Source organism: Butyrivibrio proteoclasticus (assembly GCF_900115735.1).
GTDB classification, from domain to species: domain Bacteria; phylum Bacillota; class Clostridia; order Lachnospirales; family Lachnospiraceae; genus Butyrivibrio; species Butyrivibrio proteoclasticus_B.
Map to the genome: position 1 here is coordinate 57,672 of NZ_FOXO01000005.1, position 57,671 is coordinate 115,342.

At 36.8% G+C, this 57,671-nt stretch carries 49 protein-coding genes and 1 pseudogene (2 of these 50 cut by a window edge); 28 read left to right on the plus strand and 22 right to left on the minus strand.

Features of this window, described 5'->3' with window-relative positions; all coding sequences use genetic code 11:
- Positions 1-122 carry the end of a NifB/NifX family molybdenum-iron cluster-binding protein gene (locus tag BM146_RS04500; RefSeq protein WP_074884967.1) on the plus strand. The gene continues 790 nt to the left of window position 1, outside the view, so only the last 122 of its 912 coding nucleotides appear in the window; its start codon lies beyond the left edge, outside the window; its stop codon occupies positions 120-122.
- Here BM146_RS04500 and sdaAA read toward each other — a convergent pair.
- From sdaAA to BM146_RS04515, 3 genes are read right to left on the minus strand one after another with little or no spacing between them, the layout of a single operon-like run.
- Positions 115-993, minus strand: coding sequence for an L-serine ammonia-lyase, iron-sulfur-dependent, subunit alpha (gene sdaAA, locus BM146_RS04505; protein ID WP_074884970.1), 879 nt, complete (start codon positions 991-993; stop codon positions 115-117). The two genes, BM146_RS04500 and sdaAA, sit on opposite strands and share 8 nt — an antisense overlap.
- Positions 994-1,010: 17 nt before the next feature.
- Positions 1,011-1,679: an L-serine ammonia-lyase, iron-sulfur-dependent subunit beta gene (gene sdaAB, locus BM146_RS04510; protein WP_074884972.1), complete on the minus strand. Its 669-nt coding sequence runs from the start codon at positions 1,677-1,679 to the stop codon at positions 1,011-1,013.
- Positions 1,679-2,182: a CinA family protein gene (locus BM146_RS04515; RefSeq protein ID WP_074884977.1), complete on the minus strand. Its 504-nt coding sequence runs from the start codon at positions 2,180-2,182 to the stop codon at positions 1,679-1,681. The genes sdaAB and BM146_RS04515 overlap by 1 nt, the downstream gene beginning before the upstream one ends.
- A gap of 159 nt (positions 2,183-2,341) precedes the next feature.
- Between BM146_RS04515 and BM146_RS04520 the strand changes: the two genes are divergently transcribed.
- Positions 2,342-3,832, plus strand: coding sequence for an MFS transporter (locus tag BM146_RS04520; RefSeq protein ID WP_074884981.1), 1,491 nt, complete (start codon positions 2,342-2,344; stop codon positions 3,830-3,832).
- Between the two features lie 4 nt (positions 3,833-3,836).
- Positions 3,837-4,799: an alpha/beta fold hydrolase gene (locus tag BM146_RS04525; protein WP_074885276.1), complete on the plus strand. Its 963-nt coding sequence runs from the start codon at positions 3,837-3,839 to the stop codon at positions 4,797-4,799.
- A gap of 117 nt (positions 4,800-4,916) precedes the next feature.
- Here the strand turns inward: BM146_RS04525 and BM146_RS04530 are convergent, their stop codons facing one another.
- From BM146_RS04530 to BM146_RS04575, 10 genes are all read right to left on the minus strand, one after another.
- The gene (locus BM146_RS04530) at positions 4,917-6,104 is read right to left on the minus strand and encodes a MalY/PatB family protein (RefSeq protein ID WP_074884984.1); all 1,188 of its coding nucleotides are present in this window, start codon (positions 6,102-6,104) and stop codon (positions 4,917-4,919) included.
- Positions 6,105-6,113: 9 nt separating this feature from the next.
- Positions 6,114-6,518 carry an amino acid-binding protein gene (locus tag BM146_RS04535; protein WP_074884987.1) on the minus strand — a complete coding sequence of 135 codons (405 nt, stop codon included), beginning with the start codon at positions 6,516-6,518 and terminating at the stop codon, positions 6,114-6,116.
- Positions 6,511-6,885: a response regulator gene (locus tag BM146_RS04540; RefSeq protein ID WP_074884990.1), complete on the minus strand. Its 375-nt coding sequence runs from the start codon at positions 6,883-6,885 to the stop codon at positions 6,511-6,513. The genes BM146_RS04535 and BM146_RS04540 overlap by 8 nt, the downstream gene beginning before the upstream one ends.
- A 91-nt stretch (positions 6,886-6,976) precedes the next feature.
- Complete coding sequence (locus BM146_RS04545) at positions 6,977-8,008, minus strand: ABC transporter substrate-binding protein (protein ID WP_074884993.1); 1,032 nt, start codon at positions 8,006-8,008, stop codon at positions 6,977-6,979.
- A 27-nt stretch (positions 8,009-8,035) separates the two neighbouring features.
- On the minus strand, positions 8,036-9,076 hold the full coding sequence (locus tag BM146_RS04550; RefSeq protein WP_074884995.1) for an ABC transporter permease subunit: 1,041 nt from the start codon (positions 9,074-9,076) through the stop codon (positions 8,036-8,038).
- Entirely contained in the window at positions 9,077-10,144 is a 1,068-nt protein-coding gene (locus BM146_RS04555; RefSeq protein ID WP_074884998.1) for an ABC transporter permease, read from the minus strand.
- 3 nt (positions 10,145-10,147) lie between these two features.
- Positions 10,148-11,662 (minus strand): sugar ABC transporter ATP-binding protein, encoded by a 1,515-nt coding sequence (locus BM146_RS04560; RefSeq protein ID WP_074885001.1) that lies wholly within the window; start codon positions 11,660-11,662, stop codon positions 10,148-10,150.
- 80 nt (positions 11,663-11,742) lie between these two features.
- Positions 11,743-12,738 carry an ABC transporter substrate-binding protein gene (locus tag BM146_RS04565; RefSeq protein ID WP_074885004.1) on the minus strand — a complete coding sequence of 332 codons (996 nt, stop codon included), beginning with the start codon at positions 12,736-12,738 and terminating at the stop codon, positions 11,743-11,745.
- Between the two features lie 135 nt (positions 12,739-12,873).
- On the minus strand, positions 12,874-14,199 hold the full coding sequence (locus tag BM146_RS04570) for a sensor histidine kinase (RefSeq protein WP_074885008.1): 1,326 nt from the start codon (positions 14,197-14,199) through the stop codon (positions 12,874-12,876).
- Positions 14,200-14,201: 2 nt separating this feature from the next.
- Positions 14,202-15,821, minus strand: a complete 1,620-nt coding sequence (locus BM146_RS04575; RefSeq protein WP_074885011.1) for a response regulator transcription factor — start codon at positions 15,819-15,821, stop codon at positions 14,202-14,204.
- Positions 15,822-16,001: 180 nt separating this feature from the next.
- On the opposite strand from BM146_RS04575, the gene BM146_RS04580 reads away from it, so the two are divergent.
- A complete protein-coding gene (locus BM146_RS04580; RefSeq protein ID WP_074885016.1) occupies positions 16,002-17,372 on the plus strand; it encodes an MATE family efflux transporter in 1,371 nt (456 codons plus the stop codon).
- Between the two features lie 204 nt (positions 17,373-17,576).
- Positions 17,577-17,861, plus strand: a complete 285-nt coding sequence (locus BM146_RS04585; protein ID WP_022766405.1) for an HU family DNA-binding protein — start codon at positions 17,577-17,579, stop codon at positions 17,859-17,861.
- A 57-nt stretch (positions 17,862-17,918) separates the two neighbouring features.
- Here the strand turns inward: BM146_RS04585 and BM146_RS19350 are convergent, their stop codons facing one another.
- Together BM146_RS19350 and BM146_RS04595 are read right to left on the minus strand one after the other, a co-directional pair.
- Complete coding sequence (locus BM146_RS19350; RefSeq protein ID WP_074885020.1) at positions 17,919-18,581, minus strand: hypothetical protein; 663 nt, start codon at positions 18,579-18,581, stop codon at positions 17,919-17,921.
- Between the two features lie 3 nt (positions 18,582-18,584).
- Positions 18,585-19,409, minus strand: a complete 825-nt coding sequence (locus BM146_RS04595) for a ParA family protein (protein WP_074885026.1) — start codon at positions 19,407-19,409, stop codon at positions 18,585-18,587.
- 3,445 nt (positions 19,410-22,854) lie between these two features.
- On the opposite strand from BM146_RS04595, the gene BM146_RS04600 reads away from it, so the two are divergent.
- The 5 genes from BM146_RS04600 (at position 22,855) to BM146_RS04625 (ending at position 28,833) form a co-directional block, all read left to right on the plus strand.
- On the plus strand, positions 22,855-24,021 hold the full coding sequence (locus BM146_RS04600) for a replication initiation protein (protein ID WP_074885029.1): 1,167 nt from the start codon (positions 22,855-22,857) through the stop codon (positions 24,019-24,021).
- Positions 24,022-24,086: 65 nt separating this feature from the next.
- Positions 24,087-25,388: an ATP-binding protein gene (locus tag BM146_RS04605; protein ID WP_074885031.1), complete on the plus strand. Its 1,302-nt coding sequence runs from the start codon at positions 24,087-24,089 to the stop codon at positions 25,386-25,388.
- A 312-nt stretch (positions 25,389-25,700) separates the two neighbouring features.
- Entirely contained in the window at positions 25,701-26,042 is a 342-nt protein-coding gene (locus BM146_RS04615; RefSeq protein ID WP_074885280.1) for a hydrogenase maturation nickel metallochaperone HypA/HybF, read from the plus strand.
- A gap of 67 nt (positions 26,043-26,109) precedes the next feature.
- On the plus strand, positions 26,110-27,333 hold the full coding sequence (gene larC, locus BM146_RS04620; RefSeq protein ID WP_074885037.1) for a nickel pincer cofactor biosynthesis protein LarC: 1,224 nt from the start codon (positions 26,110-26,112) through the stop codon (positions 27,331-27,333).
- A gap of 105 nt (positions 27,334-27,438) precedes the next feature.
- Positions 27,439-28,833, plus strand: a complete 1,395-nt coding sequence (locus BM146_RS04625) for a sensor domain-containing diguanylate cyclase (RefSeq protein ID WP_242949340.1) — start codon at positions 27,439-27,441, stop codon at positions 28,831-28,833.
- Positions 28,834-28,904: 71 nt separating this feature from the next.
- Here the strand turns inward: BM146_RS04625 and pta are convergent, their stop codons facing one another.
- On the minus strand, positions 28,905-29,888 hold the full coding sequence (pta, locus tag BM146_RS04630) for a phosphate acetyltransferase (RefSeq protein WP_074885043.1): 984 nt from the start codon (positions 29,886-29,888) through the stop codon (positions 28,905-28,907).
- Between the two features lie 176 nt (positions 29,889-30,064).
- Between pta and BM146_RS04635 the strand changes: the two genes are divergently transcribed.
- Positions 30,065-30,301 carry a hypothetical protein gene (locus BM146_RS04635; protein ID WP_083413397.1) on the plus strand — a complete coding sequence of 79 codons (237 nt, stop codon included), beginning with the start codon at positions 30,065-30,067 and terminating at the stop codon, positions 30,299-30,301.
- A gap of 64 nt (positions 30,302-30,365) precedes the next feature.
- On the opposite strand, the gene BM146_RS04640 is transcribed toward BM146_RS04635, so the two are convergent.
- Both BM146_RS04640 and BM146_RS04645 read right to left on the minus strand, forming a co-directional pair.
- Positions 30,366-31,004, minus strand: a complete 639-nt coding sequence (locus BM146_RS04640) for a phosphoribosyltransferase family protein (RefSeq protein ID WP_074885045.1) — start codon at positions 31,002-31,004, stop codon at positions 30,366-30,368.
- Positions 31,005-31,087: 83 nt separating this feature from the next.
- Positions 31,088-32,620 (minus strand): Na+/H+ antiporter NhaC family protein, encoded by a 1,533-nt coding sequence (locus BM146_RS04645; protein ID WP_074885053.1) that lies wholly within the window; start codon positions 32,618-32,620, stop codon positions 31,088-31,090.
- Between the two features lie 132 nt (positions 32,621-32,752).
- Here BM146_RS04645 and BM146_RS04650 point away from each other — a divergent pair, with 132 nt between their 5' ends.
- From BM146_RS04650 to BM146_RS04705, 12 genes are all read left to right on the plus strand, one after another.
- A complete protein-coding gene (locus BM146_RS04650) occupies positions 32,753-33,358 on the plus strand; it encodes a YgjV family protein (protein ID WP_074885056.1) in 606 nt (201 codons plus the stop codon).
- Positions 33,359-33,547: 189 nt separating this feature from the next.
- Positions 33,548-34,018: a hypothetical protein gene (locus tag BM146_RS04655; RefSeq protein WP_177201590.1), complete on the plus strand. Its 471-nt coding sequence runs from the start codon at positions 33,548-33,550 to the stop codon at positions 34,016-34,018.
- A gap of 19 nt (positions 34,019-34,037) precedes the next feature.
- A complete protein-coding gene (locus tag BM146_RS04660) occupies positions 34,038-36,212 on the plus strand; it encodes an NHLP family bacteriocin export ABC transporter peptidase/permease/ATPase subunit (protein ID WP_074885062.1) in 2,175 nt (724 codons plus the stop codon).
- Positions 36,213-36,224: 12 nt separating this feature from the next.
- The gene (locus tag BM146_RS04665) at positions 36,225-38,378 is read left to right on the plus strand and encodes an ATP-binding cassette domain-containing protein (protein WP_074885064.1); all 2,154 of its coding nucleotides are present in this window, start codon (positions 36,225-36,227) and stop codon (positions 38,376-38,378) included.
- A 44-nt stretch (positions 38,379-38,422) separates the two neighbouring features.
- On the plus strand, positions 38,423-38,899 hold the full coding sequence (locus BM146_RS04670) for a hypothetical protein (RefSeq protein WP_074885067.1): 477 nt from the start codon (positions 38,423-38,425) through the stop codon (positions 38,897-38,899).
- Between the two features lie 13 nt (positions 38,900-38,912).
- Positions 38,913-39,260, plus strand: a complete 348-nt coding sequence (locus BM146_RS04675) for a hypothetical protein (protein WP_143087420.1) — start codon at positions 38,913-38,915, stop codon at positions 39,258-39,260.
- A gap of 70 nt (positions 39,261-39,330) precedes the next feature.
- Complete coding sequence (locus BM146_RS04680) at positions 39,331-39,522, plus strand: hypothetical protein (RefSeq protein WP_074885073.1); 192 nt, start codon at positions 39,331-39,333, stop codon at positions 39,520-39,522.
- Between the two features lie 19 nt (positions 39,523-39,541).
- On the plus strand, positions 39,542-40,027 hold the full coding sequence (locus BM146_RS04685) for an RNA polymerase sigma factor (protein WP_074885076.1): 486 nt from the start codon (positions 39,542-39,544) through the stop codon (positions 40,025-40,027).
- A gap of 83 nt (positions 40,028-40,110) precedes the next feature.
- Entirely contained in the window at positions 40,111-41,313 is a 1,203-nt protein-coding gene (locus BM146_RS04690; RefSeq protein WP_074885080.1) for a hypothetical protein, read from the plus strand.
- 21 nt (positions 41,314-41,334) lie between these two features.
- A complete protein-coding gene (locus BM146_RS04695) occupies positions 41,335-41,631 on the plus strand; it encodes an STAS domain-containing protein (RefSeq protein ID WP_074885083.1) in 297 nt (98 codons plus the stop codon).
- Positions 41,632-41,791: 160 nt separating this feature from the next.
- A complete protein-coding gene (locus BM146_RS04700) occupies positions 41,792-43,753 on the plus strand; it encodes a fructose-1,6-bisphosphatase (protein ID WP_074885087.1) in 1,962 nt (653 codons plus the stop codon).
- Positions 43,750-44,397 carry a 4'-phosphopantetheinyl transferase family protein gene (locus BM146_RS04705; RefSeq protein WP_074885090.1) on the plus strand — a complete coding sequence of 216 codons (648 nt, stop codon included), beginning with the start codon at positions 43,750-43,752 and terminating at the stop codon, positions 44,395-44,397. The genes BM146_RS04700 and BM146_RS04705 overlap by 4 nt, the downstream gene beginning before the upstream one ends.
- A gap of 36 nt (positions 44,398-44,433) precedes the next feature.
- On the opposite strand, the gene BM146_RS19355 is transcribed toward BM146_RS04705, so the two are convergent.
- Positions 44,434-44,601: a hypothetical protein gene (locus BM146_RS19355; RefSeq protein WP_177201591.1), complete on the minus strand. Its 168-nt coding sequence runs from the start codon at positions 44,599-44,601 to the stop codon at positions 44,434-44,436.
- Positions 44,602-44,721: 120 nt separating this feature from the next.
- Between BM146_RS19355 and BM146_RS20475 the strand changes: the two are divergent.
- A pseudogene (locus BM146_RS20475) lies at positions 44,722-44,853 on the plus strand (bifunctional O-acetylhomoserine aminocarboxypropyltransferase/cysteine synthase); the annotation flags it as partial.
- A 178-nt stretch (positions 44,854-45,031) separates the two neighbouring features.
- On the opposite strand, the gene BM146_RS04715 reads toward BM146_RS20475, so the two are convergent.
- Positions 45,032-45,709: a hypothetical protein gene (locus tag BM146_RS04715; RefSeq protein ID WP_074885094.1), complete on the minus strand. Its 678-nt coding sequence runs from the start codon at positions 45,707-45,709 to the stop codon at positions 45,032-45,034.
- A 124-nt stretch (positions 45,710-45,833) separates the two neighbouring features.
- Complete coding sequence (locus BM146_RS04720) at positions 45,834-47,024, minus strand: cation:proton antiporter (protein WP_074885097.1); 1,191 nt, start codon at positions 47,022-47,024, stop codon at positions 45,834-45,836.
- A gap of 154 nt (positions 47,025-47,178) precedes the next feature.
- On the opposite strand from BM146_RS04720, the gene BM146_RS04725 reads away from it, so the two are divergent.
- Complete coding sequence (locus tag BM146_RS04725) at positions 47,179-48,981, plus strand: ABC-F family ATP-binding cassette domain-containing protein (RefSeq protein WP_074885100.1); 1,803 nt, start codon at positions 47,179-47,181, stop codon at positions 48,979-48,981.
- Positions 48,982-49,004: 23 nt separating this feature from the next.
- Here BM146_RS04725 and BM146_RS04730 read toward each other — a convergent pair whose 3' ends face one another.
- Positions 49,005-50,465 (minus strand): sensor domain-containing diguanylate cyclase, encoded by a 1,461-nt coding sequence (locus tag BM146_RS04730; RefSeq protein WP_074885104.1) that lies wholly within the window; start codon positions 50,463-50,465, stop codon positions 49,005-49,007.
- A 450-nt stretch (positions 50,466-50,915) separates the two neighbouring features.
- Here BM146_RS04730 and BM146_RS04735 point away from each other — a divergent pair, with 450 nt between their 5' ends.
- The 3 genes in view from BM146_RS04735 to BM146_RS04745 are tightly spaced (at most 40 nt apart) and all read left to right on the plus strand, a layout consistent with a single transcriptional unit that may run on beyond the window.
- Positions 50,916-52,046 carry a tetratricopeptide repeat protein gene (locus BM146_RS04735; RefSeq protein ID WP_207649894.1) on the plus strand — a complete coding sequence of 377 codons (1,131 nt, stop codon included), beginning with the start codon at positions 50,916-50,918 and terminating at the stop codon, positions 52,044-52,046.
- Entirely contained in the window at positions 52,039-54,264 is a 2,226-nt protein-coding gene (locus BM146_RS04740; RefSeq protein ID WP_074885110.1) for a M4 family metallopeptidase, read from the plus strand. Before BM146_RS04735 ends, BM146_RS04740 begins: the two co-directional genes overlap by 8 nt.
- A 40-nt stretch (positions 54,265-54,304) precedes the next feature.
- Positions 54,305-57,671: the start of a hypothetical protein gene (locus BM146_RS04745; protein WP_074885112.1), read on the plus strand. 12,362 nt of this gene lie beyond the right edge of the window; the window shows 3,367 of its 15,729 coding nt (coding positions 1-3,367); it begins with the start codon at positions 54,305-54,307; its stop codon lies beyond the right edge, outside the window.

The following is a 57,671-nucleotide window of genomic DNA, read 5'->3' on the forward strand; positions in this document are numbered from 1 at the left end:
ACGGAAGACCATTCCCTGTTAAAGTTGTAGGTAAGACTGATACAACTATCACATTAGATGCCAACCATGAAATGGCTGGCAAAGAGCTTAATTTCAAGATTGAACTTGTAGAAGTTAAGTAAGACCAAAAACTTTATCACGAAGTTTACGACCCGTTGGCGTTGTGGCAAGTCCACCGCCAGCGGTTTCTTTTAATGAGGCTGGAAGTGCATCACCGACTTCTCGCATTGCATCTATGCATTCATCTGCCGGAATATTGGCCCTGATTCCCGCAAGTGCCATATCTGCGCTTGAAAAAGCAATCGCAAGGCCTGATACATTTCTTTTTATGCATGGTATCTCAACAAGTCCGCCTACCGGATCACAGACCAGTCCCATCTGATTGGAAATAGCCATAGCGCAGGCATCTGCGCACTGAGATGGTGTTCCACCCATTACTTCTACAAGTGCTGCTGCAGCCATAGCTGAAGCACTTCCACACTCAGCCTGACATCCCCCTTGAGCTCCTGCCACACTGGATTTCTCTGCTATTACCATTCCAATTGCACCAGCAGTAAACATAGCCATTACCACATCTTTTTCTTCAAAACCGCGGTCTTCGTAAAGTGACACAAGACATCCCGGTAAAATGCCGCAGCTTCCGGCTGTAGGAGCAGCAACGATCCTTCCCATTGAGGCGTTACAGCCTGCTACTGCCAAAGCTCTGGCCATTGCTTTTGTCATGAAGTTCCCGCTGATACCACCTGTAGCGGCATACTCATTCATAAGATAGCCTTCGCCACCAGTAAGACCTGACATGGATTTCTGATCTTTTTTCATACCTTCTTTTATTGAATCCTCCATGACCTGGAAGCTGATCTCCATTTTTTCATAGAGTTCAAGTGGCTCTTTTTCCATGCTTTTAGCCTGGTCTTCCAAAACCAGTTCACTTATCTTTATATTTCTTTTTTCAGCTTCAGCTACTAATTCGCTGACAGATTCGTATTTAAGCATAAATATCCTTTTCTAATTCAGACTCTTCTTATCAAGATCGCATTTGTGACATGATCAATCTTCCTAATATCCTCCACCAGCGTATCCGGAGGCTGATTATCAATCTCAATAGTCATGATGGCATCGCCGCCTTTTTCCTGCCTGGACAAATGAAAATTAGAAATATTGAGCTCTGCATGCTCCCAATGCATCATATTGGTCACACTGGCGATGACGCCGGGCTTATCCTCATGCATTACCAGAATTGTATTATTTTCACCGTTAAACTCAACATTCATACCATTGATCTGGTTAACCAATATGTTTCCGCCGCCTATACTTGCCCCCTGCATGACGCCTTCAGTTCCATCATTTAAGAAATAATGGATCCTGGCAGTATTAGGATGGGCGCCTTTTATATTCTCTGTAATAAACTCATATTCAATTCCCTGCTCCGAAGCAATATCAAGAGCACTTCGGATTTCCGGAGAATAGCTTTTATATCCCATGATGCCGGCTAAAAGCGCTCTGTCCGTACCATGCCCCTTATAAGTTTGGGCAAAAGAACCTGACAAAGTTATTTCAACCTTTTTTAGCTGTCTGTTATCTATAAGCTTATTCACTACTCTTCCAAGTCTGACAGCACCAGCTGTATGGGAACTTGATGGTCCTATCATTATGGGCCCGATCATATCAAATACGTTCATTAAAACCTCTCTTCTATTATTGAACGAAGATCATCAGCAATAATATCCGCAACTTCAAGTTTGTAATCGTATCTGCTCTTTTGCGGCATTATAATCGTATCTTTGGAATAACAATCGTTTTTATAAGCAATTGTATAATATATCTGCCCCAGCGCGCTGTCTTCATTTAGAGGATCCTTGTTTCCCATGGTTCCTGTTACCCCTATTCCGATATCAGCGCCAAAAGATTTTTTGCAGGCTATTGCCATAGCATCAGCAGTTTCTTTTGAATATACTCCATATTCCTCAATAATATCCTGCGGAACACCTTCCATTATCTTGGCTTCGTTGGAATATGTAACAAATGCGCCTTTGATAACGGCAGATGAACCTTCTATATCTGTTAAAAGAGATGCAATAAGCCCACCTGTACAACTCTCCATTGTCGTGATAGTAAGTCCCTTGCATATGAGCAGATCCGTGATCGTGTTGTATTTTTCTCTTATTACCTTATCATTCATCATTTTTTCATCCTCATTTAAGTTTATCTAATGATAGCATAGATTATAGAAATGTGACTAATTAACATAAAAAGAATCTATCTATTATTGCCATATTTGAGATTTATTAAAAATGCTATACTTAAATATATTCAAACTTGGGGATTTTAGGGGGTTACATCAATGGAATACTACGGAAAAAAGCCAAACTACAACATGGCGCACAGAATAATGTTTGGAATGGCTGAATTCTATGGAGGCGGTGCTTTTGTCATCATAAATACGTTCTTTACCGTCTTCCTTATCAAAGCACTTGGCATGCCGGCTGCTCTCGCCGGAACAATTCCACTTGTAGGAAAAATCTGGGATGCGATAACTGACCCTATGATGGGTAACATTACAGACAGAACCGTGTCTAAATTCGGCGCAAAGCGCTTTTATATCTTCGTTGGCGGAATAGCTTCATCAGTTACTTTCTTACTACTATGGCTCACAATTCCATCCAGATCCATATGGGCAATGTACTTTTTTTATCTGATCATGTTTTGCCTGTTTTCAACAGGTTTTACTATTCTGATGGTTCCATATAATGGCCTGTTGCCTGATATGATCGACGATTATACTATGCGCTCCAAGTTTTCTACTGTTCGTATGGTATGGTCTACTCTTGGTTCTATGGTCTGCGGACTTGTTCCGTCTTTTATCATAAAAGACAACACTAAACCTGCTCAGTACATGACCTGCGCAGTTCTTTTCAGTATTCTTTTCTTCATTACAACTACTGTTACTTTCATAGGTACCTGGGAAAAGAAAAAAGAACCTGTAAAAACAACTTTAAGAGAAAGCTTTCCTCAGTCAATAAGCGTTCTTAAAAGCAGATCTTTCAAGCTTTTCCTTGGAATATATCTATTTGGCCAATGCGGTATGGACTTTGTCTCAGGAATGGCAGTCTACTATATTGACGATGTTCTTAATGGCTATTCAAATGGCTACTTTATCTACTTAATGGCCACAATTCTGGTATCTCAGCTTGTCGGTATGGTTTTCTGGGGCCCTATTATGAGCAAGACTTCAAAAAGAACGACTATTCTCATAGGTGCACCTACAAGACTCATCGGTACTTTAGGACTTCTTGCATTCTCATATGAAGGGGCAAGCATTGTTCCGGTCCTGGTACTTACAGCATTTATCGGATTTGGTAATGCAGCAACTCTCACCAGCATTTTCGCGATCATGGCTGATATGGCAGAGGTAGATGAGCTTATTACATCCATAAGACGCCCTGGAATTGTCTCAGGAATGGCTACTTTTGCAAGAAAAATCTCATCAGGCCTCTCCGCTGCAGGAATCGGCTTCCTTTTAGCTGCTGTTGGATTTGACGAAAATATCGCTAATGCTGGCCAGAGACAGGCTCTTTCAACTCAAAAGGGAATTGCTATGATCTATATTGTAGTTCCTGCAATACTTATTACCTTATTGTTCATCACTGCAGTGGTATTCCCACTTACAGGCAGGGAATTTGATATTATCCAAAAGGAAATCGCACGTAGAAAGGGCGAAGATACTTCTTCTATAACAGAAGAGGAAAAGAGAATATGTGAAAAAGTCACAGGTTTTTCCTATGAAAATCTTTGGAAAGCTGAAAATGCAAAAAAACTGGTAAAGGATGCTTAAGCAAATGGCAAAAATCGAACTTTTAGGAGAAGATAACTTCATCAGTGCCATGAATACCGAGAATAAAGCGTGGCGAAGGGAGCATGTCTCTCAGGGAGTTTTTAATTCTTTTGATGGTACCAAGATGAATTACTACTACGCAATACCGGACTCTGCCAAAAGAGCTATCGTTATAGTTCACGGTTTCTGTGAATTCTGGGCAAAATTTCATGAATATGCCTGGTATTTATACGAGGCAGGTTATGCTGTCTTTTTCATGGAGCAGCGCGGTCACGGATATTCAGGCGGCAAGCTCAAGACTCCTGATATTGTCTACATAGATAATTACAATACATACGTTGAAGATCTGCACGTTTTTGTAGAAAAAATAGTAGTTCCAAATACTTCTTCCATGCGCAGAACGCTTCTCGCACACTCAATGGGAGGTGCTGTAGGCACACTTTTTCTTGAAAAATATACAAAGTACTTTGACTCAGCCATCTTAAGCTCTCCGATGCTGAAGATGAAGAACAATACTTCGCCTATTCTGATAAAGCTCCTGGGTATCTACGCTTTTCTTTTTGGTAAGAAAAAAGCACTTGCTCCGGGACAAAAAAGATTTGATGGAAAGCCTGTATTTGAAACCAGTAGCGCCATGTCAAAGCCGCGTTACGACTATATGTTTGAAAGAAGGTTAAAAGACGAGCATTACCAAACCTATGGCGCCTCGATAGGATGGGCCCTGGCAAGCCTTAAGACCAACAAGGTTATCATGAAAAATGCAGGCAAACTCCAAATCCCTATCACTGTATTTACTGCCGGGAATGACCATCTTATAGATCCTGAGGGCTACAGGCAATTTGAACAACTCGTTCCATCTGCCAAATTTATAAATTTTGATGAATCAAAGCATGAGATCTTTAATGCAAAAGAAAACATCAGAAAAGAATACTTTTCTGATGTCCTTGAAGTCTTAGAACGTCTATGATCTTCAGATAAGTGCACTGGCAACTGTTCCTATGACCATTGCGAGAATAAGTGCCAGTGCTATTATTGCTACTACCTTTTTGTTCTTTTTGGTAATCATATCTTACATATTTCTCCTTTACTTCTTGATATATATCTTATATGCGTAATATAACCTTTCCATGGTCTCTTTTATCACCTGGTTTGGACATGCGATGTTAATTCTCTCAAAACCAATACCCTCATCTCCAAAAATGTAACCCTCGTCCGCAAATATATATGCTTTTTCGGCCATAAATGCCTCTAATTCGGTTTTATTTAAACCAAGTGACCTACAGTCACACCACAAAAGATAAGTGCCCTCTAAAGGGAAAATTTTGATTTCCGGAATGTTTTTTTCAATAAATTCAGAAATGTACCTGTAATTATCGTAAATAACCTGAATGCACTCATCAAGCCATCGTTCACCGTAAGTATACGCAGCCTCTAAGGCTACCATTCCAAGCACATTGGTCACAGATCTAAAGCCGTCAAGCCTTGATGCCTTGAACTTTTTATAAATATCCGGATTTTCAATGATCGCATAAGACGTCTGAAGCCCTGCGAGGTTAAAGCTCTTACTTGGAGCCGTGCATACTGCCATATGCATTCCGGCGTCTTTTGAAATGCGAGCCATTACTGTATGCTCAAATCCCGGCATTATAAGATCATGATGGATTTCATCATCAATTATAAAGACATCATTTCTCACGCATATATCATATACTTTTAAAAGCTCATCTTTAGTCCATACTCTTCCTACAGGATTATGTGGATTGCAGAATATTAAAAGCTTCGTATCAGCTTTTTTAGCCACTTTTTCAAATTCCTCATAATCAATTCTATATCCTGCTCCATCAAGTATAAGCGAAATCTCTATGAGATTACGGTCTTTCATCTTTACAGCTCTTTTGAACGGCTTATAAACAGGTGAAAAAACAACAACGCCATCACCTGGGGCGGTTGTGCTAAGGATCAAATCTCCAATAGCTGTAACAACTCCATCTGATGGCGCAATCCATTCTTTTTTTATTTCATAATTATGTCTTTTCCCCATCCAATTTACTATTGAGTTAAGATAGCTATCAGAAATGTCTGTATAACCAAGATAATTGTGGTCCAGATATCTCTTTATCTCCTCTGTGATCTCCGGAGCAGTCCTAAATTCCATGTCTGCAATTGACATTGGGACTATTCCCGAAGGAACATCAGGATTTCTTTTCAGCATATCTTTATACTTAAAAGAATTCTCACAGATACAATCTTTGGATGTGACAAAATCGTACATATCTACTCCTTAAATACAATTGTAACCTCTGTTAACAAGAATGTTCTCAACTGCCTTAACATCATCTGTACTGATAACCATTATTGGTCGTGCAGATTCGCGATTAAATGATAGATATGTATAATTAACATTGATGTTGCTTGAAAAAAGTGTTTTTAAAATTTTATCAAAGGCTCCTACTTCATCCTGACATTCCACTGCCAGAACAGGTGTAGTCTTACAAAGATACCCTGCTCCCTGAAGCACCTCGATACATTTTTCCGGATCTGAAACAACCATTCTGATTATTCCATATTCAGCAGAATCATTTGTAACAGAACCAAGTATATTAATTCCATTCTGGCAAAGAATTCCAGTAATATTCTGCAAGCATCCTTTCTTATTCTCAGCGTAGATTGAAATTTGTTTAAGCATCTTCTTCCCCAAAAACCTTTCTAACAGCCACAACGACATCTGTCGATGTAAATGGCTTTACCACAAAATCTTTTGCACCCTTTTTAAGGGCTAGGACTATCATGTTCTCATACTTTTGGTCTGAACACATGATAACATTGGCCTTAGGATCAATCTTCATGACCTCAGTAAGAGCGTCAATGCCGTTCATCTTAGGCATATTGATATCCAGGATCAAAAGATCCGGCTGTTTTTCCTTATAAAACTCAACTGCCTGCTCTCCGGTGAGAGCCTCACCTACAATCTGATACTTTTCGGGATCAAGGGCAGCCTTAAGCATTTCTCTCATAAAATTAGTGTCATCAGCTATAAGTATCTTCTTCCTCATAATAGTCTCCTAACCCGAATCAACATTAGCAATATTATTATGACAGCAAACTATAACCTATACAAATTAAATATAAATAAAAATACCACTTTTATTCGAGTTCATCAATCGTATATGTACTTCCATCCACCACAATTTCACTTATATCGTCAAAAGAGCTGTATAGTTTCTCAGATACATAGTTAAATTTGTCCGGTATTCCGCCTGAATTTAGTGTTTTTATGAGGGAACTGACTCTTGGACCATGATGAGGATTACACTCTGCAATACAGGCAATTTTTCCTTCTTTTGCATAGTTTATGGCTTCCTGGTTTACACCATCAAAAGAAACAACCATTATCTCACCGTTTGTGATGTCTGCTCCAACCTTTTTGCCTGCATTTTCAATGGCCTCAATAGCTCCTATGGCCTCATTATCATTTTCACAGTATACAACATTGACATTGTCATATTTACGAAGGAACGAAGCCATAACTTCTCTGCCCTTGGTCTCCGTAAAATCGCCGCTCACTTCATCAAGTATATCCCAGCCATTTGCTCTTGCAGCATTTGCAAGTCCCCTTGATCTGCCAATCTGAGCTGTTGATCCGATAGTCCCCTGTATATTTACAATGTGGATATCATCGGCTGATATGCCTCGTTTTTCAGTAAAAGCCTTTAACCAGGCAGCAACCTTTTTACCCTCAAGCTCAAAATCAGAGCCAACCCAGCAGGAATAGAGGTTCTTATCTGCAACATCTACTCGCCTGTCCACAATTATCACGGGAATTCCTGCTTCTTTTGCCTCTCCAAGTACTGAATCCCAGCCAGTCTCCATTGCAGGCGCAAGGACAATATAGTCGACTTCCTGCTGTATAAACATTCTTATGGCAGTTATCTGATTAGACTGTTTCTGCTGGCCATTCTTATATATCAGGTTATAGCCATTTTCCTGGGAAAAAGCATCAAGCATGGACTCTGTATTTGTACTTCTCCAGTCTGATTCGGCACCTAGTTGTGAGAATCCTACTGTTATATAGTTTTTGGTAACCTCATTTTCAACATCCGGATTTTGTTCATTAATAGTACTGCTCCCGCATCCGGCTGTAAAAACCGAAAGCAGGAGCAGTACTAGCGCTAACATGGCGTTTTTTCTCATATCTCAATGTCCTTATATTTTAAGAGCTTTCTTTTTTTGAGACATTACTATACTTTGGATGAGCAGGAATATACAGAGCATAGCTGCAATTGTGATTCCGGTCCACCATGCCTGATCAAGACCGGCAGAAGCTACTATGTTCTGAATTGTGCTGAGTGATAAAACTCCAAACAAAGTTCCGATGATGTTACCAACACCACCTGTGAGCATTGTTCCGCCGATGATAGATGAAGCAATGGCATTCATCTCCATTCCCATTGCGTGACTGGCAGCACCTGAACCTACATGAAGGAAATATACATATCCTCCGATTCCCGCAAGAAGGCTGCAGATAAGATGTGATAAGAACTTAGTTCTTTTTACATTTATTCCAAGCATCAATGCGCTCTGCTTATTGCCGCCAACTGCATATAAGTTCCTTCCAAGCCTGGTATAGCGAAGTACTAAGAATAATAATACCACAAGAATAAGCGCTACTATCACACCAATTTCAACATACGCTGGTACATATATTCCCTTTTTGTTCACCGATCCAAGTCCCGGAACATTTATTCTTGTTAATTTCAGTGCATTAAACTCTGTATCTTCCACATTAAATGGCGCTGTATTTACTATTGTCGTCATACCTCTGGCAAAAAACATGCCGGCAAGAGATACGATAAATGGCTGAATATCAAGGTAAGCAACCAGAAAACCCTGAACCAGTCCATAAGCAAGTCCTATTCCCAAAGCTATCAAAATCGAACCTATGATGCTTCCGTCATGGTAGTCAAGATACACCGCACAGCACATTGACACTAGTGCCACAACACCTCCGACAGAAATGTCGATTCCACCGCTTATCATAACTATGCTCATTCCACAGGCTGTAATAATAAGTGCTGCATTTGCATTCAAAATGTTAAAAAACATCTGAGGTTTAGTAAATCCACCACCCTGGAACAGTACTGCCCCTATATACATCAAGAAAAAGATAACAATTGTAATTGTAAGAAGCAGGTTTGTATCACTCATTTTATTGAAGATGCTTGTATTTTCTTTTATCTTTTTCATTTATGCAGCCTCCTTTCTAAACATTGGAAGCTGTTTTGTCAGCTTTGTCATGTAGTCCCTTACTGTAGGTGCTGAGAATATAACGAGCAGGATAACAACAACAGCTTTATATGCCGCAAGAGCATCAGACTGCACATTGAATTTATAAAGGGTAGTAGTCAAAAACTGAATGACATATGCTCCCAAAATCGAAGCCCACATATTGAACTTTCCTCCTGAAAGAGCGTTACCTCCAAGCGCTACCGCTAAAATAGCGTCCATCTCTATGTCTTTTGCTATTACCGAGTAATTGATCGTTGATAACCTGCTTACCTTGATAAGAGCTGCTACTGCAACGCAAAGGCCCAATATAACAAAAGATAAGAACTTTATGAATGTTGGATTTATTCCATTAAGCCTTGAAGAATTTTCATTTATTCCGACTGCCTGTGTATATAATCCCAAATTTGTATATTTTAGTACAATGGCAATAACTATAATGCACGCAATTACTATAAATACTGTGGTCGGAATCGGAATCCCCGGGATAAATCCACCAAAGTAGGCAAATTTCGGATCCGGAACGATTGGAAGTTCATTGTTGTTAATCCAGGCAGCAATTGAACGCCCCGCTGTAAAAAGAATCAGTGTCGCTATCATAGGCTGTATCTTAAAAATCGCAACCAGCATTCCATTGAATGCTCCACAGAGCATACCGACTATACAGGCTACAAGAAATGCCACAATAATCGGAGCTTTAATGGTTTCCGGTCTTGAATTGCCACCGCACAGAACTCTTAACATAGCAGATCCTGCAATAGCTATTGTTGCACCTACAGAGATATCCTGTCCGCCAGATGCAGCTGTAACAAGTGTCATGCCTATAGCCAGAATTGCAAGCTCTGAACCATAATCAAGAATTGTTATCAGATAACCTGATAAAACCGGATTTCCGGCATTATTTGTTCCAACAGTTACTTTAAAAAATCCCGGATCATTGATCAGATTTATTACTGCCAGAAGTATAAGTGCCATAAGCGGAATAAAGAGCTGATTGCTCGTTATCTTTTTTAATATTTGCTTATTCATACCTTATTCTCCCCCTGCAATAGTGCTCATGATCTTGTTCTGTGTAAGATCTTTGCCCGAAAGCTCCCCTACAACTTTTCTGTCACGCATAACTACCAGCCTTGAGCACGTTCTTAGCATTTCATCTGTTTCAGAAGAGATAAATGTAACGCTCATACCTTCTGAAGCAAGCTCTAACACAAGCTTTTGTATATCTACTTTCGTTCCTACATCAATTCCTCTGGTAGGCTCATCCAGAATAAGATATTCAGGATGCATTAACAGCCACCTTGCCAGGATCACTTTCTGCTGATTTCCACCGGAAAGAGATTTTATAGGGGTATCAGCCGATGCAGTCTTAATATTCAGTTTTTTTATGTATTCCTCAGCAAAAGCGTTGGCTTTTGCCTTGCTGAATGGCTTAAAAAAGCCTGTTAAAACCTGAAGTGCAAGTATAATGTTATCCCTTACGGAAAGATCTCCGATTATTCCATCCACTTTTCTGTCTTCAGGCAAGTATGCTATTCCATTTTTCATGGCATCCAAAGGTTTACTTATCTTAACTTCCTTGCCATGTACTTTCACATGGCCTCCTATTACCCTGTCTGCTCCAAAGATTGAACGAACACACTCACTTCGACCAGAGCCCAAAAGACCTGTAAATCCGTTCACCTCGCCCTTTTGGATATAAAAATCAAAAGGCTTTATTCCGGCATTACTCTGAAGCCCTGATGCTTCAAATACTTTCTCATCAGCATCTTTTCCTGCATATGCTGCATTCTCGCCTTTGATATCTGATAGATCGTCCATCTCTTTTCCGAGCATTTTTGCAACGAGCTGTACTCTAGGAAGGTCTTTTATCTCATATTCTCCAACAAGCTGACCATCTCTAAGAACTGTGATCTTATCGCAGACTTCATAAACCTGATCCAGAAAGTGAGTTACAAATATAATTCCAACTCCCATAGCCTTAAGATCTCTCATAAGGCCAAAAAGTTTTTCTACTTCCTGCTCATCGAGGGAAGAAGTCGGTTCATCAAGTATCAACACTTTACAGTCCATATCAACTGCTCTGGCTATAGCAACCATCTGTTGAACTGCTATTGAACAGTTTGCAAGCTGCTGCGTTGCCTTTGCAGGAATATCAAGTTTCTTTAAAAGCTTCTCAGTGTCTGCATTTATGCTCTTCCAGTCTACTAATCGTCCTTCTCCTCTGCCAATAAACATATTCTCAGCTACAGTAAGATTGGGACAAAGAGTGATCTCCTGATAAACTGTACTGATTCCAAGCCTTTGGGCGTCCTGAGGTGAATGGATCTGAACCTCTCCTTTGCCATCAAGGCAGATTGTTCCTGCATCTTTGGAATACACACCCGTCAGTACCTTGATCAGTGTTGATTTTCCTGCACCATTTTCTCCCATCAGAGCATGTATTTCCCCTTTGTTCAGGGTAAAATCCACATTCTGAAGAGCTTTAACTCCAGGAAATGATTTATTGATGCCTCGCATCGTTAGCACTTGTTTCTCTTCCACAGGCATTACCTCTATTTCTTTTAAAAAACGCGGTGCGGTTGTCCTTACGGACTCCTGCCGCACCGCGTCCTTTCTTTTTTACTTAATTAAATTCCGTATGTGTCAACATCCTGCTGTGTGATTGTTGTTGCATCGAAGCCCTTTTCATCCATGATGATTGTCTTCTGTGAAAGTGTTCCGCCACTCTCTAATGTCTTGATGATGTCATCAATGTAACTAGCCTGGAAAGGATTGCACTGTCCATCATAGTTCCAGTTCTGGTTAAGAAGCTCTTCAAGTGCCCACTTATTGCAGTCAAAGCCCATAACTACAACGTCTTTGCCAACACCATGTGAGATACCTGCTGCATCAAGTGCTGCAACAGCACCCTTTGCCATATCATCATTCTCAGCGTAGATTACGTTAAATGGTGTGCCTGCATCGATAACTGACTGAACGATCTGCTGTGCCTTCTCTGCATTCCATTCCGCTGTCTGCTGTTTAACGATGTTCCAGTTTGATTCAGCAGCAACCTTAGTATCAAGAGCACCACTACGTCCCTGCTGAGCAGCTGAACCCATTACACCCTGAATATGGATTACATTGTACTCTGAAAGATTCTGTCCAGCGAGCCAGTCAACAGCTGTCTGTCCTTCTTTTGCCATATCTGATACGATTGAAGCTTCATAGAGACTTGCATCTGCATCAATAGTACGGTCAAAAAGAATTACTTTGATTCCTGCAGCCTGTGCATCCTTAAGAACTGAATCCCAACCTGCTGTATCAGCAGCTGAAAGGAGAAGATAATCAACTTCATCCTGAATAAATGTCTGAGCGTACTGAATCTGTTCATCATTCTTTAAGCTGTAAGCAAAAGACACATCATATCCGTTTTCTTTTGTGAATTTTGCTTTAAGATCAGCATCATTAGCTGTACGATAACCGGACTCGTTGGGGTCGTTATTGATAATACCAACCTTAATAAGGCCGCCTGAAGAAGCCGGAGCTTCTGTGGTTGTGCTTGCTGTCGCTGTGCTTCCACATGCAACAAGACCAAGTGTCATGGCTGATGCCATAACGATTGACAATACTTTCCTCATCATAACAATTTCCTCCTAAAATATTATGTGTTTTGGGTTGTCCCCACCTCTTAAACACATTGTAGTTTTCAGGAGGAAATTTTAAATTCAATAAAAATTGAAATTAGGTTAGTTTTTTTATTAAAATTTCATTTTGTTTCAATTTTTTACGATTTCGGTTAATTTTTTAGGAAGTTTTATAACAACTCGTGTTCCTTCATCATATGTACTATCAAGATCAAGTCCATATCCTTCGCCAAAATTCAGCTTTATCCTCTGATTCACATTATAAAGGCCATAAACTGCACTTTTTTCAAGTTTTTCAGCCTTAAGCGCAAGTTTGACATCATTTAAACGCTCTGAAGTCATTCCCTTTCCGTTATCTTCAACGCATATTTCAAAATAATTACCATACGCTTTTCCGGTCACTGTAATTCGTCCACCGCCTCTTTTATTCTTGATGCCGTGATAGAGTGCATTTTCTACAACAGGCTGAACTGTGATCTTAGGAATACTATAATCAAAAATAGTTTCTTCGACATTTATCTCGTAGCTAAGTATGTCCTGATATCTTATCTGCTGTATCTCAAGGTAACTTCTTACATGTTGAAGTTCTTCTTTTACAGAAACAATTTCTTTTCCTCTATTTAGAGATGCCCTGAAAAAGTCAGACAGACTCTTAACCATATTAACAACCTGTCTCTGATTCCCTGCCTCTGCCGACCAAACTATGGTATCCAGTGTGTTATATAGAAAATGTGGGTTTATCTGGGCCTGCAAGAGCTCAAATTCAGCCTTTCTAAGCTGTTTTTGTTCCTGCTTTACCTGTTCTTCAATAGGGCGTGTTATCCACAATGGTCCTACAAATGATACCAATAAAATAACTAATATAATAGCAACTGTTATAACCATTGAAATCTTTATTATATCCAGAAATACTTTCTTATTTTCTGCTTGCGCTACCTGAATCTGCTTATTTTCATAGTAGATATACTCATTTATCGTCTCTTGTAAAAGAGCCGTAACTATCTGAACATCGTTCTCCCATATGAGCATATTTGCCTCGTATTTATCCTCATATGTGAGATTATTCTTTATTCTTTCTATGTAGGTTTCGAGGTTATTTAAGTACTTTTCTGCACTTAATAACCTCTTTTGATTATCATCCGTATTCGTATAACCTTTCAATCCACCAACAACAGCTCGCGCATCGCTAAGTAACACCGGTATCTGTGAATCCTCAGGTGCAACATTACCAACGATCAAAAGGTATGTCTCATAATCAAAATCTTCCTTAAAGTCAAGACTGAATTCGCTTGCAGCAACTACTGAATTCAGCATTGTATTATATCTTTCGCTGACAAAAAAGAGATTGTAAAGCGCATACACCATAAATATCAGGTTCGGTATAAGAAGTACAATATATGACAATCGAATCTGGGCCGCCAGCTTTGATCGCTGTTTTTTTCTATGACCATTGAACATTCTTACTCCTCCTCATGAGTACCATTTCTGTACTGCGTAGGAGTAAGTCCTTGTGTCTTCTTAAATAAATATGAAAAATAATGAGGATCCTTGTAACCAACCATCTGACCTATTTCATTACTTCTTTTTGAAGTGCTGCAAAGTAGCTCTTTTGCATGCTCCATCCTATAATCTGTAAGATATTTGATAAATGGTTGTCCTGTCTCCTGCTTAAATACGGCACTTAAGTGGTTTGGCGAAAAATTTACGTGAGCAGCAAGGGAGTTTAGCGACAGTTCTTCCTCCGCGTAGTGCCTCTCAATATATGACACAGCTTCATTCATAATGTCCCTGTATCTTCCAATTGCGTTGCTCTGTTTGATGATAAGCGCCTTATTCATAATTTCCTTCATATAATCGAAGGTCTTTTTCTCATCCCCAAGAACTTCTGCATTTGGAGCTGCAATCTGTTTATCAAGTTCATCTCTGCTAAGTCCTAATTCATTTAAAATATAATCTGTGACACAAAAATAAAGATCCATTGATATATATTGCCTGAGCATTGTAGATCTGATTGCATTCTTCCCCATTCCATTAAAGAATTCTTCCAAAAAGAACTCTGTCTCAGATGCTTCTCCTCGCCTCAGAAACTCTTTAACAAGCTTTCTATCTATATGTTTTGGGTCAATCTCGGACAAAATAATGTCTTCTTTTTCTACCTTGAGCCCCTCTTCAGATCCAACCATAAAACCGTTGTCAGATGTTAAGTACATATGTGCAAAAGCCCTGCTCGCCCAAGAAAATGATGTGCTTATTTCCGTTATTCTATTGACTATTTGACCTATGCCGCCAAAATATCGTATGTTATTATATTTCTCAAAAAGTCCCATCATTTCCCTGATTGTAGACTCTATATTTGTATTAATTGTGCTATCATCATCTCCTTTAAAAAGCAAAGAAAGCCCTTCCAAATCCAGATTAAAACAGATAGCTCCATTATTAGTTGCGATAGTCCTTATTCCTTCTTCAATTTTTAAGACGCTATTAGAAAATTCGCCTATCTCATGCTTTTTTGACCAAACTTTCATAAGAAGAACATTATATTTTAGAGCAGTTATATCTATAGATAGCTTTTTTGCCATCTCAATAAGTTCATAAGCACCGCAGTTAGAGCTTACAAGTTTTCCAAAAAAGGTCTGTTTATCCAGTTCATTCCTCTCTTTCATTTCCTCTTCATAGCGCTTTGTAGCTTCCTTCTCTGCGCGTTTTTCTTCAACCTTTTCAGATACAGAACTCACTTCTCTTAAAAGTTCGTTACCACTTATTGGTTTTGAAAGATAGCTTGAAACACCTATTCTGATTGCCTCTTTTGCATATTGAAAATCTTCGTACCCTGTAAGCAGGATTATCTCAATCCATGGAAATTCCGCCTTAACCATGCGGCTTAGAGTCAGACCGTCCATAAATGGCATTTTAATGTCTGTTATAAGAATATCCGGCTGTGTTTTCTGAATCATTGAGTAAGCAAGTTCCCCATCAGATGCCTCCCCACAGAAATCAAATCCATTTGCCAGCCAGTCAATGTTGTTTTTTATGCCTTCTCTAACAACAAATTCGTCTTCCACAAGAAATACTTTCACCATACCAGAAACCCCTTTATGAAATACATTTTCCCCGCTTCATTTTATCATTAAAGCTATAATTCCTAAAGATTGAATACGTACTATTTTACTGTTCCTGTTTTTTATATTTTTGCTCATATACATATAATTTCTTATATGTTATACTTTTACGGCTCAATTATATAAATAAAGGATGATGTTATGACAAAAGAAAACAAGATGGGTGTAATGCCCGTAAAACAACTGATTGTATCAATGTCTTTACCTATGATGATCTCAATGCTTGTTCAGGCTCTCTATAATGTCGTTGATAGCATTTTTGTATCTCAGATAGTCGGAACTACTCCGAATGCTGGTCAGGACGCTCTTACAGCAGTTACTCTTGCATTTCCTATGCAGAACTTAATGATTGCCCTTGGCTCAGGAACAGGTGTTGGTATTAATGCACTTCTTTCAAGGGCTCTTGGTGAAAAAAACTTCAATAAATCTGATTCGGCTGCTAATACCGGTATTTTACTCACTTTTTTCAACTATTTGTTCTTTCTTATCATTGGTGTCTTTTTCGCTGACACATTTATCAATTCACAGACTGACACACCTGTCATTGCTCAATATGGCGCTACCTACCTTAGAATTATCTCATGTTGTTCAGTAGCACTCTTTTTCCAGATAACTTTCGAGAGACTTCTTCAGTCAACAGGCAAAACCTTCTATAGTATGCTTTCACAGGCTTCAGGCGCCATAATTAACATTATTTTTGACCCGCTTCTAATATTTGGTATCGGTCCTTTTCCACAGCTTGGAATAGCCGGAGCAGCTTATGCAACCATATTTGGTCAGTGCGTAGGTTCCTGCATCGGTCTGTATTGTAATTTGCACTTTAACAAAGAAATCAATTTTTCTTTTAAAAGAATCCTCAGTATTGATGCGACAACAATCAAGGATATTTATTTCGTAGGTGTTCCATCCATACTTATGATGTCTATCGGATCTGTTATGACATACTTGATGAATCTGATTCTTGGAGCCTTCTCATCAACAGCTACAGCTGTATTTGGTGTTTACTTCAAACTTCAGAGTTTCTTCTTTATGCCTGTATTTGGCCTAAATAACGGTCTTATTCCTGTTCTTGCCTATAACTATGGAGCCAAGAACAAAAAGAGAATATCAGAAGCTTTAAAATTCGCCCTTACACTTGCTGTATCTATAATGATCGTTGGTACAATTGCTTTTCAGACGATTCCAGCTTTGTTATTATCACTTTTTAATGCTTCAGATGACATGATAAAGATCGGCATTCCTGCACTTAGAATAATCAGCCTTTCATTTCCTATTGCCGGTGTTTGTATCGCAATGGGTTCGATTTTCCAGGCTTTTTCAAAGAGCTTCTATTCACTGGTTGTATCCGTAGGAAGACAGCTTATAGTTCTTATTCCTGTTGCATGGCTTCTTTCAAAAACCGGCAACTTAAACTTAGTGTGGTTTGCCTTTCCTATTGCTGAGATTGCTTCACTTGCTATCTCAACTTACTATTTCAGAAAACTATATAGAACTATTATGTCTTTACTCTAAGGCATCAAAAAATCGCTATTTATAGCCTATAATTTATAAATATATTCTTTAAAATTCATAAATGAGCGTTTTTTTGAAGCAATCCACTAAAAAATATTACTTTTTCTTGCTTTTTTTCGACTTTTAACACTTGTGATGTGCATAAAATGGGTGTAAAATTTTTTCTAGTAATGAAAATGCTCAAATTGAGGGAGGTATTAAACCATGAATAAGACAGAACTTGTTGATGCTATTGCAAAGGAAACTGGTCTTTCTAAAAAAGATTCAGAGAAAGCTGTAAAAGCTTTTACAGACGCAGTTTCTAAAGAACTTAAGAAAAAAGGCAAAGTTCAGCTTGTTGGATTCGGTACTTTTGAGACTGCTAAGAGAGCAGCTAGAACAGGTAAGAATCCTCAGACTGGCGCAGCTATCAAGATTCCTGCAGCTACAGTTCCTAAGTTCAAAGCTGGTAAGGCTCTTAAGGATGCTGTTAACGGAAAAAAGAAATAAGTACGAAGGTCGTATAACCAAAGGTGATTACGAATTTTTTCGTAATCACCTTTTTTATTATCTTCTTTCTTTTAGTCTTTCTTCCAATGCTTTGTGCGCTTCGTATATATCCATATTCTGCTGCATGTCTATTTCTATAAGATTTCTAATATACTTTGTAGCAGACATATTAGCTGCCTTTGCCATGTGTTCTACGTAATCTCTTAATCCTCTTATATCAAGCAGAAGGAATTTATCTTTTTCATATCTGCTATTCTTTTCACTCTTTGCTGCCTTTTGTTTAGACTGCTCTATTTCCTGCATTCCCTGAACTGTTTGAACTGCCTGTATGGGCTGAGGTTGCACATATACTTGTTGAGATTGCATCATTTGCATCTCTGGCTCTGTATTTACTGTCGTAGTCTGCTGAGCTACAGGCATAACTGGCTGTGGCATTGGTTTCTGATATGTCTGCTGAGCCTGCGGTGCTACAAATTCATTAACCGGTGTCTGGATTTTATCAACAGCCTGCACCGACTGAGAAACAGGCTGATTTATAACCTGCTCTATTTTATCTTCTATAACTTCTTTTACTGGCTCTTCTACTGGCTTTTCTATCTTTTCAACAGCCTGTGCTTTTTCTTCTTTTATTTCTTCTTCCTTAATTGGTTGCATTCCGGCAAAAAGACCTGTTCCGGTCTTTCTTACACTTTTTTTCAGCATATCAGCTTTGCTAGCCATAAATTAATCCTCCCCTAAGAATTCATCAATAAAGTCATCATAATCTCGCGCGGCACTTGAACCACCTGCATATTCAAACAGATCCATTTTCATGGTTTGAGCTTCTTCAACTGAAACGTTAAGCCTTATTTTGGATTTATATACTGTTGTTCCGAGAAGATCCGCTTTTTCTTCTATGTCATTTATCCAAATTTTGGCATTTGCAGTATTTCTAACCTTTGTTACTAATATTCCATCAACCTTTAACTTATCATTTGTAAAATCATGAATTTGACCAATAAATTTATACAATCTTGAAAGTCCTTGCAGTGAAAACGCACCTGGTTCCAATGGGATTATTACTTCATCTGCAACTGTGAGAATATTCATTAAAACAACACCAAGTGCAGGACTGCAATCAAAAATACAAAAATCATATTTTTTCTTGATCTTTTTAAATGCTTCTTTAATCAATTTCTCACGTCCCAACATTGAGAATGTCATGTCTGCAGACGCAAGATCAATACCACCCACTATAAGATCCAAATTTTCTGCAATAGGTATAATTGCCTTATTTATATCTTTTTCACCCGCCATTACTTCAAATAATTTTGCTGGTACATTTTCTTCAAAATAACTTCTCTGCTCAGGGTTTAAAGCTTCAACATCCTCTGGATCAGGATCCACCTCATTAAGATCGATTCCTGCTGTCATTGAAAGATTCTCCTGAGGATCAGCATCTACAACTAATACTTGATATCCCCTTCTTGCAAGGCCAACTGCCATCGCATAACTGGAAGTAGTTTTTGCTACACCACCCTTTTGGTTACTAAATGCAATAATTCGCATATCCCCTCCTATAACATATATCTGTTATATAACTTTTATTTCTTTTATAATACCTCTGCTATTATAACTGTTAAAATATTTGATTTCAATATATAATATGAACAATATACATCTCATAACTTATATTATATATATTGTTTATAATCATTATACATATACTATATGTTATATAACATAGCATCTTAAATATATCAATATATAACATATATAGCATATTATATATATATTTGTTATATTCATTCATTATATTCACATTCTAATTTTTTATATATTATATTTCATATATTCTATATATTCATGTTATATATCATTATAAAGTTTTTTTGTATTATATATGATATATATCTATACATCTATATATCATATATATATTATTTGTTTTTCCAATTATTCACATTATTCTCGTTAAATCATAATATTCAAGCAATTAATATATATCATATATAACAATATATTATTTTCATCTTCAATAAGCATAAATGGACCAGTATATTCCTTTCTCCAGAACTGCGATCTTTATATGGCCTGTTTAAAAATGTATTTACAGATATATCCTTTTAGTAATTTCTCTAAAAGTTCCTAAAATGCGTGATCTAGTCATATTACATATATGTTATATATATATTCTATATGCTATGGCTTGATTATATATTATTTATCGTTTATTAAAACTCTTATTATATATCTAATATATATATGCATTATATATATTATGTATATCAATAATTCATATATTTCATGTATCATTTATATATTTTATCATATATATAAGTATATATGTTATATAGTATATATTGTACATACATTGGCTTCTTTCTCTTATTCAATATATACTAGCAATATTTTGTATATGTTATATACCTTATACATCTTGTATTCCATATATACATAATATATGTACTCAATACCAATTATAATACATATATGTTATATATGTTACATACCTTTTATCTTATATATTCATCATGTAACTTATATTATCCATATATTTATATATCGTATATATGTAATGTGTTTGGTATGTCATATATTCTATATTTATTTATTATAGTTATTATTACATAAATATATAATACATTATATATTTTATGTATGACTTATATTATTAATATATTTAATATATTTTATTGTTTAAAAATATTTGATATACGAAATATATCTATTATATTGTAAATGTATAATATATATGTTATAATATATATTATGTATGTATAATGTAATGATATATTTAATATGAATACATTATATATAATATGCATCTCTTACATTGAATTTATTATATATTTGTTATATATATAATATAATTAATATGTTTTTAATATATGTAATGATGTTATATATTACATATACTTATGTAAAAAAATTAGTTACAGAATTAAATTTCAAAACAATAAAAACTATTAAATGTTTATATGATCTGGACTGCAAACAGATCATATTAAAAAATTAAATTTTTAATCAAATAATATCGTAGAAAGCAAACAAAAATGTTATTTTTGATCAAGTATTGATGCGTATTTAATCATTATTCATTTAATTGAGTTTTCAGAGGTATTTTTTGTACGTTGACTAGTTTAGAGATTATAAAAAATAAATAAATACAATATAAAGAAAATATAAATAAGCAATCATCAAGATGCAGGAATCCTATTTAAGTAAAAATATTAAATAATCCCTGTAACTATGAGCATTCTAACAATAATGTCATTAATTTGGAAAGAAAATAATTCTCTGTTGCAAGATTACTTGCAACAGAGAATTATCAACATTAAAAATATAATTAAAATAGCAAAAGATACATGTATATATTATCGATGTTTACATATATAATTAATACTACATATAATATCAGCTGAAATCAAAATGCAAATATTAAGAAAACATAAAAAATTATAGACCTGAACGGTCAATTTTTAAGCTATGACCGGAAAGAATTAATAGGCAAAATGTTATAATGATAATCGTTGATATAATTTCTTTATATAGTATATCAGATATTATAATATCATATACAATCTTTATAGATTAATAAAACATAAGAAAATATCAAGAAATATAAAAAATATTATTATTAGAAATAATTTAAGCATTCAAATGTTATTTTATTTATTATATCATGTTTTAATATTAAATTAATATGCTTTATGTTTAATATTATATTATTATTCTCTATGTTATTTAAATTTCAGTCTCATACAATTCGTATTTTTTCCCAAAAACACCCATGATACAAAAATATCCTTACTATAATTAAATAGAAAATAACTAGAATTTCAGTAGAATCAAAAATTTTGAGACCTGGATTAGATTCATTAAAAAAACATATAGATTACTCCATAATATTTATTTCTTACAAAGTAAACATAATGTAAAAGAAGAAAGTTAAGTTGTACTTATGAAACTCACAAATTAGTTGTTTGTTAAAATATAAAACTACAATTTTTTTATTAATTAATAGCTATAAAAACCCGCATATTTGCTGGATTTTTAGGAAATAGGGTGACTAAAAAAGGAATTAAAAGTAAATAAATAGGGAACATAAAGTTATTTATTAGAGGATGTAAAGTGTCTAAAAAGGGAACATAGTAAATAGGCCTAAAAGTAACCTTTTATGGGATATAAGGTGCAGTATTTGGGAAGATAGGTGACTAAAAAGGGAATATGGAAAAGAAATTGAAAAACAAAATTGAAGAATGCCAGAATGCAGATAAATAGAGCATTCTGAAGATTCCCAAAAACAAAGGTGACCAAAAAGGGAATTTTAAAGTGTACAAAAAGGGAACAGTAAAATTTATAAGAATATAGATCACAGCTGATGAATATATATGAATAAAAAATAAAAAATCCCTTTTTGGTCACGTTAAAGATGAAATAAACTCATTAAATTCTTATTTTTAAGTAAAAGGTGACTAAAAAGGGAATGCTTTTAGATCATAGGAAATTGCTTCCTACGATCTAAAAGATCGCTCCGCTAAGGAAGCGCACTCGCGCGATAGGAAGATGTTGCATAAATGCAACCGCGCTCGGCGCGAGAATGTCGCTTGCGACATTCTTTTTTAGTAAGAACCTGTTTATAAAACAAAAAGTTATAAGGAAGAGGTTAAAAAGTGATATAAATGGGAATAAAAATAACCAAATTAGTCAATCTAAATCAGTCAAAGGTGTACTTAAGGGGAATCGATAATGTCAAAAGTGACCAAAAAGGGAATAGCTAATATTGACTGAATGAGACAACAAATAATGGTACTATAAATTTTGAAAAACCCCTAAATATAGGCAATTAGTACTTGAAGGTGACCAAAAAAGGAATATAATAAAATAAAAGGTTTACAAAAAGGGAATGGTATTATATCTTATTTATTCTAAAGGTGTACAAAAAAGGAAGAACCCTACATAATAAAAGTGCACTAAAAGGGAACCTGCATATATAGAAACTGGGGGATTTATGAAAGAAGAAAAACGAGACCAACTCATAACAAGACAGAGTTACAAGAAGTCTAATGAATTGATCAACGCAATGGGTAAGGGAACTGCATTAAGCCAGAAGCTTTTTGCCATAGGAATGCAGCACATAAAAATAGATGAAACAAATAATGTTGTTGCTACTATATATGGAACAGACTTAAGAAAAATGTTTAAGTCTACATCAGGTTCTTTATATGAACACATTGAAGCATTATGTGACAGACAGGTAAAAGGTGCAACAATTTTTGACTGGAACCTTTTAATGAAAGATAAGGCAAATGGCAAAATTGAGGCGCACCAGGTGGTTACAGATGCATCTTTTAAAAATGGTACACTTACGCTTCGCTATAACAACTCACTTACAGATAAAATAGTTAATCTACAAAAAGACTATACAGTATTAAGTTTATCAGACACCCTAAGTCTTAAGAGTGTTTATTCTTTGCGTTTATATGAGATGTTAAAGTCTGCTTTTGATTATAAAAAAGCAATTGAAAAGGTAGATGGAGAGCAGGTGTTTGATTACAATCTGACTGAGCTAAAATTGGAGCTTGGAATAATTAATTCCGGTGGAGATAACAAAATTAAGGCTGAACTTGAAAAAGATTATCCAGACTATGAAAAAATTGATGAGTTAGTCGAAAAAACTGGTCAAACCAAGTATAAGGAATATAAAATATTTAATAGAAACGTATTGTCGAAAGCCAAGGAAGAACTAAATAAAAAAACAAGCCTTATAGTAGATTATGAACCAATTAAGAGCGGTAGGAAAACAGTTGGAATCAGATTTTTTGTAGATAAAAAGGATGTAATTCCTAGCGTAAAAAAAGAAAAACAGATAAATAAAGATGATGTTTTAGATGATCTTATCGATCTTATGCATGATTATTTTAAAGTAAAAGAGATTAAAGAAATAGCAGAATGTGCTGATTATGATATTGATAAGATAAAACAGGCCTATGACTATATGCAATCTTATAACACTACTGTTGATGTTCCAATTGCCTTCATGAAGGACTGTATAAAAAACGAGTATTATAACAATAAAGCAAAACCAATCACTCCAAAGAAGAATAGCTTTAATAATTTTGAGCAAAGAACGGATATAAATTTCGAGGAGTTAGAAAAGCAATTACTTGATAATTGATATAGCATACATATAATATGCATCATATATGTGATATGTATGTTATATAACTCAAAGAGGGGAATATGGAAAAAATAGTAGCAAAACTTCTAATATATGGGGATATGCCTGAGGATTCAATATTGATGCAACTGGCAAATGTTGCAAAAGATTTGCATAAGCCAGAATATGACAAAGAAGATCTGATAGCGAGAGTATATAGACAGGTGAAAAGATTACTTGAGCTTGGTACAGAGAATGCTTTTGATGATAATCTTTGGCATAATTATCTGACATATTTGCTTATAATGGATGAGAATCCCTTTAGTCTTACTTGTGAAAAAGTTGGAAGTAAAGATGGAAGTGTCAATCATTTTGCTACTGCAGATTTCCATGCATTTAAACAACTATTTGAGTACGATTTCAGAGAAATAGAAGATAAACTTGGAATCGACTGTTTTAGTTGTATAACTAGTTATAAGGCTATAGAAAAACCGGAACTGATGTATAACACAAATGTAAGTGAGAAGGTAAGAGATTTATCATCAAGGCTTGAAAGTGCGAGGTCAGATCAGGAATTTTTTAATATTGTCACTGATTTTTATAAAAGAATCGGTGTTGGAGAATTTGGTTTAAATAAAGCTTTCAGGATAAGAGAGCTTGCAAATGGAAAAATAGAATTTAATCCTATAAACAACATGGATAAAGTGGTTCTTAAGGATCTTGTAGGCTATGAAATACAGAAAAAGAAGCTTATTGAGAATACGAAAGCATTTGTCGATGGGAAAAAGGCTAATAATGTGCTCTTGTTTGGAGACAGTGGTACTGGGAAATCCACAAGCATCAAGGCAATTGTTAATGAGTATTATGGCGATGGACTTAGGATGATTGAGATATATAAATATCAGTTCAGACTACTATCTCAACTCATTGCTCAGATAAAAAACAGAAATTACAAGTTTATTATTTATATGGATGATCTTTCTTTTGAGGAAGATGAATCAGATTATAAGTTCCTGAAGGCAGTTATAGAGGGTGGAGTTGAGACAAAACCAGATAATATACTTATCTATGCTACATCCAACAGAAGGCATCTCATCAAGGAGACATGGAAAGATAGAAGAGATGTTGAGCAGGACGGTGATATACACAGATCAGATACAATGGAAGAGAAATTATCTCTTGCCAACAGATTTGGTGTGAATATAGGATATTATAAACCATCAAGGCAGGAATACTACAGTATTGTTAAGGAACTTGCAAAAAGAAACGGTATTGACATGGAAGAGAGCCAGCTTATGCTAGAAGCTGATCGTTGGGAATTAAACCATGGTGGATTGTCAGGAAGATGTGCTCAGCAATTCATTAATCATTTGTCGGGAAAATAATTAAGGATCCCATTTAAGATTAGGGCAATTAGGAGCGCAACCTTGAAGATATTCGTTTCGGACGGTACATGTTGCATTTCTGCAGTCTTTGCATCTAAAAGAATAATGATAGGAATATCGAATTTTGCAAGCACGGCAACAAAAAGGAGCGCCACTATTTCTAGCGACAAATGTACGACCGCATCCAATACATGTTTTTACGATATTATGAGCCATAACATCCTCCTTTGTATATAATTATCAAGCATTTTGACTTATAATCAATTAAATAATAATAAAATGAAAATAAAGAGGTAATAAAGGATGCATGAAATGAGCTATATTTCACGAATGGTAGCTCTGGCGATAGATGTTGCAAAAGAAAATAATGCCAAAAGTGTAAAGAGTATTGTTATTCAGATAGGAAAAACAAGCGGTGTAATGCCATACTATATGTATAAGTATTATCCAGAAGTATCCAAAGGGACAATGTTGGAAGGTGCAGAGCTTATATGTGAAGAAGTATCTGTGAAAGCTCTTTGTGAAGAGTGTGGAAGTGAGTATTATCCTAGTAGTGAAAATAGATATTTATGCACAGTCTGTGGTGGAAGAAGGGCACACATAATTGAAGGAAAAGGGGTTACATTAAAAAATATAGTTATAGAAGATATATAACATTTATATATTATGTATTACAAGTAACTAGTTGGATTGATTGCCCAAATGATGCAAGGAGGTAGTTTTGAATACACTTTATATTGAGTGCAAAATGGGTATAGCAGGCGATATGCTTACAGCAGCACTAATTTCGCTTTTTGAAGAAGTAAAAGAGAAAGAAAAAGAGCTGAATAGTTTAGGAATACCTAATGTAAAATTTGTGCTTGAAGATTCAACAAAATGCGGTGTAGTAGGCAAGCATATGAAAGTTCTTGTAAAAGGCCAGGAAGAACATGATTCAGAAGAAGAACAGCATCATGATCATAAAAATGCACACTCTCATGAGCACAAAGGACATCATCACAATAAGCTCTATGACATAGAGGATATCATTGAGAATCTGAATGTCTCAAAAGAGGTAAAAAGTGATGTCAGAGAAGTCTTTGAGCTCCTTGCAGAGGCAGAAAGCAAAGTTCATGGAGTGCCTGTCTCAGAAATACACTTTCATGAAGTTGGCAACTTTGATGCTATAGCGGATATAGCTGCAGTTTGCTATTTGATGCATGAACTTGATGCTGATAAGATTATATTTTCACCAATTAATGTTGGTGGAGGCACAGTGAAGTGCGCACATGGAATATTGCCTGTACCGGCTCCTGCAACAGCACTTTTGTTGGAAGGAATCCCAAGTTATGAGAGTGATACGATAAAGTCGGAGTTGTGCACTCCTACAGGTGCAGCGCTTGCTAAATATTTTGCTTTTGATTTTTGTTCTCAGCCTACAATGACAGTGAAAAGAATAGGTTACGGAATGGGGAAAAAGGATTTTTCTCAGGGTAACTTTGTAAGAGCTATATATGGTGAGAGCAGTGATGAATTCGAAAATGATATAATTGTTGAGTTGTCTTGTAACATAGATGATATGACTCCGGAAGAGATTGGGTTTGCCACTGATAGGCTATTCGAGGCAGGAGCTGTTGAAGTATATACAATATCGGCTGATATGAAAAAGAATAGACCGGGAGTTCTTTTGACATGCATGTGCAGGCAAGATGACAGAGAGGATATTTTGAAGGAATTGTTTAAAAATACTACCACAATTGGTGTACGTGAGAGTATTTGTAGTAGATATATTCTCAGCAGAAAAATAAAGACTATCGAGACTCCATATGGTAATGTTCGTGTAAAAGAGGCGGAAGGATATGATGTAAAAAGGAAAAAGCTAGAATATGATGACATTGCTGGAATTGCCAGAAGAACAGGAAAAAGCATAATTGAAATAAGAAAAGAGTTGGAAGTATCAATTTGATACTTCCAACATTTTTAATAGCAATTAGATAGTGCATAAATAAATCATATATTGTATAATCAACGTTATAAAGTATTAATTCTAACATTAAATGGGGGATGCATGATGTCAGAATTCGAGAGCCATGGGAAAATAGAGTATTCTTCTACAACTAATTTTACTTCAAACGATATCTTATATATGCTCAAGGATTTACCGGATGCCTGCTGTATATTTAAGGTTTTAACAGATCCGTTTGGAACTGTTAAAGATATGCTCTTTTTATTTGCAAATGAGAGATATGCACAACTGGTAAAAAGGTCATCTGCAGAGCTGATTGGTAGCACATATTTTGATACAGTAACCAATAGAGATGAGGACTGGATTAAATATAGCTATCAGGCTGCTATTTTGCGCCAATCCACAATATTAAGGACATATAACAGTGATTATGATAAATGGTTTGAGTTTTGGGCAGTTCCTGTGTATCAAAAGGGATTCTGCGCCTTCATAATCCATGATGTAACAGCAGCAAAAAGGGATGAAGATGATAAAATTCTAAAGAGAAATAGCAATAATCTTGTAATAGAATGTGCAAAAGAGCTGTCTTCTGCAGAATTTGGCAAGGGAATAAAGAAAGTATTAAAAATACTTGGAACATCAATTGAAGCCGATCGTGTGTTGATAGTTGAAACTCAGGATAATGATATAAAAGCTATTCATGAATGGGTTAGCGGATCAGCACATTCAAAACTTCCTACAAAAAAAGATATTGAAAATAATGATTTTATCTCATTATGGCGAGGACAGCTAAAAAATAAAGATATAGTAGTGGTAAATGACACTTATACGCTAAAGGAAAGAAATGAAGAGTTTTATGACAAGTTTTTGGCCGGAAATGTGTATAGATTTATTATTGCAGCTGTTAAAGACAAAAAGAACATATTAGGTTATCTTGTCGTTGATAATTTTGCAAATGATGTTCCCTTAAATGTCACCGATGTAATTGAATCTGCAGCAGTATTTATATCATATGAGCTACGAAACAGAGCTCTTACTACTGAAATGATGTATTTAGGAAGTCATGATCCTCTTACAGGACTCGGAAACAGGTATTCATTGAATCAGACTCTGGTTCTTCTTAGTGGAATGTCTGTAAACGTTGGAGTCTGCTACGTTGATATAAATGGCTTGAAAGAGATTAACGACGAGAAAGGTCATGAGGCAGGTGATGAGCTTATTAAAAAGGTAGCAAGTGTGTTTGGAAGTATTTTTAGGAAAAAGTTCTGTTACCGTATAGGTGGAGATGAATTTATTGCAATAATACCTGAGATTGATAAGGTGAAATTTAATGATATGGTCGGTAAATTAAGAAATAAAAAGATAGAGGCCGCTATAGGTGCAGTATGGACAAAGAATTCAAGTGAAATTAATAAAGCGATAAAACAGGCAGATGAAGCTATGTATGACGATAAGATGATTTATTATAAGAATCATGAAAGACGTCATGGTAAAATTTGAATGATAAAGAAAATCAAACAGACCACCGCAATAAATGCAGTGGTCTGTTTTTAACATCAATAATACATATATCAAGCTAAAGAAGCTGTGATGATTGACATTGAGTATACTTCAAGAGCATTGCATCCACGAGAAAGATCGTTGATAGGTGCATTAAGACCTAAAAGAATAGGGCCATATGCCTCAAAGTTACCCATACGCTGAGCAATTTTATAACCAAGGTTACCAGCATTGATATCTGGGAAGATAAATGTGTTTGCGTGTCCGGCAACCTTTGAACCAGGAGCTTTCTGCTTAGCAACACGTGGAGATACAGCAGCATCAAACTGAAGTTCACCATCGATAGGAATTTCAGGATATCTCTCCTGAGCCTTCTTTGTGGCGTTCTGCATCTTTGTTACAGTGTCATCTTTTGCTGATCCCTTTGTTGAAAATGAAAGGAATGCAACCTTAGGATCAACACCGAATCTCTGTGCGCAGCTAACTGTCTCACCACAGATTTCTACAAGTTCATCTTCGTTAGGATTGATATTGATTCCGCAATCAGCCATTGCGATAACTTCATTTTCGCCTGTTGCTGAAGGACGAACAAGGATAAAGCATGAAGAAACGATTGTGTTCTCAGGTTTTGTTTTAATAATCTGAAGTGCTGGACGTACAGTATCAGCTGTTGAATATGTAGCGCCACCAAGAAGACAGTCTCCAAGTCCCATCTTTACAAGCATTGTTCCGAAGTAGTTTGTCTGCTTAAGGATAGGAATAGCCTTCTCAGGTGTCATTCCCTTACTCTTTCTGAGCTCACAGAACATGTCTACCATTTCATCAAACTTTTCGAAATTCTCAGGATCTATAATCTGAGCACCTCTGATGTTGTAGCCGGCATCTTCGGCTGATTTATTGATTTCATCCGGGTTTCCTAAAAGAATAGGTTTAAGGAAATTACCAGCAAGTAATCTTGAAGCAGCTTCAAGGATTCTTGGATCAGATCCTTCAGGGAAAACGATTGTTTTTGGATTAGCTTTAAGCTTTTGTATCATATCACCAAATCCGTACATTATTTATCCTCCTTATATGTATCAGATATATTTTTTATCAACGATTGCGATTATAATACTTCTAAGATGTAAAAAACTTGATTTAACTCAAGTTTACTAAAATTTCAACAAAAAAGGTTGATAATTATTTAACTTACTTATATATTATTTAGTATATTTATTATGGAGGTACAAAAATGAATATGAATCCAATGCTGCTTATGCAGCTTCAACAACGATTTGGGCTGTTTTCACAGGAACATCCCAAGGTATTACCTTTTTTTAGAGCAATTGGAGACAATGCCATGCAGGAGGGCACGATAATTGATATTAGGGTAACTACTCCTGATGGAAAGGCATTAGAGTCCAATATAAAGCTTACTGCCAATGATATTGAAACTGCTAAAATGATGAAAAATATGGGAAATCAGTAATAAAAAAGCATCTCTTGGTTTTTAGGTCATTACCAAGAGATGCTTTTATTTTTTCATTATTATTTTATACAGTTGAATAACCAAATCCATTGCAGATAGCATCAACAGCAACTCCGGACTTGCACAGAGGGCAATTATCATGAGCGTAGCTTGCATAATCAGGAAGATCTCTGGTAGTGAACAGGGCTCTTATCGGGAAGGTTTCAATCTGAGTAGCAACTGAAAATACAGCAGAAATACCCACAATCTCGCCACCATAGAACCTGATGGAATCAAGAGCACTCTTTAACGTTCCGCCTGTTGTCGCAGAATCAATCAGGATAAGGACTTTTTTACCATTTATCATGTGTTTGTTGTTGTCTCTGAACATGATCTGATCATTTACATTGATTTCAGGACTGGTTATATACATGGTCTTGTGGGAATTCATTGAAAGAATTCCTGCCTCTGTAAGCTTGTTGGCCATATAAGAACCAATAACTTCGGTACCATTCAGGCACAGGATGGTATCAATGATATCAGAGGTCATGTACATTTCTGCCAGAGATTCACCTGCGGCTCTGGCCTCTTTCATTCTAGCCTTGGTATCACAAAGATCGATGTAATAGTTAACATGAGAATGAGGCGTTATAAAATGTCCGGGTGTATAACGTAGAAGAACATCTTTGTTTCTAGAATACTCCATCTTTTTATACTTTTGCATACTCGACAATCCTTTCTCATAAGCCTGAAAATAATTTTATATATAAAATAATATCATTTTATTATCTAAATTCCAATTATTAATCAAGCATTTTTGGACGATTTCATGTTCTTGATAACAAATAACGTACCAATCATTAAAAGAATGCCAAGAGGAAGGCAAATAAGCCAGTTTTTCAAGAATCCTGCAAATACATATGCAACCAGTGAAACAGTAGCTACTGTAAGTGCATAAGGAAGCTGAGTCGAAACATGATAAATGTGTTCACACTGGGCACCGGCACTGGCCATAATTGTTGTATCAGAAATAGGTGAGCAGTGATCTCCACAAACAGCACCGGCCATGCAAGCGGAAATTGATATTATCATAAGCTCATTATTAAGATTTCCGGCAAATACATTAACAACAATAGGAATAAGGATACCAAAGGTTCCCCAGGAAGTTCCTGTAGCAAATGCAAGGAAAGCGCCTACGACAAATACAATTGCAGGGATAAAACTCATAAGAGCATTATTATCGGCTATATGCTGAACAAGACCAGCGACATATGTAGATGCTCCAAGAGAGTCAGTCATTGATTTAAGAGTCCAGGCAAAAGTAAGAACCATAATAGCAGGAACCATGCTCTTAAATCCTTCTGGAAGAGCATTCATACATTCTGTAAAGCTAAGAACCTTGGTGCATACATAAAAAACAATTGTTATTATAAGCGCTGCAACTGAACCGTAAACAAGGCCAACAGAAGCGTCAGAGCCTGAAAAAGCATCTACAAAACTTGCACCTTCAAAGAAACCACCTGTGTATATCATTCCTATTATGCAGCAAATGATAAGTGTAATAATAGGAAGTATGAGATGAATAACTTTACCTTTAACAGAAACAGGAGGATTTGGCTGATCCTCAGCACCGGTAAGAGATGCTGCTTTTTTTGCTTTGTTTTTTTCTGATGCTTTACGTGAGTTGTGCTCAGCAACTTTCATAGTGCCGTAGTCGAAATTCATAAAAGTAAGACCAAACAACATGACTATGGTCAAAAGCGCATAGAAGTTGTATGGAATAGCTCTTACAAATAGAGTAAGACCATTTGCACCATCAACGAATCCGGTTACAGCAGCGGCCCATGAGGAAATGGGAGCGATGATACATATTGGAGCAGCAGTAGCATCAATAAGATAAGCAAGCTTTTCTCTGGAAATCCTGTGCTTATCAGTAACAGGGCGCATGACTGAACCAACTGTAAGGCAGTTAAAATAATCATCGATAAATATGATCATTCCGAGAAGTATGGTAGCAATCTGAGCACCTGCTTTTGTTTTTACATGCTCAGAAGCCCATTTTCCGAAGGCTGCTGAACCACCGGCACGGTTCATTAGCATTACAACACCGCCTAGAACTACGAGAAAAATAAGAATCCCAATGTTCCACGGGTCAGAGAGCTGTCCAATCATACCATCGACGAAAACATGCTCTATTGTTCCTGTAAAACTAAAGCCGGAATAAAGAAGTCCCCCAACCAGAATACCAATGAATAATGATGAATAAACTTCTTTGGTGATTAAAGCCAGTGCTATAGCAATAATCGGTGGAAGCAGCGACCAAAATGAGTCTATAAACATAAAATTCCTCCTTACTGATTTTTAATAATTATACATTGTAATTGTGTCAAATGTATATATTTGAACTATAAATGTTTTTTTGATATGATATGTACCCATTAATAATTAGTTAAAAAATAGAAAGAGGTAAAAATGAATACAAATACAATCATAGAGGCTATAGGTTATCTTGGCTCAGCGTTGGTGCTGGTTTCTTTTTTGATGGCATCAGTTGTTAAGCTTAGGGTGGTTAATACAATAGGAAGTGTTATTTTTACAACTTATGCTTTCATAATACATTCATATCCCACAGCTATCATGAATGTATGTCTTGTTTTGATTAATATCTATTATCTTGTAAAAATGAGTAATACAAAAGTGGATTACAGCATTGTACGAGTAAACAGCAAGGATGCACTTGTAGGATATCTTTTAAGATATTATTCAGCTGATATACAGAATTGCTTTCCTGAAAATTTAATGGATTTTTCAGAATCTAATATTGGCTATGTGGTTTGTCATAACGGAAAGCCTGTATCTTTATTTTTCGGTAAAGAGAAAGATGGTACAGTTGATATAGAACTGGATTATTCGATACCTGAATACAGGGATTTTTCAATTGGTAAATATCTGGTGGAAAAATTTCCGGAAGAAGGAATAAAGAAATTGATTTACAGAGGACCGGACAAGAATCATAAGACATATCTTATGAAAATGGGATATAAGAAGAATGGTAACTATTATGTGAAGAATCTATAATATTCACTCTTTAGACACATTATTTTTAGTTTCATTTTAGGTTTGGATCGTAACATAATAAACATCAAGAGAGACAACACTCTTGAACCCCACATATATACTTTTCATAACACAACAGAAGGGTTGCTTATAGTCATAAGCAGCCCTTCCTCCCTTTTTAGACTTTTGCGCTCAAAAGTCTATTTTTTTATGATAAAATATAAGACAAGAGGTTATAACGGATTTTCTTACATGAGGGAAGCTATGAAAGAGGATATTTTTAGAAAAAAAAGTATAGAGAGAATCTCATCACCGGATGATCTTACTACATATATACATGTGGCAAGAGCTGAGGGATGGATTGTTTTAATTGCGGTGATGATAATTTTGTTTGGACTTATAGGGTGGAGCTATTTTTCTTCTATAAATAGCTATATTTATGGAAAGGCAGAAGTGAGTGAAGGTGTTGTTACTGCAACTTTTGAAGACAGTGTGGCGGCGCGTAACCTGACTATGGATATGAATCTTGAAATTGGGGATTTTTTGGTACCCATTGGCTTTGTTAAGCAGGATGAATATGGAAATATTATTGCAGTTGCAAATGTGGACATACCGGATGGTTCATATGATGTTAAAGCTTCGTACAAAGAAACTCAGTTGATCAGCTTACTTTTTAACTAATGCGGGGATGAGGGGCATAATGAATAGATCAACTACAAAAACTCCAATTACAAAAGGCAAGGCAAATGTTCCAATCGTTATGCAGATGGAGGCTCTTGAATGCGGTGCTGCATGCCTTGATATGATAATGGCATATTATGACAAGTGGGTTCCACTTGAGCGTGTAAGGGTAGACTGCGGTGTTTCAAGAGACGGATCAAATGCTAAAAATATCCTTAAAGCTGCCAGAGCTTATGGCTTTGAAGCCAACGGCTATAGGTATGAGCCGGAAAATCTGGTTGAAGATGGGGAATTTCCATGCATAATACATTGGAATTTCAATCATTTTGTTGTTTTAAATGGTTTTAAAAATGGAAAGGCTTATTTAAATGACCCGGCAAGAGGAACTATAGCGGTTCCAATGAGTGAATTTGATGAGGCTTTTACCGGAATCTGTCTTTTTATAAAGCCTGGGGATAATTTTGAAAAGAGCGGAAAAAGAAAAAGCACTGTTGAGTTTGCCATGAAGAGACTAAATGGGGCCGGAGCAGCAGTTGCTTTTGTTGTGTTGTCTACAATTATTGCATATGCGTTTAATATCATCAGTCCGGGATTCCAGAGATTTTTTATGGACAGACTCCTTACAGGGGAAAATATTGAGCTGCTAACTCCTTTTATTATTCTTTTTTCTATTATCTGTTTTTTGGAGGTATTGGTTAACGCGATTACAGATCTGTATTCTTTAAAAATAAATGGAAAAATGTCTATTATCGGTAATAGCACATATATGTGGAAGGTATTGCATTTACCGGTAGATTTTTTTAATAACAGACTATCAGGAGATATTCTTCAGAGAAAAAGGACAAATGCGTCGATAGCCAATACAGTTGTTACAACAATAACCCCTATACTGATCAACATTGGAATGATGATCTTTTATCTTATTGTAATGATAAGATATAGTCCGGCTTTGACACTTATAGGAATAATAACACTTGTTTTTAATACTGCTTTAGGCAGACATATTTCCAAGAAAAGAGTAAACATAACAAGGCTGAATATGAGAGATCAAGGAAAGCTTGCAGCCACTACTCTTTCAGGAATATCAATGATAGAGACCATAAAATCAAGTGGAGCAGAGGACGGGTTTTATGAGAAATGGGCAGGAATACACGCAAAGGTTAATGAGGAAAATATAGAGTTTTCCCATATTAATGTCTGGATTGGAAGAATACCTGAGTTTTTGAACATTGTTGCTAACAGTTTAGTTCTATTTATTGGTGTTGGACTTGTAATGCGAGGGAAGTTTACACTTGGTATGGTTACAAGTTTTCAGATGTATTTGCAGTCATTTACATCTCCGGCAATGCAGCTTATAGGAGCAGGTCAGACGATACAGGAAATGCGCTCCCAGATGGAGAGAGTCGAAGATGTTATGAATTATCCAGAGGAAGTGACTTTTAATGAAGACGATGAACCTGAAAAATATTCAAAGCTTACAGGAAATGTTGAAGTAAAGAACCTGGTGTTTGGCTATTCCAGAATGGCAGAACCTGTGATAAAAGATGTTTCTTTTAGCTTGAAGCAGGGGAGCAAAATTGCCATAGTAGGCGGCTCTGGATGTGGAAAGAGCACTATTTCAAAGCTTATTTCAGGACTCTATAAGCCTTGGAGTGGAGAAATCACATTTGATGGTAAAAAAATGTCTGAGATTAACCGCAATGAATTTGCGGGATCTGTAGCTGTTGTAGACCAGGACATTGTTCTTTTTGCAGGTACTATTGAAGACAATATAAAGATGTGGGATGACTCAATAGAAGATTTCGAAATGATTTTGGCAGCAAGAGATGCACAGATTCATGATGATATCATGGACAGGGTTGGCGCGTACAAGAGCCTTTTAGATGAAAATGGAAGCAATTTCTCGGGTGGACAGAGACAGAGACTTGAAATTGCAAGAGTTCTTGCGCAGGATCCTTCAATTATTATTTTGGATGAGGCGACCAGCGCACTTGATGCAAAGACCGAATTTGAACTTATAAAGGCGGTAAAAGACAGGGGAATTACATGTATTGTAATAGCGCATAGGCTATCTACAATACGCGACTGCGATGAAATCCTTGTTCTCAAGGATGGCGAAGTGGTTGAACGAGGAAAACATGATGAACTGATGGCAAAGAATGGTTATTATACCGAGCTTGTTGTCAATGAATGATGAGGGGCGAACGTGGGCTGGTTTGACGAACAGATAAGGCAAAGAATAAAAAGTGATCAGAATATTTTTGAAGACTCCATGTACAATATGATGTCTTCCATAAGTGGCAAGTATGAGTCGCTTATGCTGGACAGGCGTCATATTGCCCGGAAAGCAGTGGAGGAAATCATAGAATACTTTGGATTTACGCCCAAAGAGGTGACTTCAGATCTTAAAGACGCTGTAAAAGCCTATGGGATAATGTATAGGAGGATAACCCTTGAGGGCAAGTGGTATAAGGATGCTTATGGACCAATGCTGGCATATCTTGGAAATCAGGATAAGCCGGTAGCTCTTTTACCTAAAAGAGGTGGCGGATATAGGTATTACAACTATGATAAAAAGAAAAAAGTGACGGTAAACGCAAAAAATTACAAGGATTTCTTGGATGAAGCTTATTGTTTTTACAGACCTCTTCCGAGAAAAAAGCTCACTGTGACAGATCTTTTGATTTATATGAAAGATTGCATGGATATGGGGGATCTTATCTTTTTTGCATTACTTGCACTTTCGTTTACACTTGGATCGATAGTAACTACGCAGTTAACGGGATTTATAACCGGGTATGTTATGAAAAAGCACAATATAAGCATGCTTGTTGGTACTGCTGTCTACTTTTTTATGGTAGTTATTGCGAACCAGCTCTTTGAGGCTTCTTCTGAGCTGGTGAAGGAGCGAATTGAGATAAAAAACTCTGTAAGTGTTGAGTCAGCAGTAATGAGCAGGATATTATACTTACCGGCAAGTTTTTTTAAAGATTATACTTCGGGAGAATTAGCTTCGAGAATAGATGCAGTGGGAACGATATGCAGCCTACTTGTAGAAAACTTTTTTACATTGCCTGTAACTGTTATTGTGTCACTTTTGTATCTGTTTCAGATTGGAAATTTCGCAAAGTGCTTGGTTGTTCCGTCAATAGCCATATTATTTACAAGTATGATCGTTTCTATAGCGACAATATTGGTGAGAACAAAGATTAATAAGAAGATCATGCAATATGATGCGGATGAAGATGGCCTTAGTTATGCACTTATCAATGGAATTCAAAAGATAAAGCTTGCGGGAGCAGAGAAAAGAGCTTTTGCAAAGTGGGCAAACAACTATAATCAGAGTGCACGATTAAGCTATAGACCTCCGGCAGCCATTATATTCAGTGGAACTATTAGTAAAGCCATTACTATTATTGGTTCGATTATTTTGTATTATACAGCAGTAAAGGGCGGGGTAACACCGGGAGACTACGTTGCATTTGGCGTTGCCTTTGGCTATTATCAGGGGGTATTTAATGGATTTGAGTCCGTCGCAATATCTGCAGCGCAGATAAATCCTGTACTGAGTCTTGCAGAGCCAATATTAAATGCAGAGCCTGAAAGTTCTGAAGGCAAGATTGCTGTTGACAAGCTTATAGGTGGAGTGGAGATCAGCAATGTATCTTTTAGATATAGTGAAACTACTCCATATGTATTAAGTGGCCTAAATCTTAAGATAAAACCGGGAGAATATGTTGCCATAGTCGGTAAAACAGGTTGTGGAAAGAGTACAATCATAAGGCTGTTACTGGGATTCGAAAAGCCGGAGAAAGGTGCAATCTACTATGATGGAAGAGATTTGGAGAGGCTTGATCTTGGTTCACTTAGGAGAAAAATAGGCAGTGTTACCCAAACAGGATCTCTTTTTGAAGGAGATATTTATTCAAATATTGTTATTTCAGCACCAACTCTTTCATTGGATGAAGCATGGGAAGCTGCTGAGATTGCAGGAATAGCAGATGATATTGAAAAGATGCCAATGGGAATGAACACGATAATATCAGAAGGGCAAGGCGGAATATCCGGAGGCCAGAAACAGCGCATTATGATAGCCAGAGCTATTGCTCCAAAGCCAAAAGTTCTTTTATTGGATGAGGCTACAAGCGCTCTTGATAATATTACTCAGAAAAAAGTATCAGATGCGCTATACAATCTAAAGTGCACAAGAATTGTTGTTGCGCACAGACTTTCAACTATAAAAAACTGTGACAGGATAGTTGTTTTGGATGGCGGGAAAATTGTTGAAGATGGTACATATGATGAGCTTGTGGCAAAAAAAGGGTATTTTACAGAACTTGTAGAGAGACAGCAATTATAGATTTGCGATTATTCGTATATTAGTGTTAAAATTGGGGATAGCAGATGAAAATCTCGTTTGATTTGGATGATGTAATATTCGTTTCACCAGATAATTATGAGGTAGAACCGGAACTTCGATTCCCGTTAAATAAAATGTTCCCGGAGAGGCTTAGAAAGGGAACTGTAAGACTTGTACATGAACTTCAGGACAGGGGATTCGAGGTGTGGGTCTATACTTCATCATTTAGGTCAGAAGTATATATCAGAACACTTTTCAGGTATTACAATATCAAATTTTCACAGATAGTGAACGGGTACAGGCATAAAGCTGAAGTTCAGGGCAATAGAACAACTCTTTTGCCACAGAAATTACCCAATCACTACAGGATATCACTTCATATCGATGATGAAGATGTGATAATTGAAAATTCTAAGATATACGGATTTAGGGTATTTAGGGTATTGGAACCGGATGACATGTGGGTTGAGAAGGTTTTAGACGAAGCAGAGCGTGTTCGTAAACTTGAGGAGAATTCCTAGGAGTTGGATGGCTATGTTTACAAAAGACGAGATCGAAGTAAAACTTAATTTTTTAGAGTCTGTTTTTGAGAAATATGGTGCTGTTCCATTAGATATTAATGAAAAAAACATTGAAAAATTTCATCAAAGAAAGATTTATCAATATAAGAATAATTATTACAGAGTTGACAGTGCCGATTTTGAAGAAAACGGGGAGATTTTCCTGGTGCTAAGCAGCACAGATGAAAAGAAATACGCGGATATCGGGCTTTTGGAGGATATAGACGCATTTTCTGCAGGATTGTCTGATGAACAATTGGAAAAACAGGTCAGGTATGTGCTGGGGATTGAGCCGTATCCTGATGATTATGCTCAAAAATAAAATTGCCGGAATATATTTTGGTTCGTATATATAAGTGAAACCAAATATGATTCCAAACGGAGGTAATATCATGGAAAATAAATTATCACGACTTTTCGATTATCAGAAGTTTTCATCTAATCCTGATCTTGAAAAAGTGATTCGCGGGGTTGAAGAGAAATATTCATTGGACAAACAGGCGCTATCTGATGATGATCTGGAATTCGTAGTTGCTGCTGGGGATCCATACATCAAAGGGCCTAATGATAAAAAAGAAACATAAATAAAGGAGTAACGGCAACATGGGGGGCATTCCTTCAAAGGAACAGATTTACACTGACTACAAGGACAAAGTATTTGCATACATAAGGAATCATGTCAATTCACACGAAGATGCTGAAGACTTATGTGCGGATGTATTTGTAAAAGTTTATGACAAACTGGATACTTTTGATGAATCCAAGGCGAGAATATCTACTTGGATTTATTCTATTACCAGTAATACAGTGATTGACTTTTACAGGACTAATCATATTCATTCTGAAATCCCGGAGGATTTGTCAGACACAAAAAGCAGTATAGAGGAAGACGTTCTTACACAGGAATCTTTAAGTGAATTAGCAACGGCTCTTTTAAAGCTATCTGAAGAGCAAAGAGATATTATTGTACTCAGGTACTATAAAGGGCTTACCTTGCAGGAAGTTTCCAAAAAAATGAATCTTTCATATGGTATAACAAAACTAAGACACAGAGAAGCATTAGGAAAATTGCAGGATATTTTAGCGTAATTTTCTTTTTATTGCATATTATTTTTGCGAATTTTTGTATATAATAGGTGTGTATAGACTATTTGCTGAAGGGGGACAAGAATATGCAGTCAGAGCACATTAGAATCACTAATATAGACAAAGATATTGATAGAGCCTATCAGCTTTTGGATGATTATATCTTCGATATTAAGCTTGAGGGGAAAAATGCTTTGAGGCTCAGACTTCTAACGGAGGAAGTATTGAGGCTTGCAAAGTCTATTATTGATGAGACCACAGTAGAGATGTGGTTTGAGGGAGGCTCAAAGCTCACAAACATTTATCTTTCAGCAGATAACAATATAGATTCAAACAAGCAAAAAGAACTTATTTCAGTAGCTACAACAGGTGAGAACAGTGCAAAGTCAGGTTTTTTTGGTCAGCTTGTGAAGGCATTTTTGTTTGAAGCACCTGCAGAAAGAACCTGGACATTAAAAGATTATCGAAATGGTATTTTGAAAAAGAGACGTGAAGATAAGTATTCTCAAGAAGCATGGGACGATCTGGAGAGATCGCTTGTTGCGAACCTTGCAGATGACATTATCGTTTCTATAGATAAAAATAAGATTAAGATGTTAGTAATAAAGGACTTTTCTGAAGCCTTAAGTTCAGTAGGTTCAAGCGTTCCACAGATAGTCACAGATCCAATTATTGTCGATAGTGACTACATTCAGGGATCGAATGCCAATGGAAGGGCTGACAAAGCTATAGATGTACTTGAACTTAGCAATAAAGATGCAATGCATCTTAAACTGGTATTTGAAGAAACCATTGGAATGCTTAAGGAGATGACCGGCGAATACAGTGCAGTTGTATGGTTTGAGAAGTATAAGAATGAGGCTTGCTTGAAGCTTACAGCAAAAACGCTTATGGATTCTGAAAAAAAGAATACTCTTTTGGATATGTCCTCTGAAGGTAATGTTGCAGTAAAGGGCTTCATGGACAAAGTCAGAGATGTCATTGAAAACGGTATTCTTGGTTATAATAATGTTATGAAATTACAGCAGGAGTATGGCGGCGGGTATATATCCTATGGTACAATGGGTATGTACGGAAGCACAGAAGGTTTGGCAGATTCCGGAATATCATGGTCGCTGTATGAGTATAGAAATGCTCTTTCCGACAGTATTGATACCAGTGAAAGCGCAAAAGAGGCATGGGATGAGCTTGAAAAGTCCATTGTTGCCAACGTTGCGAAGGATGTTATTGTAGGAGTTAAAGGGGACAGAGTAGATATGACTGTTGTTTGTGCCCTTAACAATAAATGATTTTTATGAGAGGAGCCTAATATGACAATTAACAAAATAGCTAATGGATCACAACTTACTGTTGCTCTGGAGGGAAGACTTGATACGACAACAGCACCTCAGCTCGATGATGAGCTTAAGACCGCTCTTGACGGCATTACAAAGCTTGACTTTGATCTGGCTAATCTTGAGTATATATCATCTGCGGGACTGAGAGTTCTCTTATCTGCTCAGAAAGTAATGAATAAACAGGGCGAGATGGTCGTGAAGAACGCCAATGAAGAAATTAAAGAAATCTTTGAAGTAACAGGATTTGTTGATATTTTAACAATCGAATAAAGATATTTATTTAAGCCGCATAGAAATATGCGGCTTTTCTATGTAATAGGGGGAATTATAGGAGCTGGATACCGTTAACGACCGTATTTTGGTCGGTTACGGTATCCGCATCCGAACGGAGTATGTCAGATAATAAACTGGAGTTATTAGAGGAGAGAGTATGAGAGATATTGAGTATTTAAGGCTTCTGAGTAAGGAATTTCCAAGCTCAAGGAAAGCAGCTGCAGAGATAATCAACCTGCGGGCTATATGTGCTTTGCCTAAAGGAACAGAATATTTCTTTTCAGATATCCATGGGGAATATGAGGCTTTTTCGCACCTCTTAAGGAGTTCCTCGGGTATTATCAGGGCCAAGATTGAAGAAACATTTGGGAACATGATGTCTGAGGCAGAGCAGCTTGAGCTGGCAAACCTCATATATTATCCGCGAGAAGTAATAGGTAAGATCAGAAGAGACGAATCAATCAGTACCAAAGAGTTACATGAGCATCAGAAGATAACTATCAACAGGCTTATTTCAATCTGCCGTGTTGTAAGTTCAAAATATACAAGATCCAAAGTAAGAAAAAAGATGCCTTCAGATTATGCGTATGCCATAGATGAACTTTTGCATCTTGATATGAACGATTCTAACAAAAAGCTCTACTATAACGAGATAATAAGCGGAATAATAGAGATTGACTTTGCGGATGAGTTCATAATTTCTCTCTGCGAACTTATACAGAATCTGACCATAGATTCACTCCACATAATAGGAGATATTTTTGACAGAGGAGCAAGACCAGACCTTGTCATGGAAGAAATCATGAATTTTCATGATGTGGATATTCAGTGGGGAAACCACGATATCGACTGGATGGGAGCAGCTTGTGGCAATACCGCGTGCATTGCAAATGTGCTCAGGATTGGGATAAGTTACAATTCATTTGATGCCCTGGAAGATGGCTATGGAATAAATTTAAGGCCGCTTTCGATGTTTGCTGCAGAAATCTACAGAAATGATCCTTGTAGTTGCTTTAAAATGCATATTCTCGATGAGAGTAAGTATGATTCAGTAAATCCAACACTTGCTGCAAAGATGTATAAGGCTATAAGCATAATTCAGTTGAAGTTAGAGGGACAGCTTATCAAAAAGCACCCGGAATATGGCCTGGAAAAAAGACTTCTTTTGGATAAGATAGATTACAGTGAGGGGACTGTTAAGGTCGGTAATAAGAAATATAAACTTAATGACACGAATTTTCCTACGGTAGATCCCAAAGATCCATATGCGCTGTCAGAAGGTGAGGAAGAGCTTGTAAGGACTCTTCGTCTTAGTTTCATCCACTCTCAAGTTCTTACAAAGCATGTTAAATTCCTGTATTCTCACGGGGCAATGTACAGGTCTATAAATAATAATCTGCTTTTCCATGGTTGTATTCCTATGGATGATAAGGGTAATTTTACATGCATGAAGACCCGGGATGGAAGTTTTAGTGGAAAAGAGCTTATGGATTACCTAAATGTAAAAATTCATGACGCGTATTTTCTTGATCAAAGGGATGATTATGAGAAAAAGCAGGATGCAGTTGATCTTATGTGGTATTTGTGGTGTGGGCCAAATTCACCGCTGTTTGGAAAGGATAAGATATCAACTTTTGAGCGTCTGTTTTTGAGAAATGAGAAGGAATTATGTGAAGAAAAGCACAACCCTTATTATACATTTTCAGCAAAAGAGGAATATGCTGATAAAATACTCAGAGAATTCAAGCTTGATCCTGAATGGGCACACATTATAAATGGACATGTTCCGGTCAAGACCAAAAAAGGTGAGAGTCCTGTTAAAGCAGGCGGTAAACTATATATAATCGATGGTGGAATCTCAAAAGCCTACCATGAACAGACAGGAATTGCAGGATATACACTAATATTTAATTCTCATCATCTTGCACTTGCCAAACATAAAGCCTTCATAAAGGGACAGGAGAACACGCCTGAGATTCAGATTACGGAGAAGACAAAGAAGAGAATACTGGTCAGGGATACTGATGTAGGAAAAAGCCTTCTAAATCAGATAGAAGACCTCAAAGACCTGCTAAAAGCCTATGAAAGCGGAGCAATAAGGGAGAAAGGTAAGACTTGAACAGAATTTATATAGTGGATATAAATTGTATTTCAGATAATAATGTATATGAGTACTGGTATGACCAGATGTCACCTGAAAGAAAGAAAAAAATAGATTCTTTCAAACCGCAGAAGAATAAGCTCTTATCGCTGGCTGCTGGAATTCTTTTAAAGAAAGCTCTGGAGACTGAAGGAATCTATTCTTATGAGATTATTGAGAAAGGCGCCGGAAAGCCCTATATAAAGGGGAGAAGTGATGTGTTTTTTAACCTTTCTCATTCTGGAGAAAGGGCTATAATAGCTGTTTCTGACAACGAGATAGGAATAGATATTCAGAAAAAGAGCCACTTTGAGCCAGGGCTTGTCAAAAGAGTTTTTACTGAAAGTGAAATTATGCAGGTGGAGCATCTTGGCGGTGATATGGATATTCTCTATACTGCTCTTTGGACTGCAAAAGAGAGTATTATGAAGTACTATGGAAAAGGTCTTTCAATGGAACCCTTAAATATAGAGCTGGATGTAAGATCAGGAAGTGATCTGTTTTATACTAAAGAGCTTTATCTTATCAGAAAAGAAATTTCAGACTATCAAGTTACAATATGCACTACTTGTGCGGGGTTCAAGGAAATTTTAATAACAGATGTTTTTAAAGAAAAAGGCTGAGCTAACGCTCAGCCTTACTTTTAGGGAAATAAAAACTCACAGGAATATAACGACGCCTGCAAATGCGAGACCGCCAATTATGGCAACCGCTGATATGATACGCTTTTTTATTATATCTATATCAATATATTTGCCGTTAAAGCTAACTGTGTCTATTGTTTTACATTTTCCTTTTACATTAAGCTCTGATTTTTCCATCGCCATACTAGCACCTCCCCGTTAGTGCTGAAACCGGTTAGATCTATTTCTATTTATACTACTACACAATCATGTAGTTTTTCTGACGTACAAATAAAATAATTATAAACTTTATGGTCAAGCTATAAAGTTGCAGCGCTTGAAGGTGGAAGCGCAGCATTGGCAGTAGCCTCAGGGGCTGCAGCTATAACTTATACAATTCAGGCACTAGCAGCTAATGGAGGAGCTTCTATCTTTACATTTGAGATTAAAGGCGGAAAAGAAGCTGCATGGAAATTTATTGATAACTTGGAAAAAGGGTTTGAAGCTATCTGATAGAGATAATAATATATTGGATATATAACATATCTAACAGAAATAAAAAATATATTATATACATCAAATATAAAAGGGTCTGCCACACTAATTAGTGCGACAGACCCCATCATTTTTATGATCAAACTACTGAAAGAAGCTTGTTTTTTATGCAAATCTTAGCAGAAAGGATTTTTTCTACTGAATCATCAAATTCTACAGTGAGTTTGCCATTTAATACAGTTTTTACCAATCCATGGCCGTAGGTCTTATGATTAACTTCACAACCTTCAGCAAAGATCTCTTTTATCTCATCATCAGTAAGTTCAGGTTCAACCGGCTTTACAACCTTAACTACCGGTGAAGTTGATTTCGGCTTTGGCTTATAGCTGTCATTCTCGCAAAGACACTCAAGTACAAGATCGAGATTGTCATTAGTGAAAAAAACTATCTCATGAGGTAGTGATTTATCAGTATCGTTTAGCTGTAACACTCGGTTTCCGTTCTTGATAAATAGGATAGCTTTGCTTTCAATCTCTTCATAGCCGGAGATTGCATCCTCTACCTCGTCCTTTTCGTTTTCTCTTATAACAATGGCAAGACCTTCTGATTCAGCCATTCTCTTGATTGCATTATAGTCTTTTTCATTCGCGTGGATCTGGTAGCGATTAAATAAAAGAGTATTAACATTCAGAATTGATCCGCGGCTACCAAACTGACAGAGTTTATTAAGATCTTCATCGCGCATCATAGTCATTATCATACCTTTATCCTGAATAAGACTACAAACTTCTTCATAAGAGTATAATTGATTTTCCATTTAAGTAATTCCTTTTTTCCTTTTGTAAAAAATAGCACAGCAATGTATATTACATCATTAGGTATTTCCTTTCAATGGAAAAATGTGAAATAAATATGATAAAAAAATTAAAAAAAACTAAATCTTATTTATTCTTTATGGCAGAACGGTCATCCGAAGCATAAATGGCTTTCAAAATGATAGGTGTCAGTATTGAACTCAATATGATAAGAAGAATGACTGCAGTGAAATATCTGCTGTCAACAATATCTGCCTTAAGACCACGCTGTGCTACGATAAGGGCTACTTCACCTCTTGTCATCATACCTACCCCAATCTTTAAAGCATCTGAATTATTGTATTTAAGGCATTTTGCAACAACTCCGCAACCAACTACCTTACCAAGAAGTCCAACAATAACAAAAGCAGCTGAGAATGCGAGGATTGTCATGTCAACGGTTCTCAGATTGGTCTGAAGACCTACACTTGCGAAGAATACTGGTCCAAAGATCATATATGAGTTGATATCCATCTTTCTGTCGATGTAATCTGAAGTCTGAAGTGAGCTCAATATGATACCGGCTACATAAGCACCTGTAATATCTGCGACACCAAAGTATTTATCGGCTACATAAGCCATTGCAAATGCAAGAGCAAGACCAAGAATCGGAATTCTTCTGTTATGAGGCCATCTCTGTTCCATTTTCTTCATGATCTTGAAGATTACAATTCCAACCACTACTGAAAGCGCAAAGAAAGCAACTGTTTTAAGACATACGGCAGCAAGATTTGCGTTAGGGTCCTTAAGACCGAGAACAGCAGTAAGAACAACAATTCCAATTACATCATCGATGATAGCTGCACTCATGATTGTAGTTCCAACGTCAGTAGATATCTTTCCAAGTTCTTTTAACACCTGAACTGTTATACTAACGGAAGTAGCTGTAAGGATAGTTCCTATGAAAAGAGCTTTTGTAAACTCAGTAGATCCGGGAGCGGCAAATCCGTAAAATGCCATGTACAAAATAGTACCGAAGGCAAGAGGGACAACAACACCTGTGCATGCAAGGATTGTTGCCTTTACACCTGATTTTTTGAGCTTGTCTATGTCTGTTTCAAGACCTGCGCTGAACATAAGCAGTATTACACCAATCTCAGCCATTCCTGAGAGGAAGTCCCCGGCTTCCACTAGGTTAAAAAGTGTAGGTCCTATGAGGAGACCTGCGATGATCTCACCGGCAACCTGCGGTGCGTGAAGCTTTCTTGCAATAAGTCCAAAGAACTTTGCACTTACTATTATGATCACAAGATCTCTAAGTATCTGAATCGTATCCATTTGTTTATTATCCTCCTTTTATAAATGCTAATTGTAGAGTATACGCCATTTTTTTTTTTAGAGTCAAGATTTTATTTCTTATGGACTTTAGGTTTGAGATTCAGTAATATGAGGTGTATCTTATAGAATTATTAAAAGAAACAGAGGCTTTTTTATGAACATTTTAAATGTTGAAAACATATCAAAAACATACATGTCAAAACCGGTTCTTAGCGGTATTTCCGTTGGAATAAATGACACTGACAAGATTGGTGTTGTAGGAACTAATGGAACAGGTAAATCAACGCTCCTGGCAATCGTGGCAGGCAAAGTGGAACCGGATAGCGGGCAGGTTATAGCCAATAACGGACTTAGGATTTCATATTTGCCACAGAACCCGGTGTTTGATATGAACAAGACTCTTTTGGAAAATATAACTGATACGATTTATGATGGCGACGACCACTGGGATAAAATGGGTGAGATAAAGGCCAATCTTGCTAAGTTTGGCATAGATAATCCGGAGTGCGATCCTTCTATATTATCGGGAGGTCAGAAAAAGAGAGCTGCACTTGTAGCTGCTATCATGACTCCGGCAGATCTTTTGATACTGGATGAGCCTACAAACCACTTGGATTCTGATATGATCGAGTGGCTTGAAAATTTCCTTAAGCATTTCCGTGGTGCGCTTCTTATGGTCACGCATGACAGATATTTCCTCGATGAAGTTACTAAGCAGATTCTGGAGATAGATAAAGGAAGTGCATATAGATATGAAGCCAGTTATTCGGGCTTTTTGGAGCTTAAACAGCAGAGACTGGATTATGAGCAGGCTGCAGAGCGAAAAGCACAGGCTCTTTACCGTAAGGATCTTGCATGGATGTTAAGAGGCGCGAGAGCCCGTTCAACTAAGCAAAAGGCTCATATTCAGCGCTTTGAGGAACTTCGGGACAGACAGCGCCCTGAGGAGGAGAGACAGGTTGAACTTAGTTCACTTCCAAGCAGAATGGGGAATAAGACAATAATAATTGAGAATATTTCAAAGTCCTATGAAGGAAAAACGCTTTTCAGGGATTTTTCCTATACTTTCAATAAGCTCGACAGAATCGGGATCATAGGACCAAATGGATGCGGAAAGTCGACTTTTTTAAAGACTATTGTTGGAACTGTGACGCCTGACAGTGGCACAGTAGAAATCGGTCAGACCATAAAGATTGGATATTTTGGCCAGGAAAATGAGGCTTTGGATGAGGATAAAAGAGTAATTGATTACATAAAAGATACTGCAGAATTTATCAGAACAGCAGAGGGGCTTGTTTCTGCATCTGTTATGTGCGAGAGATTTCTTTTTAGCCCGGATATGCAATATGCACCGATTTCAAAACTTTCGGGCGGTGAAAAGAGAAGACTTTACCTTTTGAGAGTACTGATGGAGCAGCCCAATGTGATCATTTTGGATGAGCCTACTAATGACCTCGATATACAGACTCTTAGAATATTGGAAGATTATCTTGATGGATTTGCCGGAATAATCATTACTGTCAGCCATGACAGATACTTTTTGGATCGTGTTGTCACAAGGATTTTTGCATTTGAAGCAGATGGAAGCCTCTATCAGAGCGAGGGCGGTTATTCAGATTATCTGGTGCACAAGAAGCAGACAGAAGTTTCTCCCAGTGAGAAATCTGTTCCTCAGGCTGAACCAAAAGCCTCTAAAACTCAGTATCGTGCGCCACGTGAGAAAACCAAGCTCTCCTATAACGAGCAGAAAGAGTACGATAGTATAGAATCAGAAATTGAAAAGCTCGAGGAAAAGAGTGCTGACCTGGAAGCACAGATAGTAGTTGCTGCTACGGACTATCCAAAACTTGTTGCTTTGACAAGGGAAAAAGAGGAAGTTGATGCTGAAATAGAACGCAAAATGGACAGATATGTTGAGCTTCAGGAAATGGTTGACAGCTTTTCCCGATGCAACTAATGCCAATGCACTCATTTTTTCTCTTATATTTCAATCACGGTATATGTATTTCGAACCTTTTTAGATTCATAGAGTGCCTTATCTGCAGTTTTGATCAGGTTGCCTACAAGCTCAGTTCCGAAGGCACCACCGAAACTCATGGTTATACGGATTTCTGGATTATTATCGATAGTAACATCTTTTAAAGCCTCTTTTAATTGTAAAAGCTTATTTTCCAGGTCCTGTTTAGTGATATCAAAGAAGACCATCATAAATTCATCGCCGCCATAACGTACGACTACATCATCTTTTCGTACGGAATGCTCCAAAATATTTGCGACTTTTGCGATGGCTTCATCACCGCTCTGATGACCGGCAGTGTCATTGACTTCTTTAAATAAATCGATATCACCCATGACCACAGCTTTACAGGGTTTAAAGATGAGTTTATCATCCAAAAACTTTCTGTTTCGAACCTTGGATAGAGAATCTATATATATTTCTGACTCGAATTCTGATATTATTTTCTGCTGTTCCAGATTTTGCAGCTTGGCATCTGTTGTATCCACGCAACCATAGACAATGTGTGATATGCTGCCATCTTCATTTCGATCACCAATCATGAAAACGCCATTGAACCAGCGATGAGCACTTTCGCTGTAAAACTCCATTGTTGTAGATTCATGCTCGTTGATAGCGGTAAGGATGTTATCCTTATCAAGCCAGTCATACAGACTTTGGTGGAAACTCTCTGCAACTGAGGAGGCAACATTTGCTTTTAAAAATTTGAAAGCGTCCGGATCTTTTGGAACCTTCTCAACATATTCATTGGTGCTGATCATATGATAACTCATATCGCTGACATCTATATATAAAGAAAAGTTGAAGATACTGCCCAAGGCCTCTATTATTTTTACATGTTCTTTGAGTGCTTTGTGGGCAGTAATATCACGATAGCATCCCATATAGATTTCCAAAGAGCCATCATCGGGGCGTCTTATGAATCTTCCGGCACCGGTGACCCAGATGATGCTTCCATCTTTCTTTTGCATGCGATAGGTTGCGTGAGTAATATCAGGAAGATCGCGGTGAATGCGGATTGAATCCCAGAATAATTTAACGATGTCATCGCGCTCCTGCGGAACAAGAGTTTTGACCCAACTGTCGAACTCATTGGGAAGATCTTCGATTCCATCGTAGCCCAACATTTGCCTGGTCTCATCGTTGAATTCAAAACTCAGCAGGTTTTCGTTGCGATCAAAGGTACAGAAGTACATACCGGCTTTTAATCCCTTGGCAAATATATCCTCTTTATATCTGGCTATACGGTATTTGCTGTTAGCCTCTTCAATTCGTCTGTTGCACTCAATTAAGAGTTCATGCTGATCCTCAGGATATGCAGATATGTCAAATAAAGGAGAAGCATCGTCTACTACGACACTGGCTTCAGCGTTAAATTGTCCTATACCCTTGGTAATGCTATTGACTGCATTGTTGGTATTCATCTATGCTCCTTTAATCGTTTGCAAGTCAAAATGATAACTATATTACATACATTAATAATACTACTTTTTGGGACCTTTTGGCATGCTAAAAGAGAATTTAGCAAGTGGTAGCTCTTTTATTGCATTATTTTAGTGTTAACATCTCCAATTATGGACTAAATTACGTTTCGGAAATATTTGATCGCGCCGATAAGGAGATGTATGAGAATAAACAAAAGCTAAAAGAGAGGGATGCAGCAGCTTCATGTTAAGAAGTTGAAGTATTTATACAGAAGCGGGATTGTAGTGGTTTGAGGGTGAGTAAATAAATATGTGGTAAATAAAAAATTAAACAGGGATTAATTATTAACTGTAAAGAGGAACAGTTTGTTCCATTTTGTGTTTTTTTTTATTTTTAATGGGATAATAAAATATCGAAATATTAAAAAGAATTTTGAATAATAGTTTCAAATGTTACAGTTAAACGATGATTCATATACCATAACGGGGGCCAAAATGGAATTTGAAAATACTGAAAAAACCGAAAAAACTAATTCAAAGACTGTACGTTGGTATTACAAAAAATGGGTACGATTGCTCGCTGGAGCACTTGCGATTGTTATGATCTTTGTAGCAATCAGCTACAGTGTAATGCGTTCACAGGTAAGATCATTGTATGAGAATATTTCGGATTCGGAAAATGCCTTAAAAGAAATAAGTCAAAATAATGCTGAAGATGTAGGTGTTTACGATAATTTAGATAAAATCAATGACTATGCCACTTTGTCGGAGTTGGTCGATAAAGGTGATTACATGGCGGCAATTGATAAAGCTAACGAAGCGTTAAATAGTGAGCAGGATCCAGACGTAAAAAAGGAGCTTGCTGAGATTTTAAGTGATCTTTATTACAATTCCGGAATGTATCAAGAAGCAGCTGATATTGCATCTTTGTACTATGACGAAGAAGAGGTGTCTCCATCCTTGTGCTATGTAAGAGGTTTGGCATTTTTGCAGCTTGGAAGCTATTCTGAGGCAGTAAATGATCTGGAAATGGCAAAGTATTCAGGATTGGAAGATGAAGATGTGCTTAATCTACATCTTGCGATAGCAACTTATGCAAATAGTGAATATGAAGCAGCTTCAGAATATTCTGAGGATTATCTGCATTCACCAACCATTTTGAATTTGCCAGAAAATGTATCAGACGATACTCAAAAGGAGATAGAGGAGAATAGTAACCTGTGCAAGTATATCGCAGCACTCTCATATATGCATCAGGATGAATATAAGCAAAGCATAGCGTACATAGACGAATTGCTTGAACATACAAAGGACAGTGAGATTTATTTCTACAGAGGTATTGATAATATGGCTTTGGAAGAATATGAGGCGGCTATTGAAGACTTTGAAAAAGCCATAGAAGAGGGGAAAAAGGATACAGAAGTTTATTATGATTTAGGCATTTGCAGAGTATCTTGCGGAAAAGTTGATGAGGGAATAGATGATTTAAAACGTGTCATAAATAATAATGACAAACCGGAACTTACAACCGCTTCAGCAAACATTTTAACGGCAATTGCCCAGGGTAAATCAGATGAGTGATAAACATATTATCAGTAAAATAGTATATTTTATTATTCCTTCGTTGATTATTTCTGCGTGTGGTAGCAGCGTTGATGAAATGGCTGTTGATGCAATCTCCTCTGAAGAAGCGTTTGAAGAGATGGCGTCGGAAGAAGACTCCGAATATGAAGAAGATTATAAAGATGAATACATATATGATTTTGAGCTGCAGGATAAATATTGTACGAAAACATTCAATGCAGAAAATGATGCAGATGCACAAGAAGTTTTTAATGAATTGAATAGAATAAATGGCGATAGTCTGAAGATAGTAACTAACAAATATGGATATATTACTTTCATGCAGGGTACCATCTGTGAGGAACCGTGTCTTACACCGGAAGACTATGACAAAGTTATGGAAATGATAAGACCGGCAATTAGTTATGACAAAGAGATTGATCTTGAACAGTATTTTTTACTGGTAGATGATTTTGGAAATACTTATGTTGTTTTTAAAGAGAAACAGGGTGAATCAATCAATGAATCAAATGTTGTAAAGCTTATATTGGATAAAGATGGCTATATGAAAGGGATTTCTTCAACCATCATTCCATATTCCGATTCAGGCGAAAACACTGTTGAACCGGCGGTGGCACTTGAGGTAGTAAAAGAATTTCTTTCCGAAAACAATCCTGATGTAAGCTATGTTTTTTATACGGATGAACCCGAATTGGAAATCAGAAGGCGATCGGATAATGTAACGGGTCAGGAATATACCACTAAAGTTTATACGGTGTTTACGGATAATCCGTACAAAAATCTAGATGCATATGAAACGCCATGTATAGAGCATTATGTATCCAGAGACGGGAAGTATATCGGAAACAGACCTGTCTATGTAAATCTTAAGGATGATGGAAAAAGAGAATTAAGTGGGATTGAAAGTTTGTTTGATGCAATGGATGAAACCTCTTTTACAGATACCTATGTGAATTATAAGGGAAAAAGTTTTAGCGTAACTGTACCAATAGCTAAGAAGGGCCAAACATACTATCTGCAGGATAAAGAAAGAAAAATTATTTGTGCAGATTACTGGGAATTTAAGTATAACAATGAGGTTAAGGTTATAAGCTCAAGCAACAATAAAGATTGGGATCCTCAGTATATAAAAGCATATAACAATTATGTGAAATGTTACGATTTTTATGCTGATGAAGGCTGGTATGGACCTGACGGAGTCGGAGGTCCGATACTATTGTTGATGGATTATTGTGATGAACAACATAATCCTATAGATAATCTCTCATATCTGGGACAGGCTGAAAATGCACAAATTTTTGCAGCTTGTTCAAAGGCAAATGTTTATTCCGACGCTATTGATGTAGTAACTCATGAGTATACTCATGGTGTAACATCAGCAGCTTTAACCGATATTATATATAAGAATGAAATGGGAGCAATCAATGAGGGAATAAGTGACATAATGGGAGAAATCGCTGATCTGTATTATGAGGAGAAAGAAGGGATAGAGAGTAGTGAAAAAGCCCTGTTTTATATTGGTGAAGATGCCGGGCAACCGTTAAGGGATTTATGCATTCCGGAGGCTTTCGGACAACCATCGCGAGTGGGAAGTGTATTCTATGTTCCGTCTGCGACAATTCCCGCGGATTTCAATGATCTTGGAGGTGTACATATAAACAGCAGCCTTATAGGAAATGCATTTTTTCAAATGTATATTGATTCAGATCTTACTGCAAATGAACTCCTCTCAATTTGGTTTAGTCTTATATACGCAATGACACCTGGTACAGGATTTTTTGATATATCAGAAATGTTGCCATTTGCCTGCAGACTTTCCGGTAATGATGAAGTAGCGAAGTTAGCAGGGGATAGTATTAATAATCTATGGCTTAATACAAAAGATTATTACGAATATATTGATGTTGGAACAAGTCAGATTTTATTTGTTTTACCACCATGGATTGATTGGAGCAGGACAAGACTGGAAATGATTGATAAAACAGGAATGGTTTTTATGTCCTGGCCGGAAAAGGGGAGAGATACAATTTGTCTCGATGTTTATCCAGGTGAGTATTATGTTCAGTTATCTCAATTTGACGTAGCAGGTAATATGATCGGCTGTTGGAACTATAACGGAGAGAAATGGACTACAAAGAACGAAAATGCCAGATATATTACTATTGAAAATGAAGAATTATATATGCTAAATGAGTTGCCTTATATACAGAACTAGAAACCTATCGTATTCATTTCAGTGACCCGGAGGTTGGAACATGAAGAAAATAGCGAAGTATCTAATTGTTTTGATATTGGTGCTCGGCTTTGGTAGCACTGCTGAGCTAAGGGTATCTGCTCAGGAAGATGACATGCCTAATGATCAGACACCGGAAATTCAAACAATTCAAACGCAGGAACAGGAAGAAATTATACCTGCGCCTACAGCGGAGGAAAGTACAGAAACGATACAAGTGCCTTCTTCCGAAGAGAGCACAGAGCCTGTTACTGTAACACCAGCAGATGAGAATGTAGAATTGGAAGCGGATTCTCTTTCTGCTGAGCCGATAAGCACTGATAATAATGAAGATGCTGATACGGAAGCTCTTTTGGGAACTTCGATGTTAGCATCTCCAAGTGCTGAGCCTGAAATGAGATTATTGGCAGCACCATCAGTTTATCTTGCAGGTGTTCCGGATACAGATACGGGCGAAGAAGAGGATACGGATGAGGGATCGGTTGATACCATGGAAGGCAAGGAAGCAACAACTTCTACGCCTGCGGTAGAAGAACAGACAGCCGAGAATATTATAGAGAACGCTATCCAGAAACAGATAGAAGATGCTGTAGCAGGGGCCGGTGAAGGTGACGTATATGTAAAGGTTGAAAATGGCGAGTATGACGGCGATCTTAATATAGCGAAGGATAAACTGGATACAATCGGAGAAAAGACAATCTATGTCCTGGCTCCCGGTTCATATACAGAAAATGAAGATGGATCAATAGGTCAGGAAATAACTTCCGGTGCTGACGGTTCTGTTAGAATGAACGGAAACGTTAATATAGATGGAATAAAAGTAGTTCTTGCAGGTATTTATTTTTCCCTTGGAAATAAAGTATCTGTAAAAGATTCTGAAACACAATTATATGGAACAACTCTTGATGATAATATAACTGTTGAGCTTCAGGAAAATGCAAAGGTAGAAGTTCATGGTGGTGATGGAGCAGATACTTTGTCTGTTGAGGGAAAAGAACTTACGGATGATGAAATAGATAAGACAGAATCTGTGACAGGTAGCAGAACAGTTACTCTTGAAGGCGATGCTGGCTCTAATTTATATGAAGTAGATCTTTCGGCAGGTGGAGATGAAAATAAAAGTGCTTCTGATACTACGCAGACATCTCCGACAAATGTAACGATTAAGAGCACATCAGATAGTGACAGAGTACATTTTTCAGGAACTCTTCAGGATGGAGAATCTGATGATAAATCAAGCAATAGCAAAATTGAAACAACAATAAAGAATTCTACAGATACGGTACCAAATACTGTCACATATGTTCAGTCTCTTGATACTAATAAATATAAATTCAATCTACTTTCTACAAGTAATAGAAAGAGTAATGGTCTTGATACTGCAGTAAAAAATTTAAGAACTGTGGTTACAACTGAAGGAATCAAGAACTTTACTGATGAACTTGAGAATAAGATTGAAAGGGAAATAGCTTATTCTGATATAGAATCAGATGTTATAAAAAGTGAAATTATAGATAACAGAAGTTTTGTAAATTATGTTTATAATTCCAGCAATACAATTAATATATCAGTCAGTCAGGCTGATGCTACAAATGTAGCAGCCAACACAAAATTAACCCAACTTGTTCTTGAGAATACAGCCGTGGAACCAACTGTTGGAAATGTAACAACTGTTGGAAATGTAACAACTAATGGAATGAATCTATTAATAAGAGATGATTCCATTATTATTACAGGAACGGTTGATACCGGAGCAGGAAATCTTGTAGTAAGAGCCAAAGATTCGGATATGAATTTAAACCTTAGTACAGGTCCTGTTGCAAAAGCTATTAACGATTTTGTTGGCACCGATAAAAAAGTTCCATGTAACATTCAGCTGTCAGTATTTAGTATAAAGTCTACTGCAGAGGTTAATGTTAAGGCAGGTGCAAACCTTAAGGGAAGAGATATTGATATTAAATCCTACAGCAAACAAGATAAGCCACTTGTTCCTTATTATCTATTTAATTCAACAACTCAAAAGAAAGAAGAGGATAACAATACTAAGGGCGAGGATTTTGTCAGTGTAAAGGTAAGTGACGCACTGGTAAATATAGCCGGAAACATTACTTCGACACTTAATTTTATAGGAAGAGCTATTTCTACAATAACTTCGACTGCAAGTAATGAAGCGTTGGCTAATTGGTACATTCCTGTTGCTACTGCAGTTCTTTTAGGAGAAGCAGGTCTTGTAGTCAGTGGAACAGCTGCTATCGCTGCTGCAACTATTAAGCTTTTGTCGGATAGCCAGATCAATGTAAAGGTAGCTTCTACCGTTGGAAGTCTTCCGGTTTCAATTGCGGTATCTGCTCTTACAAATGATTCTAAGGTGGAGATAACAGACTCTGCTAACGTAAAGGCAAAGACAGGAAATGTATCTACACAGGCATCAGGTAAAATGATAGCTACAACCAAGTCTCATGCTAAGAATAAAGAAACAGAAGATAATGCTGAGAATAAGAAGAAAGATGGAGAAACTGAGAATAAAGGTAAATCAGAAAACCAGTATGGCGGGTTTATTTCAGTAGCGGTTGCTCTTCAGGATGTATCTGTTAATGTCTTGAAAAATGCCCAGGTTTCCTCAGAAAAAAAGGATGTCTATATGCTTTCAAGTGCTCTTGAAAGTGTTGTAACCTCTGCTATTTCTGCTGTTCCTTCAAATGTTCCAAAGAAGAATGGAAGTGCTGATACAAATAATGGAGTGGTTGCTAAAGATAATGATGAAAAGTCTGACGCGGGTGATGAATCTGATAAGAGAAGTGTAGAGAATAGCCAGCAAAATGCTGAAAATCTTCTTGAAGCAGCAAAGAACCCAGACAAGAGCGAAGGAAAAGTACTAAGTACAAAAGATACCGATAAGATTGAGAAGCTTAAAAAAGGAGTAAAAGGATCAGGAAGTTCTGATAAAGAATCCGATAAGGACGCAAAGACAAGCAAGGACGATGAAGACGATGAGTTTGCCGGTCTTGCAGAGCTTTTTGATGAGAGTGCTCAGAGTGCGGATGTAAAAAAGGATGAGCAGCAGACAAAGAAGAAAAGTTCACTTCAACTTACAGGCGCTTTTGCGGTGAATGTTGTCTCAAACAGGAACAAAGTATATGTTGAAACAACTGATGGTATCTATGCGTTAAGTGGGAAGGTAAGTTTTTTAGCAGATGAACTTACTGTATCCAAAGCTGTTGCTAACGCAACACAGGTAAATGATAAAGATTCAGATAAAAACGTCGGTAAAAATGCCCTTGGAGCAGCGGTTGCAGTTAATGTTACCAAAAATTACAATTTAGCAGAAATTAATAACGCTCAGATAAATGCGGATAAACTTGATGTAATTGCAAATTCCGGCGCAAAGG

Coding starts and splice junctions, on each gene's coding strand:
- BM146_RS04535 (WP_074884987.1), bottom strand. CDS start 6,518: ATGCTTAAACAAATTTCAATCTACGCTGAGAATAAGAAAGGATGCTTG.
- BM146_RS04575 (WP_074885011.1), bottom strand. CDS start 15,821: ATGGTGAAAGTATTTCTTGTGGAAGACGAATTTGTTGTTAGAGAAGGC.
- BM146_RS04670 (WP_074885067.1), top strand. CDS start 38,423: ATGAAAATCTCGTTTGATTTGGATGATGTAATATTCGTTTCACCAGAT.
- BM146_RS04675 (WP_143087420.1), top strand. CDS start 38,913: ATGTTTACAAAAGACGAGATCGAAGTAAAACTTAATTTTTTAGAGTCT.
- BM146_RS04595 (WP_074885026.1), bottom strand. CDS start 19,409: ATGCGAATTATTGCATTTAGTAACCAAAAGGGTGGTGTAGCAAAAACT.
- BM146_RS04545 (WP_074884993.1), bottom strand. CDS start 8,008: ATGTTAGCGCTAGTACTGCTCCTGCTTTCGGTTTTTACAGCCGGATGC.
- BM146_RS04635 (WP_083413397.1), top strand. CDS start 30,065: ATGAATATGAATCCAATGCTGCTTATGCAGCTTCAACAACGATTTGGG.
- BM146_RS04580 (WP_074885016.1), top strand. CDS start 16,002: ATGACAAAAGAAAACAAGATGGGTGTAATGCCCGTAAAACAACTGATT.
- sdaAA (WP_074884970.1), bottom strand. CDS start 993: ATGCTTAAATACGAATCTGTCAGCGAATTAGTAGCTGAAGCTGAAAAA.
- BM146_RS19355 (WP_177201591.1), bottom strand. CDS start 44,601: ATGGCGATGGAAAAATCAGAGCTTAATGTAAAAGGAAAATGTAAAACA.
- BM146_RS04685 (WP_074885076.1), top strand. CDS start 39,542: ATGGGGGGCATTCCTTCAAAGGAACAGATTTACACTGACTACAAGGAC.
- BM146_RS04700 (WP_074885087.1), top strand. CDS start 41,792: ATGAGAGATATTGAGTATTTAAGGCTTCTGAGTAAGGAATTTCCAAGC.
- BM146_RS04735 (WP_207649894.1), top strand. CDS start 50,916: ATGTTACAGTTAAACGATGATTCATATACCATAACGGGGGCCAAAATG.
- BM146_RS04570 (WP_074885008.1), bottom strand. CDS start 14,199: ATGTTCAATGGTCATAGAAAAAAACAGCGATCAAAGCTGGCGGCCCAG.
- BM146_RS04540 (WP_074884990.1), bottom strand. CDS start 6,885: ATGAGGAAGAAGATACTTATAGCTGATGACACTAATTTTATGAGAGAA.
- BM146_RS04600 (WP_074885029.1), top strand. CDS start 22,855: ATGAAAGAAGAAAAACGAGACCAACTCATAACAAGACAGAGTTACAAG.
- BM146_RS04655 (WP_177201590.1), top strand. CDS start 33,548: ATGATAAAATATAAGACAAGAGGTTATAACGGATTTTCTTACATGAGG.
- BM146_RS04690 (WP_074885080.1), top strand. CDS start 40,111: ATGCAGTCAGAGCACATTAGAATCACTAATATAGACAAAGATATTGAT.
- BM146_RS04715 (WP_074885094.1), bottom strand. CDS start 45,709: ATGGAAAATCAATTATACTCTTATGAAGAAGTTTGTAGTCTTATTCAG.
- BM146_RS04585 (WP_022766405.1), top strand. CDS start 17,577: ATGAATAAGACAGAACTTGTTGATGCTATTGCAAAGGAAACTGGTCTT.
- BM146_RS04695 (WP_074885083.1), top strand. CDS start 41,335: ATGACAATTAACAAAATAGCTAATGGATCACAACTTACTGTTGCTCTG.
- BM146_RS04525 (WP_074885276.1), top strand. CDS start 3,837: ATGGCAAAAATCGAACTTTTAGGAGAAGATAACTTCATCAGTGCCATG.
- BM146_RS04720 (WP_074885097.1), bottom strand. CDS start 47,024: ATGGATACGATTCAGATACTTAGAGATCTTGTGATCATAATAGTAAGT.
- BM146_RS04625 (WP_242949340.1), top strand. CDS start 27,439: ATGTCAGAATTCGAGAGCCATGGGAAAATAGAGTATTCTTCTACAACT.
- BM146_RS04560 (WP_074885001.1), bottom strand. CDS start 11,662: ATGCCTGTGGAAGAGAAACAAGTGCTAACGATGCGAGGCATCAATAAA.
- BM146_RS19350 (WP_074885020.1), bottom strand. CDS start 18,581: ATGGCTAGCAAAGCTGATATGCTGAAAAAAAGTGTAAGAAAGACCGGA.
- BM146_RS04680 (WP_074885073.1), top strand. CDS start 39,331: ATGGAAAATAAATTATCACGACTTTTCGATTATCAGAAGTTTTCATCT.
- BM146_RS04730 (WP_074885104.1), bottom strand. CDS start 50,465: ATGAATACCAACAATGCAGTCAATAGCATTACCAAGGGTATAGGACAA.
- BM146_RS04520 (WP_074884981.1), top strand. CDS start 2,342: ATGGAATACTACGGAAAAAAGCCAAACTACAACATGGCGCACAGAATA.
- BM146_RS04515 (WP_074884977.1), bottom strand. CDS start 2,182: ATGATGAATGATAAGGTAATAAGAGAAAAATACAACACGATCACGGAT.
- BM146_RS04615 (WP_074885280.1), top strand. CDS start 25,701: ATGAGCTATATTTCACGAATGGTAGCTCTGGCGATAGATGTTGCAAAA.
- BM146_RS04650 (WP_074885056.1), top strand. CDS start 32,753: ATGAATACAAATACAATCATAGAGGCTATAGGTTATCTTGGCTCAGCG.
- BM146_RS04740 (WP_074885110.1), top strand. CDS start 52,039: ATGAGTGATAAACATATTATCAGTAAAATAGTATATTTTATTATTCCT.
- BM146_RS04565 (WP_074885004.1), bottom strand. CDS start 12,738: ATGATGAGGAAAGTATTGTCAATCGTTATGGCATCAGCCATGACACTT.
- BM146_RS04660 (WP_074885062.1), top strand. CDS start 34,038: ATGAATAGATCAACTACAAAAACTCCAATTACAAAAGGCAAGGCAAAT.
- BM146_RS04550 (WP_074884995.1), bottom strand. CDS start 9,076: ATGAAAAAGATAAAAGAAAATACAAGCATCTTCAATAAAATGAGTGAT.
- BM146_RS04640 (WP_074885045.1), bottom strand. CDS start 31,004: ATGCAAAAGTATAAAAAGATGGAGTATTCTAGAAACAAAGATGTTCTT.
- BM146_RS04605 (WP_074885031.1), top strand. CDS start 24,087: ATGGAAAAAATAGTAGCAAAACTTCTAATATATGGGGATATGCCTGAG.
- sdaAB (WP_074884972.1), bottom strand. CDS start 1,679: ATGAACGTATTTGATATGATCGGGCCCATAATGATAGGACCATCAAGT.
- BM146_RS04725 (WP_074885100.1), top strand. CDS start 47,179: ATGAACATTTTAAATGTTGAAAACATATCAAAAACATACATGTCAAAA.
- BM146_RS04645 (WP_074885053.1), bottom strand. CDS start 32,620: ATGTTTATAGACTCATTTTGGTCGCTGCTTCCACCGATTATTGCTATA.
- BM146_RS04530 (WP_074884984.1), bottom strand. CDS start 6,104: ATGTACGATTTTGTCACATCCAAAGATTGTATCTGTGAGAATTCTTTT.
- BM146_RS04555 (WP_074884998.1), bottom strand. CDS start 10,144: ATGAATAAGCAAATATTAAAAAAGATAACGAGCAATCAGCTCTTTATT.
- pta (WP_074885043.1), bottom strand. CDS start 29,888: ATGTACGGATTTGGTGATATGATACAAAAGCTTAAAGCTAATCCAAAA.